Below are 57,671 nucleotides of genomic sequence, written 5' to 3'. Positions count from 1 at the left end.
GCGTTCATCACCGAACACCTTAGGCTCGATGATCAGCGCGTCTGGAATGGCTGTTTTTTGTACGTGCATAAATTATTACTCAATTTTCAATCTTTCGCGGTAGGGTGTGTTCCACGCGCCACGTGAAAATGGATGGTGCGCACGGCGCACCCTACTATTTTCCGGGTCGACACCATAATGGGTGATCCATTTTCAAAAAATCTTTTCCCGGAGCAACCCCAACAAATAAGCACCATAGCCGTTTTTCGCCAACGGTAGCGCCAGCGCCTCCAGCTGCGCCGCATTGATATAGCCCTTGCGATAGGCAATCTCTTCGGGACACGCGATCTTCAATCCTTGTCGTTTCTCCAGGGTCTGGATAAACAGCGAGGCCTCAAGCAGCGACTCATGCGTTCCGGTATCCAGCCACGCCATACCCCGCCCCATCACCTGAACATCCAGCAAGCCCATCTCAAGATAGCAGCGGTTGACATCCGTGATTTCCAACTCACCGCGCGCGGAGGGCTTAATGGTTTGTGCAATATCGACAACCTGGTTATCGTAAAAATAAAGCCCGGTCACTGCATAGCGCGACTTGGGTTCTTTTGGCTTTTCGACAATGCTCAACGCCTTGCCGTATTCATCAAACTCAACCACGCCATAACGTTCGGGATCCTGCACTGGATAGGCAAACACCGTCGCGCCTATTTCCTTGGTTGTCGCGTCGGTAAGCTGGGGTGACAAATCATGGCCATAAAAAATATTATCCCCAAGCACGAGGGCACACGCATCCCCGCCGACGAATTCCTTGCCGATGATGAACGCCTGCGCCAGACCATCGGGAGAGGGTTGAACCGCATAGGAAACATTCAACCCCCATTGACTGCCATCCCCGATTAATTGCTCGAATCTCGGCGTATCCTGTGGTGTTGAAATAATTAATATATCTCGTATCCCCGCCAGCATCAGCGTGGTGAGCGGATAATAAATCATCGGTTTGTCATAAATCGGCAAAAGCTGCTTGGAGACGGTATACGTCACCGGGTACAAGCGTGTGCCGGAGCCGCCGGCCAGAATAATGCCCTTCATTACACACCCCTATCCACGTAATTTTGTGCAAGCCAGTTTTGATAATTGCCACTCGCCACATTCTCAACCCATGGCATGTTATCGAGATACCAGCGCACGGTTTTGCGAATACCCGTTTCAAAATTCTCCTTGGGTTTCCAACCCAAATCCCGTTCTATTTTGCGGGCATCAATCGCATAACGCCGATCATGTCCAGGGCGATCCTTAACATACGTGATGAGCGAGGCATGAGGGGCGAACGATGAATCAGGGAGACATTCATCAAGGATGGCGCAAATAGTGTGAACAACATCAAGATTGGTTTTTTCATTCCATCCGCCAATATTGTATGTTTCACCCACAATCCCTTTGGCCAGCACCACCCTGATCGCCTCGCAATGATCACCGACATATAGCCAGTCACGCACATTCTGCCCATCCCCATAGATGGGTAACGAACGGCCCTTCGTCGCATTGAGAATCATCAACGCAATAAGTTTTTCCGGAAATTGATAAGGCCCATAATTATTGGAACAATTGGTTGTCAGCGTCGGCAGACCATAGGTATGGTGATACGCGCGCACCAGATGATCGGAGGCCGCCTTGGAGGCAGAGTAAGGGCTGTTCGGCGCATAGGGTGTTTCTTCTGTGAACGGCGCATCGTCGGACCCCAAAGAGCCATACACCTCATCCGTTGAAACATGCAAAAAGCGGAATGCACTTTTCTCATTATCGGCAAGAGATGACCAGTAGGCACGCACCTCTTCCAGCAAATTAAACGTCCCCACAACATTGGTGTGAACGAAATCAGCAGGACCATAAATGGAGCGATCCACATGGCTCTCCGCAGCAAAATTCACGATAGCGTGCGGTTTGTATTTTTTTAAAAGATCCCCGACCAACGCGCTATCGCCGATATCGCCATGCACAAAAATATGCCGGCCATCATTGCTGATGTTCGCCAGATTCTCCAGATTTCCGGCATATGTAAGCTTGTCGAGATTAACAACCGGCGTGCCTTCGCAAGCAATCCAGTCGAGCACGAAATTCGAACCGATAAATCCAGCACCACCTGTTACTAAAATCACCTCTTCCTCCTGTAATGCTCACCCAAGTCCCGATCTACTTGCGCCGTCTAACCCTGACGCAAAATACCGCGATCTTCCAGCATTTTTAAAACAGCCGTCGCGGAGTCCTCGATCGACCACTCCCCGGTATTCACAATCAGCTCAGGGTGGAGCGGCTCCTCATACGGTGAAGAAATGCCTGTAAAATCTGGGATTTCCCCCGCACGCGCACGGCGATACAGCCCCTTCACATCACGCTCTTCGCAACGCTCGAGACTAGACTGGCAATAAATCTCGAGAAAGTCGCCTTCCGGCATCAGATTCCGGACACGCTCGCGATCATCACGAAACGGCGAGATAAACGCCGTCAACACAATCACGCCGGCATCCACAAATAACTTCGACATTTCCCCAATGCGTCGAATATTCTCCGTCCGGTCGTGCGCGGAAAAACCAAGATCACCACACAATCCATGGCGCACATTATCGCCATCGAGCACATACGTATGGCACCCACGATTATAAGAGGCTTCTTCAACCGCATGCGCAAGTGTCGACTTTCCTGCTCCCGAAAGCCCCGTAAACCACAACAACACACCCTTGTGATTCTTCAATCGCTCGCGATCCTCGCGTGAAACTTTGCTTTCATGCCAGACCACGTTACTGCTTTTTGTTACGGAGCTGCTCACGATATACCTCACTCACTCATTGTGTGTCGCATTACTGAAGCAGTCTGCATCGTATGTCAAAGCGCGCATCAACTCCTACCATATGTATCTTCAAACCGCACGATGTCATCCTCTCCAAGATAAGAGCCTGATTGCACCTCAATCAACTCCAGTGGAATAGTGCCGGGATTTTCCAGCCGGTGGGTCACACCAATAGGAATATACGTCGACTGATTCTCCGTCAGCAGAAACACCTCATCTCCGCGCGTCACCCTCGCCGTACCCTTCACCACAATCCAGTGTTCCGCGCGATGATGGTGCATCTGCATGGAAAGCGTTCCGCCGGGACTCACAACGATACGCTTCACCTGAAACCGCTCACCATTATCAATGCTGTCATAACTTCCCCATGGCCGCGAAACTTTGCGGTGCAACAAATATTCAGAACGCTTCTTGTCTTTCAGATGTGCAACAATTTGCTTCACGTCCTGCACCTTGCTTTGATGAACCACCATCACCGCATCCGGGGTTTCAATCACAACAATATCATTAACGCCCACACAGGCCAGAAAACGGTGCTCCGCGATCAGCAGCGTGTTACGCGTCCCATGCGTATACACATCCCCTTTTATCACGTTGCCGTGCTCATCCTTATCGCTCACTTCCCACAAGGCCGCCCACGCACCAACATCGGACCATCCCGCATCCAATGGAATCACCGCAGCCTTTTCGTTGTCGGCCACTAACCCGCCAGACGTGAGCTTTTCCATCACTGCGTAATCGATGGAATCGGAAGGGCAGGATGAAAACGCCGCCTTATTCACCCGGTAAAAATCCTGATCCTGCTTGCCCTGCTGATACGCCACCTGGCAGGATTGAACAATATCAGGCCGGAAACGGAACAACTCCTGCAACCACACCGAAGCCCGCATCATGAAAATGCCGCTGTTCCACAAATATTGGCCCGACGTCCAATAATCCTCCGCGGTCACCGCATCCGGCTTTTCAACAAATGCCCCGATATAACACGCATCCGGCGCCGCAGCCAAGCCAACGGAAGAGCCTTGCTGAATATAGCCATAACCGGTCTCCGCCCGATCAGGAAGAATCCCGAACGTCACCAGACGACCCTGCCCTGCCAAAACGGCACCTTGCGCCACCGCCCTCAGGAAAGCCTCACGATTCTGGATAACGTGATCGGCAGGCATCACCAGCAACACCGGATCGCCAGCACTTTCCGCGTTAATCGCCGCCAGCGCCAAAGCCGGTGCCGTATTCCGCCCCACCGGCTCCAGAATAATCGAAGATGGTTTCGTACCGATCTGCCGCAACTGCTCGGCTACCAGAAAGCGATGCTCCTCGTTGCACACCACAATTGGCTCAAGCATCCCATCTTTTTCACCAAGAAAAGCCTGAAGCCCCTCCAGACGCTGCACCGTAGCCTGCAACATGGTTTTGTCACCCACCAGAGGCAACAACTGCTTGGGGTAATGCTCTCGCGACATGGGCCACAAACGGCTACCGGAACCACCGGAAAGAATGACGGGCTGGATATTCATTGGCACTCCAAAATTTGTTTCCAGATTCACATAAAGAGATGACACGACATTCTACAGGATTTTTTATGACATTTGATGGACTGTGGGATTGCCCAGAGGGCACAAGAGGTGCGCGGCTTGTACCGTTATTCACCGATGTGCCGCCAAATTAAATAATCCTAAAAAGGCAGTTAAACGGGGTGGGAAGTTCGGTTTTCAAGGTAATGCATTGCGTTGCTACGCAACACTTGGCGGGTCACACAAAAAGCACCCTTGCACCCTTTGTGTAAACCCACCCTATTTTAGCTGTTCAAGATCTCGATCAAGGGATGTAGCACAAGGCCCCTTTTAAATCGCGTTCTCAGGCGCGGGCCGGTGGGTAAGAATAGCCAGCACGGAGGTAAGACGGTCGCGCATTTCACGGCGGTCGATGATCATGTCTATTGCGCCATGCTCCAGCAGGAATTCGCTGCGCTGGAAGCCCTCCGGCAGCGTCTGGCGTACCGTCTGCTCGATGACTCGCGGGCCGGCGAAGCCGATCAGGGCACCGGGTTCGGCGACGTTGATGTCGCCCAGCATGGCGAAGCTCGCCGATACGCCACCCATCGTCGGATCGGTGAGCACGGAGATATATGGAATACCTTGTCTGCTCAGGCGCGCCAGGGCGGCGCTGGTTTTTGCCATTTGCATGAGAGAAAAGAGCGCCTCCTGCATGCGCGCGCCGCCGCTCGCGGAAAAACACACCAGCGGGATGTTGTGCTCCATACAGACATTCGCGGCACGCACAAATTTCTCGCCGACCACCGCGCCCATGGAACCGCCCATGAAGCCAAATTCGAACGCGCACGCCACCAGCGGCAGGCCTTTGACCTGGCCTTTTATGACGGTCAACGCATCTTTTTCACCGGTTTCTTTTTTGGCTTGCGTCAGGCGGTCACGGTACTTTCTGCTGTCGCGAAACTTGAGTTCGTCCACGGCAATGAGATCGCCGCCAATTTCCTCGCGGGACTCGAGATCAAGAAAGCTGTTGAGGCGCTTGCGCCCGCTGACGCGCATGTGGTGCGTACACTTGGGACATACCTCAAGATTACGCTCAACCTCAGCGCGGTACAACACTGCGCTACAGGCAGGACATTTGGCCCACAATCCTTCAGGAATGGATTTTTTTTGGCGCCCCTCAGTCCTGATTTTTGTAGGGATTAATTTTCCGAACCAGCTCATTTAGTCGTCGCCATCATTGAATAGTTATCATTTTGGTAAGAGGTCGCCATCCATTGCAACGCGCATTTCCTTGACGAGCGATGCCACTTCTTTTTCAATTTTTTCCGGCTGCCCGGCAAACTCTCCGACCTTTTTCACCAAAGCACTACCGACGACCACCGCATCGGCCACGGCGGCCACTTGCGCGGCGGATGCGGCGTCCTTGATGCCGAACCCGACGCCGATGGGGAGATCAGTGAGTGCGCGGATTTGTTGCAGTTTGGCTGCCACTGCCGACACATCAATACTCGCCACACCGGTCACGCCCTTGAGCGAAACATAATAGACGAATCCACTGGCCATCGCACAGATCCTGGCGATGCGTTCGGCGGAACTGGTCGGCGCAAGGAGGAAAATGCTATCCAGATGGCGGGCGCGCAGCTCCGTCACCAATACCTCCGCCTCTTCGGGTGGCAGATCAACTGTCAACACACCGTCCACGCCCACCTCATCCGCCGCACGGGCGAACTCGGCGTAGCCCATCACCTCAACCGGGTTGAGGTAACCCATGAGCACCACAGGAGTATGGTCATTACGCGTGCGGAACTCGCGCACCATGCCCAGCACATTTCGCAGGCTGACATGATGCTTCAGGGCGCGCTCGCAGGCCGCCTGGATTACTGGACCGTCCGCCATGGGGTCGGAAAACGGCACGCCCAGCTCGATGATATCCGCGCCCGCCGCCACCATTGCGTGCATCAAGGGGACAGTGACGTCCGGCTGTGGATCACCTGCGGTGACATAGGGTATAAGGGCTTTACGCTTGTCGCGGCGCAACGCGTCGAAACAGCTTTTGATGCGGCTCATACTTTGATTCCTTCGCGTGCAGCCACGGTATGGATGTCTTTGTCACCACGCCCTGACAGGTTGACGATGATGATCTTGTCCTTATCCATGGTGGGCGCCAACTTCGTCGCGTAGGCCAGGGCATGACTGGACTCCAGGGCAGGCATGATACCTTCGGTACGGGTCAACGCATGAAATGCTGCGAGCGCCTCGTCGTCGGTAATGGCGACGTAATTGGCGCGCCCACTGTCCTTGAGCCAGGCATGCTCGGGCCCGACACCGGGATAGTCAAGACCGGCGGAGATGGAGTGGGTTTCAATGATCTGGCCGTCGGCATCTTCAATGAGATAGGTGCGGTTGCCGTGCAGCACGCCGGGACGGCCCTTGCACAGGGTGGCGGCATGATGTTCCGTCTCCAATCCTTCGCCCGCCGCCTCGACGCCATACATGGCCACACCAGTATCGCTGAGGAAGGGATGAAACAGGCCGATGGCGTTGGAGCCGCCGCCGACGCATGCCACCAGCGCATCAGGCAGTCTGCCTGCCTGATCCAGAATCTGGGCACGCGCCTCACGGCCGATGATGGCCTGGAAATCGCGCACCATCATCGGGTAGGGATGCGGCCCGGCCACGGTGCCGATGATGTAGAAAGTATTGTCGATGTTGGTCACCCAGTCGCGCATCGCTTCATTGAGCGCGTCCTTGAGCGTCTTGGAACCGGATTCCACCGGCACCACTTCGGCACCGAGCAGCTTCATACGGTAGACATTGATTGCCTGGCGTTTGATGTCCTCGGAGCCCATGTACACCACGCATTCCATGCCGAAACGCGCCGCCACGGTAGCCGAGGCGACGCCATGCTGACCCGCGCCGGTCTCGGCGATCACCCGCGTCTTGCCCATATGCCGGGCCAGCAACGCCTGCCCCACGGTGTTGTTGATCTTGTGCGCGCCGGTGTGGTTGAGGTCTTCGCGCTTCAGGTAAATCTGGGCACCACCCAACTGTTTGCTCCAGCGCTCGGCATGGTAAAGCGGCGAAGGACGGCCCACGAACTGGGCAAGATCCCTGTCCAGTTCGGCCAGAAACGCCGGATCATTACGCAAATCCTCGTAGGCCTGCCGCAGCTCTTCCACTGGCCCCATCAAGGTTTCGGGGATAAAGCGCCCGCCGTAAGGGCCGAAATGGCCGTTGGCATCGGGCAGACTATTGGTATTAATTGCTTTCGCTTTAATTGACATTGGCACTGTTTACACCTCGCATGAATGCGGCAATTTTTTCCGCATCCTTGATACCTTTGGCCGATTCCACCCCACCGCTCACGTCTACCGCATAAGGCCGGACCTGAACGATAGCATCAGCCACGTTTTCCGGCGTGAGCCCGCCAGCCAGAATAATCGGTTTATCCACAGCAGGGGGCACACGCGCCCAATTAAACGTCTCCCCCGTGCCACCTGCCATGCCTGCGCGGTAGCTGTCCAGCAACAAACCGCTGGCATCCGCATAGCAGCGGGCGGTTTCCGCCACATCCACCCCCTCCCGCATGCGCACCGCCTTAATATAAGGCTTGCCGTATGCGCTGCAATCGCTCGGAGCCTCATCGCCGTGAAACTGCAACAGGTCGATACGTACATCATCTAGCACAGATCGGATCTCCTCCGGCGACGCGTCCACAAACAGCCCAACCACGGTTACAAATGGCGACAGAGTGCGGACAATCTCCCTGGCCTGCGCAAGCGTCACCGCACGCGGGCTGGGTGTGTAAAACACCAGACCGATAGCGTCTGCGCCCAGGCGGACGGCGGCTAGAGCGTCCTTGTGGCGGGTAATTCCGCAGATTTTAACACGCACACGGGCGGGATTTTGAGTAAAAAATGGCTGATTCATAAAGGCAGTTAGGTTACCAGACCATGGAAGTCTGCGAAAGTCGCGGAATATCAAACCGTTCGGGATAACCCACTTCCATCAGGTATAACCCATGAGGTGGGGCGGTGACGCCGCCCAGGGTACGGTCGCGCATTTCCAGCACCTCGTGCGCCCACACCGGCTCACGCTCGCCCGCGCCAATCGCCATCAGGACACCCGCGATGTTGCGCACCATGTGGTGCAAAAAGGCATTGGCTTCGATGTCGATGAAGATCAGCTCGCCCTGCCGCGTTACGTCGAGGCGATGCACCGTGCGCACCGGACTTTTGGCCTGACAGGCGAGAGCGCGGTAGGAGGAGAAATCGTGTTCGCCGACCAGATGCGCAGCCGCCTCGGCCATACGCTGCACATCCAGCGGTCGGTAGTCCCAAGACACCCGCCCGGAGAGAAACGTGGGGCGCACCGGGCGGGTGAGAATCACATAACGGTAACGCCGCCGCATGGCAGAGAAGCGCGCGTGAAAATCCTCCGCCACCTGCTGCGCCCAGGTGACACTGATCTGCTGGGGCAGGTTGGCATTGGCGCCGCACACCCAGGAACGCATGCTGCGTGCAGCCTCAGAGTCAAAATGCACAATCTGCCCGATGCCATGCACACCCGCATCAGTACGCCCGGCGCACGTTACGCGCACCGGGTGATTGGCAACTTTGGACAGCGCGGCCTCGACACAGCCCTGCACAGTGCGCACGCCGTCCTGGAGCTGCCAGCCCGAAAAGGCCGAGCCGTCGTATTCAATACCTAGCGCGATTCGCATACGCGGAGTTTATCGCAAGACCGTCCGATCATGCCGCCCGCCGCTTCGCCTGCCATCGTACCATGGCATTTTCCACCAGCGAATACACCGACGGCACCACGACCAGCGTCAGCAACGTGGAGCTGATCATGCCGCCGATCACCGCGACGGCGAGCGGGCCGTTGGTGTCTGAGCCGGCGCCGAGTCCCAGTGCGGCGGGCAGCAGCGCCAGGATGATGGTTGCCGAGGTCATCAGCACCGGGCGCATACGGATGGGACAAGCCTCCCGGAGTGCGGTGTCTACATCCTTGCCTTCTTCGCGCACTTGATTGGTCATATCCACCAGCAATATCGAATTCTTCGCCACAAGACCGATCAAAAGAATCAGGCCGATCATCGAGTAGATATTCAAGGTATGCCCCATCAACCATAGTGCGGCGACGCCGCCGATAATCGCCAGCGGTTGGGCCAGCATGATAGTGAGTGGCTGGATGAACGAGTTGAATTGGCTGGCGAGCACCATGTACACCAGCACCAGGGCCAGGATGAAAGCGAAGGCGGCGTAACCCATGGTCTTGCCGAACTGCTCGGCCTGCCCGGTGAATTTGATGGTGTAGCCGGCAGGCAGGATTTCCGCCGCGGCATCCTTGACCTTGTTCACGGCCTCCCCCAGGGGAATGCTGGGTGAACCGGCAAAATTCGCGGCGTACTGCATGTCATAGCGGCTGATGATCGCCGGACCCAGCGCTTGTTCGAATTTGGCAACTGTGTCCAGACGCACCATTTTTCCATCCTGGTTGCGCAGATAGATCTTGCTAAAGTCAGCGATCTGCCTGAAGCCACTTTCGACACCCTTGAGACGGATGTCGTAACGCTCGCCATCGCCGGGCACATCGTTGTAGCGGGCAACGTCCATGCCACCTGCCATCACATTCACCGCCTGCGCAACGTCCTTGGAGTTCAAGCCAAGATCAGCGGCACGGGCGCGATCCAGTTTCATCTCGATTTGCGGTAAATCAAGTTGCAAATCTACGTCCAGCCGCCCCAGTTCCCGCATGGCGGAGAGCTTGTCCTGCATGGCGGTGGTGAGCCTGCCGACCTCTTGCAGGTTGGGGCCCGTCACCACAAACTGCAAGGGTTCACCACGCATCCCGCCGATGGGCGGCACGCCTGCGGCAAAGGCGCGCACGCCGGGGATTTGCATCAATTCCTTGCGCACTGCGTCGATCACCTCGGACTGCTTGAGGGTGCGCTCCCCACGCGGTAGCATTCGCACAAAGGCGATACCCTGGTTGGCCTGCCCTGCCTGACCCAGCCCAATGGCGGTAAAGTAAGTGACGATTTCCTTGTGGCTACCCAATACCTTCTCAATTTTTTCGAGCCGGTCGTTGGTATAGTCGATGTTCGCGCCCAGCGGCGTCTTGATGAACACCATGAAGCGCCCTTCATCTTCTTCAGGCACAAATCCTTTGCCCACGTTGGCAAAAAACCAGGCGCTGGAAGCCACAATAATCAGCGTTACAAATATCACGCTCCAGCGGAATCTCAGCGCGATATCCAGTAATTGCCGGTAGATTTTGTCCAGACCCGCAAAGGCGGCTTCCAGCGTGCGGTAAACGATGCCGTGCTGTTGCGCCACCTTGAGATAGCGCGAACACAGCATCGGGGTGAGTGTCAGCGAAACAAACAGCGACACCACGACACCGATGGTCACCACCACTGCAAAAGACTCGAAAAAGCGTCCGATAATGCCGCCCATGAAGATTACCGGCGCGAAAATCGACACCAGGGTGAGCGAGGAAGCCAATACCGCGAACTGCACCTGGCGCGAGCCGTCGATGGCGGCGCCGACTGGATCGGCATTGCCCTGCTCACGGTGGCGAAAGATGTTTTCCAACACCACGATGGCGTCATCCACGACCACCCCGACCAGCAGCAGCATCGCCAGCAGCGTCATTGAGTTAAAGGTGAAGCCGGAGAAATAAATCGCCGCCACCGCGCCCATCAGTGACACAGGTATAGCAACTGTAATGATCAGCGTGGAGCGGACGCTCTTCAAAAACAGCCAGACGATGAGCGCCGCGAGCAAGGTGCCCAGCAACAGATGTTCCTTGAGCGTCTTGACCATCTCCAGAATAAAGCGGGAATCATCGGAGGAGACTGTGATAGTCATACCTGCCGGCAATTGCGGGATAATCTCTGTCTCAAGGCGTTTTTTCACCTCGTCGATAATCGCGACCGTATTGGTATTGGCGATCTTGACGATGCCCAGCCCTACCGACGGTTTGCCGTTGAAATGCGCCAGTTGCCGGTAGTCTTCCATACCGTCTTCGATCAGCGCCACATCCTGCAATCGGATCGGCGCCTTGTCGCGGTAGGCTACGATCATGCGCTGCAAATCTTTTATCGAGTGGAATTCGAGATCAAGCTTGATCAGGCTCTCGGTTGTGCTCCCCACCAGAAAACCGCCTGGAACCTGCACATGCTCATTGTTGAAAGCATCAACGATGTCTTTGGTGGTCACACCTAACGCTGCCATGCGATCCGGCTTGATATTTACGCGGATATTGCGGTCGCGCTTCCCCCCCAGGCGCACCTCGCCCACACCGTCGATGGTCTCCAGTCTTTTTTTGATGACATTGCGGGCATACTGATTGAGTTGTTGCAGGGTGCGGTCGCCTTGCAACGCCAGCCACATGACAGGCTGCGCGTTGGTTTCCACCTTGGATACGATGGGCGCCTCGACATCGGTGGGCAATTGGCGTAAAACCTGATTGACCTTGGTCTGCACCTCGTCAAAGGCGACATTGATTTCCTTTTCAAGATCGAAGGTAATAGTGACCACCGACACGCCAGGCGAAGACGCGGATTGGATGTGATCGATGCCGGGCACAGTGTTAACCTGCGACTCGATGACATTGGTAACGCTGGAGTCGATGATCTCGGGGTTGGCTCCGCGCAGCACGGTGGTCACCGTCAGCACGGGAAACTCGACATGAGGGAAGCGGTCGACACCCAACCGCTCGTAACTGATCACGCCGAGCAACACCAGCACGGCAGACAGCATGAACGCCAGCACGTGGCGCTTAATGGACAGTGCGGGCAGGCTCATTTCTTTTCGTCTTTTTTGATGTTGACCTTAGCCTTGTCGGTGAGAAACGCCGCACCATCCAGCGCCACCACGGCACCCGCCGCGAGGCCTTCAATGATTTCGGCATTGCCGTTCGAGCGGTAGCCCGTCTTCACTACCTGCTGCACGGCCTTGCCATCCTTGATCACGTATACCACCTCACCAGCGGGGCGCATTACCACGCTTTGCTCCGGCACGGTGACGGCCTGGCCATGCTCTGCCACCACCAATGCACCGTTGACACTACCGCCCGGCTTCCAGCCGCCCGGATTGGTGAGTTCAACAATCGCCTCCACGGAATGGCTCTTGGCGTCCACCGCTGGGCGGATTTCCTTGATACGGCTGTCAACGGGCTTGCCCGGTGCTGTCGCTGTGGAAAGGCGCACTACACCGCCTGGACGCAGCGACGGCGCCATGTCTTCGGGGAAGGGCAGATGCACTCGCAGAGTCTGCTGGGAGGTGATTTGGAAGAGCGGCTTGCCGATAGCCACGAAGTCCCCCACGGAAACCATGCGCTGCTCCACCTGCCCCGCCACCGGAGCAAGAATCCGCGCCTTGGCAAGATTGTTTTCGGCACCCTTCAGTTGCGCCCGCGCGCCCGCCAGTTGCTCGCGCAGCACGGCAAACTGTGCTTTGGCGTCATCCAGTTGCGTGACAGAAACGAATTTGTCCTGCACCAGCTTTTCATAACGCTGCACCAGACGCTCCTGATTGCCGAGCGATGCCTGGATGCGCTGCATGTCGGCCTGTACCGACTCGCGTGCAATGCGCCCATCCTTCGTATCCAGTTCAGCCAGCAACTGGCCCTTGCTCACCGTCTGGCCGACATCAGCACCAAGCTGCACCACGCGCCCCGCCACCTCGGCAGCCACAAGGGGCAGAGTCTCGCTCTCGATCCAGCCTATCGACTCCTGGACATGCTGCACTGTCTGGCTTTTTGCCTCGGTCACCGTGATAAGGGTTCCCATCGGCCGTTTGCCCGATTTTTCTTCTTCAGCCTTTTTTCCGCACCCGGCAACAATAACCAAACACAACCCTGCGACCAGTATGCCGCTTTTTTTCATTTTCCAATCCTTCACAAGGTTGATTATTTGAGGTTATTCCATGCTAAACACATTGTGCGCAGGGCGCGCCACGCATGAATATTGGCGCTTTGAATTAGTCCGCCCGAAAACAAAAAGGTTCTGTGCAAACCGCCCCACCTACAAGGCCGAGAGCGCCTGCAATATCTCTTCAATGTGGCCCTCGACCTTCACCTTGCGCCACTCTTGGCGCAGTATGCCGTTTTTGTCGATCAGGAAGGTACTGCGCTCCACGCCCATGGACTCTTTGCCATATATATTCTTCAACTTGATGACATCAAACAGCTTGCAGAGCACCTCATCCTTGTCGCTAAGCAGATCGAACTGAAAATTCTGTTCGGTTTTGAATTTTTCATGCGAGTCCAGGCCGTCGCGGGACACACCGAGGATTACGGTATCAAACGCGCCAAATTCATTGTAATGATCGCGGAAGTCCTGCCCCTCGCGGGTACACCCTGGAGTGTTGTCCTTGGGGTAAAAATACAGCACAACATTTTTGCCCTTTAACCCCGAAAGGCTGATGGTTTTGTCACCTGTGGCAGGCAACTCAAAATCCGGTGCGGGTTGTCCGACAGCGATATCGCTCATGATGCAATCTCCTTGGGGTTAAGTCCGCCCATCATACGTTACTTGGGGCGCATAAAAAACAGGTGCGACCAACCCACTCCAGAGCAACCACACCACATTTCCCGCAGAATTCGGAAGGTAATTCTGTGGGCTACGTTCAAAGTCCATAATTTGACGCCACGAGGATCGGGAGGAAACAGTGCTTGACGGATAAAAGCGGAGGTTGCTATAAGTAAGCGGTGGAAATTCTTGGCTGTTTTTCAAGGGAAGATTTACACCAGACATCAGAAGTGTCCGGTAATTTAATTGAATAGATTCAATTGGTTATTGTCTTTCTGCATGCTCATTTGCGTCTCCGCATTTTTAAGTAATTGATCGAGTGGCGTTTTCTCGAAAAGAGTCAGGCTCAAAATCTGTAGGATTGTGTAAAGCGAAGCCTCGGTATTGAGCCGCTTTTTCACGATGGCGACCACGACGTAAACCGCGATGGCGATCCATATTTGCGTCTTGACTGCATTCTCGGTGGTGCCATAGAACCGCTTGATTCGAAGATGCTGTTTGATCCACTTGAAGAATAGCTCGACCTGCCAGCGGCAACGATAAAGCTGAGCGATGGTCAGCGCAGGCAGGTCGAAGTTGTTGGTCAGAAAGACCAGAAACCTGTCGTGTTCGGCATCGTAGAACTTGATGCGTCGCAGGTGCTGCGGGTAATCCTTGCTGGCCTTGCGAGCAGTCAATGCAATGGTCTGGTCGCAGCGCAGTCCAGTGGACTTGTCCACGGTGCGAGAGTAGACGCGACGAAAGAGCAGATTGGATTTGCCACGGATGACAAAGAACGCCTGTGCTTGATGCAGGGTGAACCAGCGAGCGAAGTCGGTGAAGCCACGATCCATGATGTAAAAGCTGCCGGCTTCGGGTATCAGGATATCGAGCACATTGACCTCGTGCATCTTGCCATCGCTGATGTGGATGAAGGTTGGAATGTTGCCGCGCAGGTCGAGCAGCGTATGCATCTTGACGGCAGCTTTGGTGGAGCGGAAGCGTGCCCACGGAAAGACGCTCAAGCACAGGTCGATGGTCGTGGTATCGAGTGCGTAGACCGTCTGTTCCAGTTCGACCGCAAAGCTGTCGCTGGCGTAAAGCTTTCTGGCGGTCTGGATTAAGCTCATCGCGAAATCCGCGTAGATGCGACAGTCGCGTTGCTCGTTGGCATCGGCCAGCGTGCTCTTGGCGATGTTGCCTCGTATGCCCAAGTGATAGAGCTTGGCTTGGTGGGCGCGCAGACAGGTTTCGATGTCGCGCAGGCTTTCGCGGTAAGTCAGCTGCGCGAACGCCATGCAGAGAAATTGATCGAGATGCGAAAAAGTCTTGGTGGGATATTTGGAAGGGTAGCGCTGCACGCAGCGACGGAATGTGTGAAGGGGCAAATGCTCCATGAGTTGTGCGAACACCAACTGGCCTGAATACATGACGGAAACTCCTGGGGGGAAAGCCCCAGTTTCCCAAAAAATTCACGTTCAAGTCGGTGACACCCCTAAACACACACTTTCCTATTCAACATCATCATGTTATATAGCCGTCTTTGCGAAATTGCCGGACACTTCTGACCAGACATAATTATCATCACACTACTTCAGGAGAACATTTCATGAAACGTACCCTAGGATTGCTGTTCGCCGCCACTATTGCCACCGCAGCCCCCGGTTTCGCCATGGCTGGCGGGGAAAACAACATCGGTAGCTGCGGATGGGGTTCCAAGCTGTTCGAAGGAGAAAGCGGCATCTTCGCTCAGGTATTGGCCGTCACCACGAATGGCACTTCTGCCAACCAAACCTTCGGCATCACCTCGGGCACGTCCGGCTGCACCCAGGATGGCACAGTAAGCTCAACCTGGAAGACCGCCATGTTCATTGATGGCAACAAAGAAGCCCTCGCTAAGGCCATTTCCGCTGGCCAGGGTGAAACTCTTGACGCTCTCGCAGCCCTTATCGGCATCGACGAAAAGCACAAGGCTGACTTTTCTCGTGTTTCTCAGGCCAACTTTGCACGCATCTTCCCCTCCACCAATGTGAGCGCCGCCGAAATACGCGCGTCGCTGAAAGAAGTGGTTAGCGCGGATGCCGGTCTCGCCCAGTATTCCGCGAAGATCTAAAGCTTGATCTCTGCAACAACCTTGGCGCACACCCGTGCGCCAAGGTTGTTTTTTTGACCCGCACAGAAATGTTCTTCCCTGCCTCGCGGCATCCGCATCAGAATTTTCTTTAGAACTCATCGCTGTCATGCAACCATCGGCTTATGCCTTAAATGGAAAATTCAGGATCATTCTTTCAATATTCCCTGCCAATAGAGCAACATTCACCAGCCTGACCTTGTTTTTTATAACGACACTGTCTTGGTTTCCGGCCTATGCCGCTGATAATCCCTATCTTGCTGAATTGACGCACTCCGCACGCATGAAGCACCTGGCTGAGCGTGACGAGTGGCAACGTTTGCTGCATTACAAAACAGGGCTATTGCCAGGGAGCATTCGTAGCCAGGTTGACGCGCCCCCATTTTTTAATTCCCCCGTCGGAAAAACTCATCCACAGGCCGAACTTGAAACTACGTTGGCACGCTTCTTTGAGCCATTACCAACAGAGCCTGATACACAGCATGCGCAATGCGCATTTATTGCCCGCTACCAGTGGCTAAAACAGCAACTCGACTTCGACCCCATCCGACTCTCAGAGCAGCCCTGCCCACGCTATGCCCAGTGGCTGGAGGCGCTCAACCCTGCGGGCATCACGCTGATTTTCCCGACTGCGTATATGAACAGTCCAGCTTCGATGTTCGGCCACACCTTATTACGTATCGACGCGCAGGGACAAAATGACCGTACTCGCCTACTTGCTTACGCCTTGAATTTCGGTGCGATAACCGGCAACGACAATGGCATCGCATTCGCTGCCAAAGGCCTGTTTGGCGGTTATCCTGGGCTTTTTTCGGTGCTACCCTATTACCTGAAAGTCCGCGAGTACAGCGATCTCGAAAACCGCGATGTCTGGGAATATCAACTCAACCTCACCGACGAGGAAGTGCATCGGCTGTTACGGCACGCCTGGGAACTGAGAGGCATCTGGTTCGATTATTTTTTCTTTGACGAAAACTGTTCATATCACCTGCTTTCGTTGTTGGAAACGGCGCGGCCCGGCCTACATTTAACAGATACTTTCAATTGGTGGGCGATTCCTTCAGATACCGTGCGTGCCGTTGTCGCACAAAATGGCTTTGTGAAAAATGTTTACTACCGGCCTTCACGTCGTGAAATCCTTGAGAACGGTCTTATCGGCCTCGGCGAGGCAGGGCAAACAACTGTACAAGCCCTCGCCACAGGAAAGGTCACCGCCGATGACGAGCATCTAAGCGGTTTTTCTTCCGCGCAAAAAGCCGTGCTCCTGGAGCTAGGCTATGAATACGCAAATTATCGTCAAACCAAATCCGGTAACGAGGAAACACAAACCAATACAAGCCACGCCCTTTTAGCCGCTCGCAGCCAACTTGCCACGCAAACCGGCTTGGCGCCAGTACCAACACCCGCAGCACGCCCAGATCAAGGACATGCAACCGCGCGCATCTCTCTCGCTGCAGGCCGGGAAAATGGGAAAAATTTCGAGGAAATCAATGTGCGGCCCGCGTACCACGATCTTTTGGACTCTGACGAGGGTTATGTACGCGGAGCGCAAATCAACTTTTTCCAGCTTGCGGCACGCCGTTATCACGGTGATGGTGTACAGTTACAGCGTTTTATTCCAGTAGACATCGTTTCGCTCAGCCCGGTTTCGGCGCTGGGCTGGCCGCTATCGTGGAAAGTGAATTTTGGCATGGATCGCAAATGGGTAAACAACCGCGACCCATTGCTCGCCACGCTGAACGCAGGCGCGGGCCTCACCTTCAGCAAGGGACCAAGACTGCTTGCCTATGGACTCTGGGAAACAGGACTCGACTTGCACAATACTTTGGATCAGGGTTATAGCCTGGGGACCGGGATGGGACTCGGCGCACTCGTTGACATAAGCCCCCGCTGGAAACTCCAGGCGAGCGGGCGGGTGTTGCGCTACGGGCTGGGCGAACGCCATACCCGGCAGGAATGGGCGTTAGAGCAGCGCTACTCCTTGAACGCCGCGCATGACTTGCGTTTACGCTGGGCTACAATTGAAGACTTCGATCATCGCTACCATCACTTGATGTTGAGCTGGCAATGGTTTCTCTGAAAACATGGCGGGCGCTATTTTTTCTTCTGCTCCCCTCCCTTGCCGGCTGCACGGGATTGTTCTTTCATCCCATGCAGCAACATGTGCGCACGCCAGACCAGATTGGCCTCAACTACCGTGATGTATCTTTCACGTCGCACGACAATATGCCCCTGCACGGCTGGTGGCTACCCGCGCAAGGCACTGCACGCGGCACAGTCGTCTTTTTTCATGGCAATGCCGAGAACATCAGCACGCATATCGGCGCCGTACACTGGTTGCCCAAAGAGGGTTTTAACGTCTTTCTTCCCGATTACAGGGGCTATGGAGCATCGCGGGGAACACCGGAAATCAAGGGGCTGCACGCGGACGCGGAGAGCGCCCTCGACGCCGTGGCGGAAATGCCCGAGGCTCGTGACACCCCGCTTATCGTATTAGGCCAAAGCCTGGGGGGCGCCGTAGCCACCTACACTGTGGCACACAGCCGCCACCGTTCACGCATCAAGGCATTGATCGTCGAAAGCGCCTTTTCCAGTTACCGCGACATCACCCGCGAAAAACTGGCAGGTTTCTGGATGACATGGCCCTTGCAATACCCGTTGTCATGGACAATAAACGACGATTACAGCCCAGTGAATACAGTGGCGCGCGTCACGCCGATACCGATACTGCTCGTCTATGGTGACCGGGATCGTATCGTACCGCTTTCGCACGGTCAACGGCTCTACAACGTGGCAGCCGACCCTAAAACCCTCTGGGTCGTTCCGGGAAGCGGCCATATCGAGGCTTTCAAAGGCAAAGAATATCGCCGGGCACTTATTGACTATCTCGACTCATTGCTATCAGGCAAACGCTAAACCAGCCGCTTTGCCTATCGCATCAATCTTCACCTGAAAACAATCTCCTGATCCACAAATAATTTGTGTTCACGGATCGCCGGTAACAGCACATTGTCGGCAAGCGGGCACCCTGTCATCCCAGGGTCGATCTGCTCTTCTTTATCCCCCATTTCCGGGGAGTGGCCACGTCCTTCGAGCAGATGACGGAGCATATCGTGGTATCCCGGCGGCCAGGCTTGCATCTCGGGAAAGCGCTGCCGCAAAGCCTTCAAAATGGCCATTCCGGAATAATCCAGATCTCCCCAGAAATAGGTCGGCCATGGATAAGCATTGCTCGATAACCACCATTGCTCCCAGCTTTCCCTCCAGCGCCCATACCCCTCACCCTGGTAATGCAGGCTAACCCCTGCCTGATCACGGATGCGCTGTGCGCTGCCGCGAAATCCGGAGCAATAGACCAGTGCCATGTTGGCCGCAGCGGCGGGCGCGCCTTCGACGGCGCTGGTGTAGCTGTCCTGATTTTCTATAAAAAGAACGCCGGTAACGGTTTTTGGCAAATAGACATTCACCAGTATCTTTCTAGGCTTGATGGCCAGATGGCGATAGAGGGCGGTGAGCAGGTCTTCACGATTATCCAGGATCTTGGAATGCCCCCAGAAAGAAAGCGCGCTGATCTGGCGCAGATTGAGTTCGTTGCGGCCAATGTCGGCAATGGCTATGAACGCCTTGACGATGTCCTCGGGCGACTTCCCGGGAATGACGATGGGGCGGGCTTTGAGGCGGGTGCTGTCTCCCGGAAAATGGTGTTGCGCGCGTTCAACGGCCTCCTGCCATTGGCGGAGCAGCGGCGTTTCCCTGGGCCGCGCCAGCCAGTTACGCAGTGTGTCTTCCATCGTAGGATTCAGCACTAGGCGGGCACGGGCATATTCAGGTTCGTAGGGGCCGCGTTTGCGGTCAAGCTTGATGGTAAGTACGTGAAAGTCTTGCTCAAGCGCGCGCAACAATCCCCACGTGCGGTCGGCATCCTGGCCGAACTGAAACAAGCGGGGAAAACAGGGTTGGTTTAGTGTTACCGCCGGTGGATGCTGCCACTCTTCGGCGGGTTTGCGGTCCAGTTTGTCAAGAAAGGCGTGAAGCAGCTCGAGGATTTCCCTTTCGTCTTCCAACCAGCGCGGCGCGTCCATGAATCCACCTTGCATGGCGCACCCCAGCAAAGGGCTAGCCTACCTTCTCCAAACGGTAGCCATGCTGATAAACGGGGGACAGGCGCCAGCCGTTTTCCGGGACGAGACCAAGCTTGCTGCGTACCCGGCTGACATGGGTTTCGAGTGTGCGGGTATTGACGTGGGTGTTGTAGTCCCAGATGCTATCGAGCAGGTTGACGCGCGAGAGCGTGGTGTTCACGTTGCGGAAGAAGAGCAGCGTCAGGTCGAATTCCTTGGGGGAAAGGTCGACGCGCGCTCCGTCCTTGGTTATTGTGCGGTCCGAGGCGCAGATAACGAAGGGGCCGACGGTGATTTCGTTCTTTTTGGGTGAACCACTTTCGCGGCCGCGCCGCGTCAGTGCGTCAATGCGGGCGAGGAATTCGAACTGGCGCAGCGGTTTGATCATGTAGTCATCCGCGCCCATCTTGAGCGCCGCAACCGTGTCTTCCTCGCGGCGCTGGCTGGTGACCATCATGATGGGCATGGTCCAGCGTTGGGTATTGCGCACCCAGTCCACAATCTCCATGCCACTCAAGTCAGGCAACACCCAGTCCAGGATCAGCAGATCGAAATGCCTGCCCTGTTCGGACGCCATGAAATCGTGGGCGTTGGCGAAGTGCTGGCACTCGTGGCCGGAGTAGTTGAGCAGCAGCCTGGTGAATTCTGCCTGATCGAAGTCGTCTTCTACTAATCCTATATTCATGGTGTGCTTCCTGTTGGACCGTGAGGGTCCCTGTTTGCGTGGCGATAGTAACACAGGTTGTCGGCCACCCAAACTCCTTGGACAAGAGGCACCTCAAGACAGTTTGCAATAGATTCAAGAGCTTATATAAAACGGCGGCCCGGCGCAATCAGTGTTACGGCCGCCCAGCAAATGTGCCTGATCGACAAGGTGAGCATCCCGCCAGGCACCGCAATGAACACGCAGGACGGGATAACGATAGGCGCCAGCTTTAGCTACACCAATGCCAGCCCTGCCTTATCCTCCACGCTGACGTTAACCGACACGACGCAAGTAGGCAGCGTGGGGCTGGCGCTCATCAAGAGCATCGACAAGCTCACTGTCAAGCTTGGCGAAGCTATCACCTACACAATTACTTACCAGAATAATGGCAGCACCCCTGTCAGCGCTATTGTCCTCCGTGATGCCACACCGGCGTACACCACATTTCTGTCGGCAAACTGCGGCGCACCGCTACCGGCGGGCATCACCGCCTGCAACGTAACCACTCAACCGGCGGCCGGAGCAAAGGGAGCTATCGAATGGACGTTGACGGGAAACCTGTCACCGGCGGCGCCAGGCCAGGCCAGGCCAGGTGAACTTTAGCGTGCAAGTTGAGAATTGAGACCACGTTGTTCGGAAATAACGTCAGGCATGGCGCAATCCGTGACGGACGCTTTCGCCGATCATCTGATCATCTTCAACCAGCAGTATGCGCATATGCCAAATCTGCTATTTTCGCAAATCAAACATATCGGAAACCGTGCGATGCCCCAGCCACTGATGGACCATTCCAACGCCCGCATGACTGATCAGGTAGATCCACATGAACGTTGCAAAAAAGCTGTGCGTTTCCTTGATGAAATCCACGGCGGGCGGCATCGCGCCGTTTTCCGCCATACCGAAGTAGACGGTGACGCCGGTTATCGCCATGATGCTCGTCACCAGCAGGCCGAGGCCATGAGTTGCACCGGCAATGGCACTGATCTGATGCGTGTCATCCAAGCGGCGCCGCACCCACTGCTGTTTGATTTCATCTGTCACGGCATCGCGGCGTTGCCGCGAAAACCATGGGAACAAATGCTCCATCCCGAGACGGATATGGCCGGACAATAGAAAAAGCCAGTGCAACAGCAACACGCCGAACACAAATAACCCAATCACTTCGTGAGATTCAAAAGCAGTAGCTTCCAGGCCGCCGAAAGGCCGGCCCGGCCTTGGTGTTTCCATAACCAAACTAAGCAATAGCTGCAAGGTGACGCCCAGCGCAATACCGGCATGAAGCCAGCGTGTCAATTTGTTGTATTTCATGGCTCGAATCTCGTCTGACGATGACTTGGAAGGACGCGCGCCAACAGACGCGCTCATTGTTGCCGTATTGGTCAGAACATGTTTGCTTGAAGTATGCATGATCGCCACTTGTCTCAAAAACCGGCAAGACCCCATGCCTTGCTATGGGGTGCATATTACGCGGCCACACTTAAAACAAGGTTAACGCCGATCAGCAACCATACCCTCTCGACCCAAAAAATCTGCCGCGCAGACACATCACCCAATGCCATTGAATGTGACAGGCGACTAACGGGGCCTTAATCTTAAATTAATATTGATCGCCTATCATACTGTGCCAGCGTTTAATTGCATAAGCTAATGCCGTATCAAAGTTAAAAATAAATTGTGTGATATAGAATGTAATATCACCAGCTAATGCAATTAAACACTAGGTTCTGTTGACGTTTCATCTCAGCCACAAAAGTACCGCCGCAAAAGATAGCATTCCCATGTAATTAACAGCTTTTTTCTCATATCGAGTAGCAATCCGGCGATAATGCTTGAGCTTGCCAAACATGCATTCGACGGCATGTCGCTCCTTATAAAGCCAATAATCACAGTCAATTTTCTCTTTTCGGTTCGACTTCGGCGGAATCACAACCTCTATCCCACGCGCCTTTAACCACGCGCGCAGCTCGTTTGTGTCGTAGCCTTTATCCGCCAGAAGTGCTGATGTTTGGATGCCTTCCAGCAGCGGTATTGCGACCGTGCACTCCGCCGTTTGGCCACCCGTCAGAATGAATTCAATCGGCATGCCAAGTGCATCACAGGCCGCATGAATCTTACAGCTAAACCCACCTTTGGAGCGCCCCAGCGCTTCTTTTTCAGCCGAACTGCCCGCCGCGCCTGCGGCACAGGCGTGCGCTCTTGTCACCGTTCCATCAATAGAAACATCTTGTAAATCAGCATCTTCAGAAAAATAAGTGAGCAATCTATCCCATGCGCCATTCGCACACCAACGTGAGTATCGCTTGAAGACACTATTCCATTTGCCATGCTCTGGCGGCAGCGTCCGCCACTGCGCGCCGGTGCGCAGTATCCACAATGATGCGCCCATAAATCGCCTGCATTTATCGGGCGATCCGAGATGCACGCCCGTCAATTTAGTTAAGTGTGACAATATACGCACCCACTCACTATCGCTTATTTTGGTTCTGTCCATGCCAACCTAAAACGGCGGATTCTACCAAAACCGCGAAACGTCAACAGAACCTAGCAGCACCCGTCAGCGATGGCTGCTGCGGCATGGAAGAAAACTCAACAAAAGGAAAAGATATGTTTCGTCACGCCAAGTGGTACATCTTTGGCCTTATATTTGCCGGTGGCATTGTTATCGGTGCGCTTGCCATTCCTTCCGCAGTTGAATATACCAGCAAAACCGAATTCTGCATCTCCTGCCACGAGATGAAAACAACGGTTTATGAAGAATACAAGAAGACCATTCACTACAATAACCCAGATGGTGTCCGTGCCGACTGCTCTGACTGCCACATTCCCAGGAGCTGGGGACCCACGCTGATTCGCAAAATCATGGCCGCAAAGGATGTTTATCATCATCTCGCCGGAACCATAGATACACCAGAGAAATTTGAAGCCAGGCGGCCGGAGATGGCCCAGCGCGTATGGGATAGTATGAAAGCGAATAACTCACAAGAATGCCGCAACTGCCACCAGTTTGGCGCCATGGAACTCAAAAACCAACGCCTTAGGGCACAGAAACAGCACCAGAATGCAATGAAGGATGGCTCAACCTGCATCGATTGCCACAAAGGCATCGCACACAAACCAATTCATGAGCAAACAAAAAAGAACGAAGGCGCAGAAGACACCTTTTCTATATCCCCGTAAATCATCATGCAATTTATCAGCGTAACCAGGAGGCTTCCATGAATAAAAACCCGCCATCAAGGACTTTGCTCTCGTTATTTGTTGCTTCGGCTTTTTGCATGATTGGCACGCACGCAAGCGCAGCCCCGACAGTGAATTGGGATGCTGTCAAGGGGCAGGATATTGTATTATTCTATCCCGGCCAGGCATCATGGGAATGGCTGCTGACAGATCATAGCGCATCAAAAAGCGTAAAAAATGGCACAAAATGCCTCGAATGCCATGACGGTGAAGAAAAGGATATGGGCACCGTCCTCGTCTCGGGGAAAAAACTCGAACCCACCCCTATCAGTGGCAAATCGGGCTTTTTGAAGGCGAATGCCAAGTTCGCCCGCGATAACGAACGTCTTTACGTACGTGTAGAGTGGACCGACCCCAATTTCCATGCGCCCAAGAAGATGGATCCCGATAACGCTGTAAAACTCGCTGTCATGTTCGCGAGCGGCAAGGTCGTCAAGGAAGCTGCCATTGCCGGTTGCTGGGCAGGTTGTCATGATGATGCCACCGACATGGCGAGCGCCACAACCGGAAAAGAAAGAACCCTCTATCTACCCGCTTCGCGCAACAAACTAAAACGCCAAGGCGGGGGGGATGACTTCAAGTCTCCAGCCGAACTGGAGACGCTTCTGAAAAGCGGCGTCTTTATGGAGTATTGGCAGGCCAAACTGAACAAAGGACAGCCCGCGAAGGCTGGCAGTGGATACATTCTCGAAAAGCGTCACAAACCCGAAAAGAGCATCGATGCCACCTCGGCATTCAAGGACGGCAAGTGGACGGTGGTGATGAGCCGCCCGCTCAAATCTTCCGGTGATGGACAGGAAGATTTTGCGCCAGGTTCTACCTATATGGTGGGATTCGCGATTCACGATGACTATACCGAGGGACGCTTCCACTATCTGTCTTTCGGAAGAAATTTAGCTATTGATAGCGGCAATGCGGATTTTATAGCAGTTAAACAATAATAAAGGGACCTCCGGTTTGCTCAGAGATTCCCGCCGTTCAGGGATGAATGGACACGTTTTAAAACTTACATTTTGAAACGTGCAGCGAGGCTGCTTTCTGCTTTGCGAGCTGAAAAATTCCAGGGATGGACTTTTTCAGGGTTTACCAAATTGGATCAACAACAATGTAAAGGGAGATATCTATGATAGTACAGATCAAAAACACCTGGGCGGGAATCGCATTACTATTTTCCTTAGTGCTTGGCGGCATGTTGAGTATGGTGAGCACAACCGCGCAAGCCACACCGGCCTTTGCCCGCTCCACGGGGGCCGCTTGTAATAAATGTCACAGCGTTTCCTTCCCGCGCCTCAACGAGAAAGGCGAACGCTTTATGAGAAACGGTTTCCAGATGCCGGGCAGCTCTGAAGAACAGGCTGTCACTGGTATTGAAGGCGAAGACAAATCAAAAGATGGAGAAGAAAAAAAGAAGGTAGCAGACGACCTCTTTTTAGGACGGATTTCGGAAATTTTCTCCGTCACTGGCAATCTCTCTCTCCTAGAAAAGACAGGTGATTCCAACAAAAAAACTATCGGCCAGCCCACCAAACTCACCCTGCTTGCAACCGGAACCATCGCCAAGGATGTTCCAATCTGGGCGGAACTGGAACACTCCCCCGACGGCGTTGTTGAGATGGACCGCTACTTCATCGGCAAGACAAACTTTAATGACACAACTCTGCTAAATGCTCGCGTTGGCTCACTGGATCCGACTACATGGACATCTTTCTATGGCAATGGTGCGGGCATTGATTCCCTGGTCCCAAAGATTGCATCCTACAGCAACGATGGCAAAGACCGTGGTTTCACGCCAGTGGGTAGCGGCTATGATCCAAGATCGGCGATTGAATATTATGGGTACAACGACCAATTCATCTGGGCCGCAGCCTTAGCCAATCCCAAGACGGATCCCGACAACAAAAATAAACTCGATTACTGGCTGATGGGGCGTTGGGATATTCTGAAGAAGAACTCGGTCTCCCTGCTCTATTACGATGACAGAAATACAAATGTGAAAATGTATACTGTGGCCGGCAATTGGCGCTTTGATCCCGTGGATGTACGTGCGCAATACTCCAGGGACAACTCCGGCAATGATGCGCACGGCAATGTCACCGGCTTTGCGTTACAGGGAGACTATAAAATTCAGCGTGGCTGGATGGCAATGGCGCGTTTTGATCGCACCGACAATGGTTATTCGAGCAGTGCAATCGAATCACAGATGACCGGCGGCCTGGTGTACGCCCCCTACCAAAACATCAAGCTCACTGCTGCCTATGTCAAAGAGCTGCAGAAAGCCGGTGTCGAGGGCGCCGCCCCCGTGAGTTCCAAGAAAATGGATTACGCCAGTGTGCGGCTGTTCTTTGCCTTCTAAAAGTCTTTAACCTGATATGCCGTCGAAGAAATTCTTCGGCGGCATATCAGCATTTTACCCCCTAGAAATTCATCCCGCCTTCACATCCGGCATCCCCAACCCATATTGCTGGATCTTGTGGATTTCATCACGGATGCGGCCCGCCTCTTCGAACTCCAGGTCACGGGCGTGCTTGTACATTTGCTGTTCCAGCTTCTTGATTTTTTGCATCAGCTTCTCAGGCGAGAGCGCGGCATACGTCGCGATTTCATCGGCTATCTGAGCATATTGCTTGGGTGAGCCGGGGCTACCAGGATAAGCGCCTTCCATAATGTCGGAAATAGTTTTTTCCACGCCGCGCGGTGTGATGCCATGCGCCTCGTTGTGGGCGATCTGTTTGTTGCGGCGACGTTCGGTCTCGCCGATGGCGCGTTCCATGGAGCCAGTGATCCGGTCCGCATAGAGAATCGCCCTGCCATGCAAGTTACGCGCGGCACGGCCGATGGTCTGGATGAGGGAACGCTCGGAGCGTAAAAAGCCCTCTTTGTCCGCATCAAGAATGGCCACCAGCGACACCTCTGGAATATCCAAACCCTCGCGCAGCAGGTTGATGCCCACCAGCACGTCGAACTTGCCCAGCCGCAGGTCGCGAATGATCTCGACGCGCTCCACCGTGTCGATATCTGAATGCAAATAGCGCACTTTAACGCCGTGATCGGTGAGATAGTCGGTGAGATCCTCGGACATGCGCTTGGTAAGTGTGGTCACTAGAACGCGCTCGCTAATCGCGGCGCGCTTGTTGATCTCAGACAGCAGGTCATCCACCTGCGTGCCCACCGGACGCACCTCGATTTCCGGGTCGATCAAACCGGTCGGACGCACCACCTGCTCGACTATCGCCCCGGAGTGTTCCAGCTCATAAGCGCTCGGCGTGGCGGAGACATAAATAGTCTGCGGCGCGATGCGCTCGAATTCCTCGAAGCGCAACGGACGATTATCCAGCGCCGACGGCATGCGAAAACCGTAATTCACCAGGTTTTCCTTGCGCGAGCGGTCGCCTTTGTACATGGCGCCCAGTTGCGGCAGGGTGACATGGCTTTCGTCGATCACCAGCAGCGCACCACTTGGCAGGTAATCAAACAGTGTCGGCGGCGGCTCGCCTGCCGGGCGACCCGACAGATAGCGCGAGTAGTTTTCGATGCCGGAACAATAGCCCAGCTCCATGATCATCTCGATATCAAAGCGCGTGCGCTGCTCAAGACGCTGTGCCTCGACCAGTTTGTTCTGGGCATACAGGTAGTCCAGCCTCTCGCGCAGCTCGTCCTTGATTCTCTCTATGGCGTCGAGCAAGGTCTGGCGCGGCGTTACATAGTGGCTCTTGGGGAAGATGGTCACGCGCGGCACGCGGCGCAGGATCTCACCGGTAAGCGGATCAAACCAGGCCAGGGACTCGACCTCATCATCGAACAGCTCAATGCGCAATGCCTCACGGTCGGACTCCGCCGGAAAGATGTCGATCACCTCGCCACGCACGCGGTAAGTGGCTCGGTGCAGCTCGATGTCGTTGCGCGTGTATTGCAGATCGGCGAGGCGGCGCAGCAGGTCGCGCTGATTGATCGTTTCACCGCGCACCACGTGCAGCACCATGCTCAGATAGGCCTGCGGATCACCCAGGCCGTAAATGGCGGACACCGTGGCGACAATGATGCAATCCCTGCGCTGCAGCAGCGCCTTGGTGGCAGACAGACGCATCTGCTCGATATGCTCGTTGATCGAGGAGTCTTTCTCTATATAGGTATCTGAGGCAGGGACATAGGCCTCGGGCTGGTAGTAATCGTAATAGGAAACGAAATACTCCACGGCGTTCCCCGGGAAGAAATCGCGCATCTCACCATAAAGCTGGGCCGCCAAGGTCTTGTTGGGGGCCAGAATCAAGGTGGGCCGCTGCACGGCCTGGATGACATTGGCGATGGTAAAGGTCTTGCCTGAGCCGGTCACGCCGAGTAGCGTCTGCTTCACCAGGCCAGCCTCCAGCCCCTCAACAAGCGCGTTGATCGCCGCAGGCTGGTCGCCCGCCGGCGTCATGGGCACATCAATATGAAAAGTTTTGCTCATGGGGATTTTGGTAATGCCGCTATTCAAGTATTATTAAGGGTTGAGATTCAGACTATTCAGGAACACTGGCTTGAACATTCAACTTTCCAATCGCGTCCAACGCATTAAACCCTCACCCACACTCGCCGTCACGGCACGCGCCGCGCAGCTCAAGGCTGCGGGACGCGACATCATTGGCCTGGGTGCGGGCGAACCGGATTTCGACACACCGGAGCACATCAAACAGGCCGCCATCCAGGCCATCCATAATGGCTTCACCAAATATACCGCCGTGGACGGCATCCCCGGCCTGAAGAAAGCCATTATAGCCAAGTTTGCACGCGACAACGGCCTTAACTATATGCCGAATCAGATCCTGGTGTCGTGCGGCGGTAAGCAGAGCTTCTATAATCTGGCGCAGGCGCTACTCAATCCTGGCGACGAGGTAATCATCCCCGCCCCCTATTGGGTGTCTTATCCCGATATGGTGCTGCTCGCCGATGGCCAGCCTGTCATCGTGTATGCGGGCATCGAGCAAGGCTTCAAGATCACTCCCGAACAACTGCGGGCAGCAATCACACCCAAAACCCGCCTGTTTGTCATCAATAGCCCCTCCAACCCCACCGGCGTTGCCTACACCCGCGCCGAACTGGAGGCTTTGGGCGCAGTGCTGCGCGATTATCCGCAGGTATTGATCGCCAATGACGACATGTATGAGCACATCCTGTGGAGCGAAGAGCCCTTCTGCAACATCCTTAACGCCTGCCCCGATCTTTATGAACGCACTATCATGCTGAACGGCGTATCCAAGGCCTATTCCATGACCGGCTGGCGCATCGGCTATGCCGCAGGCCCGACGCCGCTCATAGAAGCCATGACCAACATCCAGTCACAAAGCACCTCTAACCCCGCCTCCATCTCCCAGGTGGCCGCGCAAGCCGCCCTGGAGGGTGACCAGTCGTGTATCCAGACCATGCTTGTAGCCTTCAAGGAACGCCATGACTTCGTGGTTGCGGAGCTGAATACGATTAATGGGGTCAAATGCCTACCCTCGCAAGGGGCGTTTTACGCCTTCCCCTGCATGCAAGGTGTGATCGACTCTCTGGATGGGGTCACCACCGACGTGGAGCTGGCGGAGTATCTGCTCAATGAAACCGGCGTAGCCCTGGTGCCGGGATCGGCATTCGGCGCACCGGGCTACATGCGCCTGTCATTCGCCACCCATATGGACAATCTGCGGGAAGCGTTGCGGAGGATAAAGGGCTTCGTCAACACCTGAACGACCACCGGCTAAAGCCGGTGGTCTCTGGCGCCGGGGGCAGCGGACTGAAAGTCCGCGCCCGGCTTCAAAAGCATCTCTCGAAAACCTTGGGACAAACCCAAAGTGTTACAAAAGCACTTGAGCTATAGACAATAAGTCTTAAAGAAATTGGCTCCCCGGGACGGACTCGAACCGCCGACCCAGTGATTAACAGTCACTTGCTCTACCGACTGAGCTACCGGGGAAGATTTGCAACTAGAGGTTGCGTATAGTACTTATACCGCCTCTGCCGGTCAATAGAAACGCGGCATAAAATCAGGCCATTGCCGTAATTTACGCCTCTTGCTTGATAACCGGGAAAGTGTAAAATCAAAAAAATTAAAAAATACAACAAGTAAGACGTAAGCAAAAGGAGCACGGGGTAACACATGACGGATAAAAATATTGATGAGATCCAGCCCGGCGCCATACTTGCCGCAAGCGTAAGCTCCACAAGCGGCAGCTTGTTGCTGGAGGCCGGAGCCCAACTTTCGCGCAAACACCTGCTCATGCTCAAGGCGCACGGGATCGAGCAGGTTCGAATCCTGGATACGCCGGGGCAAACCAGCGAAAATTCACCCTCGCTCGCAGAGTCCCTTGACCAGCAACCCCACATGCTGGAATTATTCCGGCATAACAATGTCAATCACCCGTTCATCAAAACCCTTATCCGACTGTGCGAGCTGCGCGTAGGACACGCAGGCGCGGGGGCCTGCCGGCATGACAGTTAGCCCACACGAGATCGTTGCAGGCACACTCCGCCTGGTGTCACTGCCAGAGGTATTCCTGCGCGTTAATGAGATGATCGACAACCCGCACTATTCGGCTGCTGACATCGGGCGGGTAATCAGCCAGGATGCGGGATTAACGGCACGCTTGCTGAAAATAGTTAACAGTTCTTTTTATGGTTTCCCAGGCAAGATTGATACGGTGTCCCGGGCCATTACCATCGTTGGCATGCATGAATTGCGCGATTTGATTCTAGCGACATCGGTCGTCAAATTGTTTTCAGGTTTGCCGAATGATATCGTCACCATGGACAGTTTCTGGCGCCACAGCATTGGCTGCGCCCTAGTGGCGCGCGGACTGGCGGCGCGGCGTGGTGAATCCCATGCGGAAAGATTTTTCGTGGAAGGACTGCTGCATGATGTGGGCAGCTTGCTGATCTACCGCAAAATCCCTGAACTGGCGCGTGAGGCGCTGTTGCGGGCATCGCATGGCAGCGAGACGCTCTGCCAGGCGGAGCGAGCGGTGATGGGGTTTGACCATGCCACTGTGGGAGGAGAACTGCTGCGCGCATGGAAGTTGCCCGCGCATCTGGAAGAGGCGGTAGCCTTCCATCACACACCTTTGCTGGCACCACAATTCCCGCTGGACGCGGCGATAACCCATCTTGCCAACATTATTGCGAGTGCTGTGCAATTCGGCAGCAGCGGCAACCGTCATGTGGCGCCTTTTGAATCCGTGGCGTGGGATCTCGTCGGCCTTTCGGAGGATGTGGTCGAACCGGTGGTTATCGAGGCGGAGACGCGATTCAGTGAGGCGCTGCGCCTGGTCTATCCGGATGCGGCGTAGGAGGTCAGAATGATGACGGCCGCGTTCAATCCGGTACTCGCGCTGCTGTTGCGCTGGGCGATCATCACCCTTGCCTTATGGGTGGCAAGTTACCTGTTTTCAGGCATTTCCTTCGCGAGCGCTGGCGCGCTCTGGGTGTCCGCCCTGCTGCTTGGCTTCGCCAATGCCATTATCCGCCCCGTGCTGGTCATCCTGACCTTGCCATTATCGGTGCTCACCCTGGGGTTTTTCCTGCTGATCATCAATACGTCGATGTTGTTGCTGGTGGCATGGCTGGTGCCAGGCTTTACTATCGATGGGTTTTGGACCGGTTTTTTTGTTGCGTTGTTTATTTCCATTTTCGGCTTTTTTAGCAACCTGCTCATCGGCAAATAGCAGACCGTCAGTGTTTCAGAGAAACCCTCGCCCAGAAATGCAATAACAGTGCAGCAAGTGCCGCGAACAGGCCTGCGGCGGTGAATGCCACGCCTGCGCCCCAGAAATGCCAGATCCCGCCAAACAGCAGGCCTGCGGGAATAGCGGCCAAACCCAATGCCATGTTGTACCAGCCAAAGGCCGTGCCGCGTTCGTCGGCCCCCGCAAAGGCGCCAATCAACGCGCGCTCTCCTCCCTCGCTCAGACCTGCCAGAAAACCATAGGTAATCGCCGCCGCCCACAAGGTGGTAGTTTGCGACACCGCGCCTAACAACAAGAAGCCGACAGAGTAGGCCACCCAACCTATCAGCACCAGCCTTTCCAGCCCCAGGGCATCAGCCAATTTGCCGCCCCGCCACGAGGATACCGACTTGGCGCCATTCAGCGCAGCCCACAGCAGTAGCAACTCAACCACTCCCATGCCCAACTCATTGCCGCGCAACACGATGAATGTCTCGGAAGCACGGGCGAACGTAAAAATCACCAACACCATCAGATAACGCCGCATCGGCGCCGAAAGCAGCCGCCAGCTCAAAGGCGGGAGAGGCTCTCGTTGCGGAGGATCGATCTCCTTGGTCTTCTCTTTAATGCCAAAGGCAATCAGCAAGACCCCGGCAAACCCTGGAATGGCTGACCAGAGTATGACTTGGGACAATGACAGGGATGACAACGTCAGTACAGCGGCAGCGAGCAGGCTGCCACCCATACCTCCGGCATTGTCCAGCGCACGCTGAAAACCGTAGGCATAGCCCCTGATTTCCGGCGCCGCTGCATCCGACACAAGGGCGTCGCGGGGAGCCGTGCGAATGCCCTTCCCCACCCTGTCAATACTGCGCAGACCCGCCATCATCCACCAACTTCCAATCAGACCCAGCGCTGGCCGGGCGATGTTGGAAATCAGGTAGCCATAAAATGTCAGCCACTTGCGCCTTCCGCCCAGCACATCAGAGAATCTGCCCGACCAGAGCTTGAGAAGACTCGACACCGCATCGGCCATCCCTTCGATCAACCCCAGCGCAACAGGTCCCGCGCCGAGCACGGTTGCAAGCAGGATGGGAATCAGTGGTGTCACCATTTCCGAGGCCAGGTCATTAAAAAAACTGACCAGCCCGAGAATGACAACAGTGCGAGGAAGGGGCTTTTTCATGGTAGCAATAATCTCACCAATCAACACTTGCGCAAGGTAATGACTTAATGTAGCGTCATGAGGCTCATAACAAAACAAAAAACTCATGGATCGCTTCGACCGCATCTACGCCCTGCACAAAGAACTGCGTAACGCACGTTATCCTGTGCCGGGGCAGATTTTTCAACAGCGCCTCGAATGCTCCCGCGCCACGTTAAATCGCATCATCGAAGACATGCGAAATTTCATCGGCGCACCCATCGTCTATGATCGCAAAGCCAACGGCTATCATTACACACAAAGCGGCGAACATCCCTACGAACTCCCTGGCCTCTGGTTCAACGCCTCCGAACTTTATGCCCTGCTCGCCGTGCAGCAATTACTGAATCAAACCCAGCCCGGCTTATTGGAAACGCATCTTTCCCCATTACGCAAACGCATCGAAACCATCCTCGAAACCGAACACCTCGGCAGCGGCGAACTCCCCAGCCGCGTACGCATTCTATACAGCACCGCACGGCGCATCACAGGCGAATCTTTCCAAACTGTCGCCGGCGCCCTAATGCAACGCAAACGCCTGCATCTCTGTTACCTCGGGCGCGAAAAAAACCAACTCACCGAACGCGAAATCTCACCGCAACGGCTCGTCCACTACCGCGACAACTGGTACGTAGACGGCTGGTGCCACCAACGGCAAGCCCTGCGCAGCTTCTCCATCGACCGCATTCAAAACGCCCGCACACTAAACAACCCCGCTGAAGACATCAACGACACCCAACTCGACCTTCACTTCACCAGCGCTTATGGCATCTTCGCAGGCCAAGCCACCCACACCGCCATACTCCGTTTCACCCCCGAGCGCGCCCGCTGGGTAGCCGACGAGCAATGGCACCCCGCCCAGCAAGGGAGCTGGTTGAAAGACGGCAGCTATGAATTGCGCATACCCTACGGTGATTCTCGTGAATTGATCATGGATATCCTGAAATACGGGCCAGACGTGGAAGTGGTGGGGCCGGAGGGGTTACGGAAGGAGGTTGTTGAGCGGTTATGGGAGGCATTGAAGGGATATGGCCGCGACGTATAAATATTTTTCACGGGCCATTCAGAGGCTCAGCTTTTGAGCCTGTGCCTATGGTAAAAAGAACAACAAGACAAAGCTACAGCCTTAATTTGAGTGAGTTATGAAAAACCCCGGAAACCCATTTTTGGCTCATGTTCGGCCGGGTACGTCTGGCGAATGAATTGAGCACCCCATCTATGCTATCAACCAATGGACAATAGCGACGCGATGACCTACATTGCACATCAACGAAAGTCAGATGGAAAAGAGCAAAGTTTAGAGGCTCATCTACTTGAGGTTTCGATAATTGCAAAGTCACTGGCAGCCAAGATTGGCTTGCAGAATCAAGGCGAGCTGATTGGTCTGCTCCATGACTTGGGCAAGTACAGCGATGAGTTTCAGATTTATCTGAAATCGGCCGTGGGTTTGATCGACCAAGACGAAGATGATTATGTTGATGCGAAGAGCAAGAAAGGAAAGGTAGACCATTCCACAGCTGGTGCGCAGCTAATTTGGCAAGAATTTTCTAAGCACGGCGAGCTTGGAAAAGTCGTTGGTCAGATACTCGCCTTGTGCATCGCATCCCACCATTCAGGCTTGATTGATTGCCTGTCTTCGGACACTAAAAGCTTAGGGGCAGATAACTTCACCAGGAGAATTAGAAAATCAGATGATCGCACCCATCTTCGGGAAGCTATGGACAAAATGGACGATACAGTTAAGGCTCGCTTTCATGAATTAGTGAACAGTCCAGAAGAGATTATTAACGGCATCAAAGAATCCATTGGAAAAATTGTACGTGGAGAAAGCCGTGGCGATGAACGAATTATCCGATTCAAGGTTGGGCTGCTTGTTCGATATATGTTCAGTTGCCTGATTGATGCCGACCGTATCAACAGTGCTGACTTTGAAAAACCACACGCCGCAAAGGCTAGGAGACATGGACAATATGGCAATTGGACGCATTTGATAAATCGGCTTGATATGCGTCTATCAAGTTTTGTTGCCAAACATCCCATCGACGAACTGCGTCTCAGCATCTCTCAACATTGCCGGGACAAAGCAGAGAAGGGCAAAGGTATCTACACCTTGACGGTTCCAACGGGAGGCGGCAAGACTCTCGCCAGCCTGCGCTTTGCTCTGCATCACGCTAAAAAACACAAAATGGATAGGGTGATTTATGCCATTCCTTTTACCTCTATTATCGACCAGAATGCCGACGTGGTTCTGAAAATTCTTGAACCGGATGGAGTGAAAACCGGCAGCGTTGTGCTTGAGCATCATTCCAACCTTATGCCGGAAGAGGAAAATTGGATAACCAAGATATTGGTCGAAAATTGGGATGCACCAGTCATTTACACCACCAACGTACAGATGCTAGAAACGCTGTTCGGTGCGGGTACACGCGGAGCACGGCGGTTGCATCAATTAGCCAATGCCGTATTGGTATTTGATGAAATCCAGACACTACCCGTCAATTGCATTCACCTCTTCTGCAACGCTATCAATTATCTCGTTGAACATTGCGGCACGACAGTCGTGTTATGCACAGCCACACAACCACTCATGGATATGGTCGAGCAATCCAAAGGTGCGCTACGCATTCCACCGAGCAATGAAATCATGCCTGATGTGGGTGAGCTTTTCAGAAAGCTCAAACGGGTCGAAGTTCTCAATCGGAGAAAACCCGGAGGTTGGTCAGATAAGGAAGTTGCAACTCTTGCAATGGAAGAAGCCAGAAAAGCTAATAGCTGCCTAGTGATCGTCAACACCAAGAAATCGGCTCAAGCGATATTTCAGTTGTGCCGCGATGAGAAGACAGCCATGCCGATATATCACTTGAGTACGAGCATGTGTCCAGTTCACCGACGTGCAATTCTGGCGGAAATTCGGCAACGCCTTAAAGCCCAGGAGGCAATACTATGCGTCAGCACCCAATTGATTGAAGCGGGCGTGGATGTGGATTTTGGTGCGGTTATCCGCTCAGTTGCAGGACTGGACTCCATTGCGCAGGCAGCGGGTAGATGCAACCGGAATGGACTGCGTGATATTGGGCATGTCCATGTCGTCAACCTCAGCGAAGAGCGAGTGGATATGCTCGTGGACATCGCTTGTGGGCAGCGTGTTACAGAGCGGCTTCTCGACGAATTTGAAAAAGATCCCGCCCAATTTGACAACGACTTGCTTAGTCCGTCTGCTATAGCTTGCTACTTCAACTACTATTTTGCGGAGCGACGCGGCGAAATGGATTACCCGGTAAGCAGTAAAGTATTGGGACATGACGACACGTTGTTAAATCTGCTTGCTGGCAATGCCAATGCAGCAGAGGAATTTCACCGTTGTCATGGCACGCCTTTCAATCTGTATCTTCGTCAGTCATTCATGGCTGCTGCCAAGGCGTTCAACTCGATTGATGCGCCGACTCGGGGTGTTATCGTTCCCTACGGAAGTGCGGGAAAAAAATTGATTGGTGAGCTTTGCGGGGCATTCGAGGTTGAAAAGCAATTTAAACTCTTGCGCCGGGCGCAGCAATATACCGTCAACGTATTTCCTCACCAGTTGGAAAAGCTACAAAAGGAGAATGCCTTGCATGAAATACAAACGGGGGTGGATATTCTTTATCTATCAGATGCCCGCTACTACAACGAAGATTTTGGGCTGAGTTTAGAGCCCAAAGGAATAATGGAGGCTCTTTGTGTCTGTTCCAGCTAGAAGCAGCATTGAATTCAAGGTGTGGGGGCGATTTGCCCTGTTCACCGACCCGTTGACAAAAATCGGCGGCGAGAAGTGTTCATACCATATCCCGACTTACGAGGCTCTCAAGGGCGTTGCCAAGTCGATCTACTGGAAGCCCACCATTGTTTGGGTGATTGACGAAGTTCGGGTGATGAAGCGCATTCGCACTCAGACCAAAGGCACCAAGCCACGGGAGTATTGCGGTGGCAACACCTTGGCGATCTACACTTTTCTGTCGGATGTTGAATATCAGGTGAAAGCGCATTTTGAATGGAATATGCACCGGCCTGAACTAGTGGAAGACCGCAACGAATCCAAGCATCACATCGTCGCCAAGCGAATGCTGGAACGTGGCGGTCGCCAAGACATTTTTCTTGGCACCCGTGATTGCCAAGGCTATGTCGAAGCTTGCAAGTTTGGTTCTGGGGAAGGGGCTTACGATCATGATGGTGAACTTGCTTACGGACTCATGTTTCACGGGTTTGATTATCCCGATGAAACTGGTGACAACAATCTCCATACTCGCTTTTGGCAACCCACGATGGTGAATGGGGTGATTCGATTTACTCGCCCCGAGGACTGCAAACTTCGTAAGTTCGTCAGGGAAATGACCATGAAGAAATTTGAGCGTGGGCAGAATCTTCTTGATGTAGAAAATGAGGAGCCTTTGTCGTTAGAGGAGTTGACATGAGCTGGATTCAGAAACTCTATGAGACTTATGAGCAGTGTGCTGGTCAAGCTGACTTGTCGAATACCGGGACTTCGCTGGAACCAATATGCCATACCTCCCAACAAGCGCACATCGAGGTGAGTATTGACGGAAAAGGTGGTTTCTTACGTGCCAATGTAATTCCAAAAGGGCAAGGCGTGACGCTTGTGCCATGCACAGAAGCATCTGTTGGTCGGGCTGGAAGCAAGCCCATCAATCACCCACTATGCGACAAGCTGCAATACCTCGCGGGTGACTTTCTCAAATTTGGCGGTGTGGTAACATCAGGGTTTGCAGGCGAGCCAACAGAACCTCATAAGATTTACCTATCTCTTTTGTCCGACTGGGCGAATTCATCTTTCACGCATCCTAAAATAATCGCGATTCAAACTTATGTGCAGAACGGGAATTTAGTTGGCGATCTTGTGCGAGAAAAAATCTTGCCCATCAATGAGGATGGACAGTTGCTGGCGGAGTGGATAGGCGACAAAAAAGAAGCGCCCGCGATTTTCGGCATCATGCCTAACGGCAATTCCCCCGATGGTGCAGTCATTCGTTGGCGAGTGGAAATCCCTGGTGAACCTTTGCCGGAAACTTGGAAAGATCAGGGTTTGATGGATGCTTGGATTGGCTTCTACAGCAGCCAAAAAGATAGCAAAGGGCTTTGTTTGGTCACAGGTGATATTCTGAATTTGGCAGAGCAACATCCCGCCAAACTCAGACATGGCGCGGATAAAGCAAAATTCATTTCATCCAATGACACCAGCGGCTTTACGTTTCGCGGGAGATTTATTGATGCTGACCAAGCATGTGGGGTGGGCTTCGAGGTCACACAAAAAGCACATAACGCTTTGCGTTGGCTGATTGCGCGACAGGCATATCGAAATGGCGATCAAGCTATTGTTGCGTGGGCTGTGTCCGGCAAAAGGATACCCGCCCCGACGGACAATTCTTTTGAGCTATTTGGTGTTGCAACAGATGAGTCAGAAACCGAACAAGTGCCTGAGCATGTGCCTCAAGGTGATGCAGGGCAAGCCTTTGGTAAGCGACTTGCAAAGCTCCTTGCCGGGTATCGGGCAGAACTCGGCTCCACCAATGAGATTGTGGTGATGGGCCTGGATTCGGCCACCCCCGGTCGCATGGCGATGACCTACTATCGGGAACCTGGTTGCGCTGAATTTCTTGAGAGAATTGAAGCATGGCATAAAGATCATGCCTGGTATCAAAACTATGGCCAGGACTTCGGCAAGGAAGTGAAGTTCATCGGTGCACCCGCGCCTAAGGATATTGCAGAAGCTGCCTTCGGTCGCAGATTGAACGAGAAGCTACGCAATGCAACAGTGGAGCGTTTACTGCCCTGTATTATTGATGGGCAATTAGTTCCTCGTGATTTGGTTGAATCAGTAACCCGAAGGGCTTGCAACAGATTAGGGATGGAAAGAAAAAAGCGCAACGGCAAGATGTATGAGGATGAGTGGGAAAAAGTGTTGGGCATTGCCTGTGCTTTATCTAGGGGTTATCACAAAAAAAGGGGTTACCAAATGGCATTAGAACTGAATCGAACCACACGCGATTATTTGTATGGCCGACTTTTAGCGATTGCGGAAAACATCGAGAAATTTGCGCTGGATATGACAAAAGAGTCACGCGATACATCGGCTGCAAAACTCATGCAACGTTTCGCCGACCACCCGAACCCGACATGGCGAAATATTGAGCTTTCATTGGCGCCTTACAAGTCGCGCCTCCGTTCAAGAGCGCCGGGATTTTTATATACAAGGGAAAGGCAGCTTGATGAAGTCATTTGTTTGTTTCAGGGCGACGACTTCATTGATGAAAGAAAGCTATCCGGGGAGTTTTTACTGGGCTACCACTGCCAGCGACAAAAACTCCGAGAAAAACCTGAAACGGAACAAGACGAGAATACTGAAGCCACCTCTACCGAAACCATTTAAGGAAAACATCATGAGCACATTACAAAACAAAATCGACTTTGCCGTTGTCCTTCGCGTCACGCACGCCAACCCCAACGGCGATCCGCTTAACGGCAATCGCCCACGCGCGGACTATGACGGGCATGGTGAAATTACTGACGTTTGCATTAAACGTAAGCTCAGAGATCGACTGCTGGAGAGCGGTCAAAGTATTTTTGTACAGTCTGATGATCGAAAAAAAGACGATTTCAAGAGCCTCAAAGCAAGAGCAGATGCAGCGCTTGGCAAAAAACTTGGCTCAAGCGAAACAGCGAAGCTGGCTTGCGAACAATGGTTTGACGTTCGTGCATTTGGTCAACTTTTTGCGTTCAAAGCTGACAAGAAGGGCAAAAAAGAAGCGGACAGCGAAGGAGATAGCGGCGTGTCCATTGGCATTCGTGGCCCCGTCACTGTTCAGTCTGCATTCAGCGTAGAGCCAGTCGATGTCAGCAGCACACAGATCACCAAAAGTGTTAGCGGCGAGGGAGACGGCAGCAAGCGCGGCTCCGACACAATGGGCATGAAACACCGCGTGGATAAGGGAGTTTACGTTTTCTTCGGTAGTATGAATCCACAGTTGGCCGAACGAACAGGGTTCAGCGACGCCGACGCTGGAGCGATCAAGCAGTTGCTTCCGAAGATATTCGAAAACGATGAGTCATCCGCCAGACCGGCAGGAAGTATGGAAGTGCTAAAAGTGCTCTGGTGGCAGCATAACAGTAAATCAGGGCAGTATTCCTCCGCCAAGGTTCACCGTACGCTAACAGTGCAGCCTGATGGTAATATCAAGCTTGATCCGCTCAATGGATTGACCCCAGAAATCCTTGATGGATTTTAACGAAGGAATATTGTGCTGGCGGGTGGTAAAAATATGGAAATCGGCGCGCAGTCCACCCCTCACACCAAGATGACCACGCGCAGGCTTTATGTGTTCAAGTATGCTTCTAAACTCGGCCATGCGCTGGCACATAAGGGAATAACGCTCGAACGCAAAATAGGCTAAAGTGTAGATATAAACGAGGAGTGAATAGTGATGAACGAAATCCTGTTTTTAGTTGAGAACGCCCCAGAGGGGGGGTATACCGCGCGTGCTTTAGGCGAATCCATCTTTACAGAAGCCGATGATATCGAAACCCTTCACGCGCGCGTGCGGGATGCTGTGCGTTGTCATTTCGAAGAAGGAAAAGAGCCGCGCATGATCCGCCTCCACTTTACACGAGAAGAGGTTATCGCCGTATGAGATTGCCGCGCGGCCTCACGAGTGCGGAACTGATCATGAAAATGGAGAAACTCGGTTACAGAGTGTCGCGCCAGAGCGGTAGTCATGTCCGCCTCACATGCGATTCTCCGGTGCAGCACCACGTAACAATACCTAACCATGTTCCTTTGCGCATCGGCACCTTATCGGCGATTCTTGCCGATGTGGCTGCACACCATCATGTGTCGCGCGAGGAACTGTTGCAACGGTTATTTGGATGATTGGCATGGACGGCCAGGGAATTGAACCCATTATGCTCTCGGCCCTCCAGCACTATAGCTATTGTCCGCGTCAGTATGCGCTGATTCACATAGAGCAGGCATTCGCTGAAAATGTGCATACCATGCGCGGTAATGCCGTACATGAACGGGTGGATGATCCTGGGTTTTCGGAAAACGGTGGTGCGCGTACTGAACGCGCCCTGCCGCTTTATTGTGATCGCCTGGGCTTGGTCGGCAAAGCCGATATTGTGGAGTTTTTACCCGATGGCACGCCTTATCCCGTGGAGTATAAACACGGGCCAAAGCGGCAGAAACATCATGACGATCTGCAACTTGCTGCCCAAGCACTCTGCCTGGAGGAGATGACCGGCAAAGCGATTCATCGTGGCGCGATTTATCATCACAGCTCACGCCGCCGCCGTGAAGTTGAAATCACCGATACCCTGCGTTATCAAGTTGAGGAAACCGTAGCGGCTATTCGTACCTTATTCGCATCCGGCAAACTCCCCCCGCCCGTTAATGATGCCCGCTGCAAGGAGTGCTCGCTGAAAGAAACTTGCCAACCAGAAGCTGTGGCCGCCACCAGTAAAATACATGACCTGAGAAGTGGGCTGTTTGAGCCTGATGAAGTGTGACACATGACATTACCGAACTCTCAATAGGAGCTCTATGCAACAAATCCTCAATACACGCTATGTCATTCGGTGGATAATCCACCGAAAGGTGTACGATTGCACAAAAGGCACGAATAATAAGGAGGAACGACATGACCAAAATCCATTCCAGTAACGAAGAAACTCTGCTACGGCAAATGGTGGAAACCATCGTCCGCGAGGTTGCCCCGGAAGCCATCATCCTCTTCGGCTCGCGCGCGCGGGGCGATGCAAGGCCTGACTCCGACGTTGACTTGCTCGTGGTGGAAAAAGAACCGTTTTCGCCCCAGCGCAGCCGTCGCAAGGAAGCGGCACGCTTGTACATGGCGTTAAGGGGGCTGGCGATTTCCAAGGATATTCTCCTGTACAGCCGGGATGAATTCGACCACTGGAAAAATTCCTTGAACCATGTCGTTGGAAGGGCTCATCGTGAAGGGAGGGTGCTTCATGGCCGACCTTGAACATGCCCGCTCCATGTTGCGCATGGCGCATAAGGACTTCAACGCACTCGTCGGAATGCGGGAAAATCCGTTATTTGCCGATGAAATTTTTGGCTTTCACGTCCAGCAAGCAGTGGAAAAGGCGCTGAAGGCATGGCTCTGTACTCGAGACGCCATCTATCCAATGACGCACGATCTGACACGACTGTTTACCCTATTGGAGAACCAGGGGGCGGAGGTTGAAAAATTTTGGCCACTGGTTCAGTACACCATGTTCGCGGTTCAGGCGCGCTATGAAGAAGGTGTCACCGAGCTGGATGAGCCTATTAACCGCGCCGAGGAGGTCGAGAACGTGCGTGTATTGCTGGCCCATGTCGAACAGATGATCGCCGTATAGGGAAAGACCCGTGGTTGACGTTGAACCCATTCCCATATCTGCGCTTAACCAACACACCTCCTGTCCGCGCCGTTGTGGGCTAATTTATCTGAAAGGAGATTTTACCGTTGCGGCCATACGTACCTTGATTCAAATCCTGAAAACTTCCGCCACCAGGAAAATACATAACCTGAGAAGTGGGCTGTTTGAGCCTGATGAAGTGTGACACATGACATTGCCAAACTCTCAATAGGAGCTCTATGCAACAAATCCTCAATACGCTTTACGTTATGACACCAAACGCCTACCTGCATCTGGAGAACGATACCATTCGTATCGACGTGGAGCGCGAAAAGAAAATGCAGGCGCCGTTGCATCATATCGGAGCGGTGGTGTGCTTTGGTGACGTCATGTTGTCTCCCGCGATCATGCACCGCTGTGCGGATGAGGGTATCAGTATTGTCTTACTGGATCGCAACGGGCGCTTTAAGGCGCGACTGGAAGGGGCCGTGAGCGGGAATATCCTGCTGCGTCAGGCCCAGCATCGCGCCTCCGAAAACTCAGGGTTTGCTGTTGATGTGTCGCGCGCCGTGATTGCCGGAAAAATAAAAAATGCCCGGCAGGTGCTAATGCGGGGCGCGCGCGAAGCGGGTAACGTTGCAGACCAGCAGCAATTGAGCCGTGCTGCTGATTCTCTTGCAGGGTCCTTACGAAACCTTGCCATCTCGGGTGATTTGGACGTGGTGCGCGGCATCGAGGGCGATTCAGCGAAGGTGTATTTTTCTTCCCTGCATTGCCTCCTGCGCACGGATGCGCGGGAAGCTTTTACCATGAATGGCCGCTCACGTCGGCCACCCCGGGATCGGTTTAATGCGTTGCTGTCGTTTCTTTACTCAATGACAATGAACGATTGCCGTTCAGCCCTGGAGTCTGTCGGCCTTGATCCTCAGCTGGGGTTTCTGCATGCCGTAAGGCCGGGCAGGGCGGCGCTAGCCCTCGACTTGATGGAAGAGTTTCGTGCCATTTTGGCGGATCGCCTTGCACTTACGCTCATCAATCGCGCCCAAATCAGCGCCAAAGATTTTCTGGAGCGAGAAGGAGGCGCGGTTTATCTCGGTGATGACGCTCGAAAAACCGTTGTTATAGCCTATCAAGAACGTAAACAAGAACAAATTGCTCACCCCCTCCTGGAAACAAAAGTTCCTATCGGCCTGTTGCCCCAACTCCAGGCGCGGTTCATGGCAAGAACTATCCGTGGTGAGATGGAAGGCTATGTACCTTTTCTGACGAGGTAAATCATGCTAATTATCGTCACCTATGACGTATCCACCGAAACCGCTGCGGGCAGGAAGAGATTACGGCGGGTAGCCAAAGTGTGCGAAAGTACCGGTCAGCGCGTGCAGAAATCGGTGTTTGAGTGCCGCGTAAATCTTATGCAATACGAGGATCTTGTGCGCAGGCTTTTGGCTGAGATTGATGAAAAGGAAGACAATCTGCGACTGTATCGGTTAACTGAGCCGACTGAGTTACACGTAAAAGAGTATGGAAATTTCCAGGCCATCGATTTTGAAGCACCGCTGATTATCTGAAATGCGCGAACCTATAGTGATGCTCAAATCCCGGGGATGTTCGCGCTCAATCTAACACTATGTGAAATATGATGAAATTGCTCCGGCACTTGAACCACTCTCCATCAGCAACGCTGAAATATCATAGGTTCGCGCTTTCTGAGCGATTTTTTTCGGTGTATCATCATCTTGCAGTTGTACTACAGCACCCGGCCTTCGCGCCGGGTGAGGATTGAAACCCTACGCGGCTTGATCGTCATTGATGCGGAAAATACAGCACCCGGCCTTCGCGCCGGGTGAGGATTGAAACACCTTTAACTGGTCAATCATGTAGTGTTGAGATGCACAGCACCCGGCCTTCGCGCCGGGTGAGGATTGAAACAGTCGTTTCAAGCACAATCCATTTATTACCTATTACAGCACCCGGCCTTCGCGCCGGGTGAGGATTGAAACATATGTTGAATGTTCTTTGAGCTGGCAATCATTTACAGCACCCGGCCTTCGCGCCGGGTGAGGATTGAAACATTTTGTTGACTAAAATAAACAGGAACAATCATGAAACAGCACCCGGCCTTCGCGCCGGGTGAGGATTGAAACCGAACCCGTTGATAAAGCAATCCGTGATTATGCCTACAGCACCCGGCCTTCGCGCCGGGTGAGGATTGAAACAGCCGCATGAAAATGTGTTCCGGCGGTCAGTGATACAGCACCCGGCCTTCGCGCCGGGTGAGGATTGAAACAAATCATGGATTACTCGCCAATATAACAAGCACGACAGCACCCGGCCTTCGCGCCGGGTGAGGATTGAAACGCATCGGCCGTTAAATTAAAGGTGTTGAAAAATGACAGCACCCGGCCTTCGCGCCGGGTGAGGATTGAAACACGCATTAGAATCTGTCAAAAGTCTATTGACACAACAGCACCCGGCCTTCGCGCCGGGTGAGGATTGAAACTTTTCAAAGAAAATCCGATTGCGCTTTCATACGCACAGCACCCGGCCTTCGCGCCGGGTGAGGATTGAAACTTGTGCAACATAACTGCCTACCATCAATAATCCCTACAGCACCCGGCCTTCGCGCCGGGTGAGGATTGAAACAACCCTTGTGAGGCGCTCGGTAATCTTGACGTAAACAGCACCCGGCCTTCGCGCCGGGTGAGGATTGAAACGATAATCAGCGGGAGCAAAATTCGGATCGGAATCACAGCACCCGGCCTTCGCGCCGGGTGAGGATTGAAACCGCACGATAATGGAGATACCCCGGCGGACATTTATACAGCACCCGGCCTTCGCGCCGGGTGAGGATTGAAACATTAGCAAAACAATGACAAGCGCACCGGCGCCAATCACAGCACCCGGCCTTCGCGCCGGGTGAGGATTGAAACTCTTATTGCTTTGCGTTTTAAAGTCATTTTATAAGACAGCACCCGGCCTTCGCGCCGGGTGAGGATTGAAACAACCGGGTAGCCTTTAACCAGTAGGGGTTGACTTACAGCACCCGGCCTTCGCGCCGGGTGAGGATTGAAACCAGTCCACCGCCCAGCCCACTCAAGCCCGATAGATACAGCACCCGGCCTTCGCGCCGGGTGAGGATTGAAACTTTAACCACGTATCGGCTATTTGATAGTGCGTGCACAGCACCCGGCCTTCGCGCCGGGTGAGGATTGAAACAAAGTACCATGCAAAGACTTGCCGCCCTTTAGCGAACAGCACCCGGCCTTCGCGCCGGGTGAGGATTGAAACGGTAATCGTGATTTATATGTTTGGATACTGACAAACAGCACCCGGCCTTCGCGCCGGGTGAGGATTGAAACGGCGGTATCGAACTGCTGTAGTTGGCGCAGGGGTACAGCACCCGGCCTTCGCGCCGGGTGAGGATTGAAACTGGTGGCCGGACTGAGCACGTATAAGGGGTGGGGTACAGCACCCGGCCTTCGCGCCGGGTGAGGATTGAAACCCGATAGGTGGCGTCCAGTGGGGCGCGTGCCTCCTACAGCACCCGGCCTTCGCGCCGGGTGAGGATTGAAACACTAGCATCACATTAACCAAAGGAGATACGAAAATACAGCACCCGGCCTTCGCGCCGGGTGAGGATTGAAACCGCGCCGCAGCACGTGTGATGCGCCGCTTGCATCCCGACAGCACCCGGCCTTCGCGCCGGGTGAGGATTGAAACACATTGAGGATCGTTAATCATGACTACCCCAGTTAACAGCACCCGGCCTTCGCGCCGGGTGAGGATTGAAACAAGGACCATGTGACCAACGCCCGCCTACAGTTCGAGACAGCACCCGGCCTTCGCGCCGGGTGAGGATTGAAACCGTCAGCGCTTTGGTGACTCCGTAGTTGTGACGGACAGCACCCGGCCTTCGCGCCGGGTGAGGATTGAAACCGTTCACCGGAGGTGGATATAAGTTAATCATCGAGACAGCACCCGGCCTTCGCGCCGGGTGAGGATTGAAACAGTTGCCCAGGCTGATAATACCGTAATAGCATCCACAGCACCCGGCCTTCGCGCCGGGTGAGGATTGAAACACCGAAAAACGGAGCATAACCCACTACAACAAAGCACAGCACCCGGCCTTCGCGCCGGGTGAGGATTGAAACTGATAGGCGGTCCACAGTGGATCACGCGCTGCCTCACAGCACCCGGCCTTCGCGCCGGGTGAGGATTGAAACTGATTCGGCCATCATCTCCGCCTATTGTGTGGCAAACAGCACCCGGCCTTCGCGCCGGGTGAGGATTGAAACAGTTATTCGGGCCGTCGTCCCAGCAAGCCCTAGCATACAGCACCCGGCCTTCGCGCCGGGTGAGGATTGAAACGCTTTAAATTTGATCCCACGCTTGGGCGTTTCGGACAGCACCCGGCCTTCGCGCCGGGTGAGGATTGAAACTTGCGCCCACATAGGTGGAGCATAATCCGCTCATACAGCACCCGGCCTTCGCGCCGGGTGAGGATTGAAACCAGATCCCCGCCGCAGTGTTTGCAGAGCCCGTGTGACAGCACCCGGCCTTCGCGCCGGGTGAGGATTGAAACATATGAGCGCATCATCCCTCCCCTCGCAGACTCCGCACAGCACCCGGCCTTCGCGCCGGGTGAGGATTGAAACATTTTTTCAATCCTGGCAATCCAAAAATCTGACTACAGCACCCGGCCTTCGCGCCGGGTGAGGATTGAAACATTTCGTCTGTCAAGAGTGCCCGCGAAAATTTATACAGCACCCGGCCTTCGCGCCGGGTGAGGATTGAAACAGTAAATCGAAGCTGGTTCAAGACCTGTTGGAACACAGCACCCGGCCTTCGCGCCGGGTGAGGATTGAAACTAGTGACTGGTTGTAGTTAGTGACTGGATATGGTACAGCACCCGGCCTTCGCGCCGGGTGAGGATTGAAACATCTATGCGGGCGTCGCGCTATTTTTTGTCTCGCACAGCACCCGGCCTTCGCGCCGGGTGAGGATTGAAACGCGCTGCTGTTGGGCAAGTTGGCTTTTGTGGGTGGCACAGCACCCGGCCTTCGCGCCGGGTGAGGATTGAAACGATATTTGCACCCAAGAGCGTCCTCATTTCCCCATACAGCACCCGGCCTTCGCGCCGGGTGAGGATTGAAACAGGATTGAGCGGCCTGCTGCTTGAGCCTGCTCTTACAGCACCCGGCCTTCGCGCCGGGTGAGGATTGAAACTTCGAACCTGTTGACAACCACGCGACACTCTGGCACAGCACCCGGCCTTCGCGCCGGGTGAGGATTGAAACACTTTATAAACAGCTATCTTGACGGAAATGTGCGACAGCACCCGGCCTTCGCGCCGGGTGAGGATTGAAACCAGAATCTGACTCCTGTTGCAAACGAAAACTGGCACAGCACCCGGCCTTCGCGCCGGGTGAGGATTGAAACCAGTCCCACGCGAGCCGCATTAGCGGCAACATCAAACAGCACCCGGCCTTCGCGCCGGGTGAGGATTGAAACATACCTCGTCTGCGCTGGCGTCGGCCCCCAAATCACAGCACCCGGCCTTCGCGCCGGGTGAGGATTGAAACCATAATCGCTCCCTCGTCCCACTAAGCGTGACTGCACAGCACCCGGCCTTCGCGCCGGGTGAGGATTGAAACATTTTACTTCTCCTTTGTTGCCGGTTGTGCTTTGACAGCACCCGGCCTTCGCGCCGGGTGAGGATTGAAACCGACAAAAATATGGCGAACTCGATATCGTTGAAAACAGCACCCGGCCTTCGCGCCGGGTGAGGATTGAAACGAGCTGATCGGCGGGACGCCTACGATCAAGGGCTGACAGCACCCGGCCTTCGCGCCGGGTGAGGATTGAAACGCGTTCTGCCCGGCTGTGCTTGCGGACAAACGCAACAGCACCCGGCCTTCGCGCCGGGTGAGGATTGAAACCCTATTACATTTGCGGTGGCCGGACAGGTGGAAAACAGCACCCGGCCTTCGCGCCGGGTGAGGATTGAAACACACGGACACCGGCGAGTATTGGTTTACTCCATACACAGCACCCGGCCTTCGCGCCGGGTGAGGATTGAAACTGTTGCAGGGTAGACCTCTCCATCCTCAATGAGAACAGCACCCGGCCTTCGCGCCGGGTGAGGATTGAAACAAGGGCAAAATCAACGTGGGTGAACGATGCAGACTACAGCACCCGGCCTTCGCGCCGGGTGAGGATTGAAACTTTTCCGTGGCTTTCATTTTACTCTCCAATCCCTACAGCACCCGGCCTTCGCGCCGGGTGAGGATTGAAACTGTTTTTTCGATAGCTGGCGATGTTAGAGGTCATAACAGCACCCGGCCTTCGCGCCGGGTGAGGATTGAAACAGCAGTGATGACTCCGATAACAGCAGCACCACGAACAGCACCCGGCCTTCGCGCCGGGTGAGGATTGAAACGCTCCCGGTATCATACGCCGTGCCAGTGCGCGCCGGACAGCACCCGGCCTTCGCGCCGGGTGAGGATTGAAACGGGCCAATGCGAAAGACGTAGACGAGGCAAACGCAGACAGCACCCGGCCTTCGCGCCGGGTGAGTTGTGTATTGACTGTATTGGTAGCGACGGAACAAGGACGTCAGATAAGCCGAACGACTTACGGGCCGAAGGTCTGCAAACGCAGGCGCAACAGACATTCAACAAGCAAACCTGACTGGTCGCTCAGGGTCGTGAATGGACTGTCGGAGCGTTTTAACACTGGCGCAGGGCGTCTCGCGCCGCTATTATGAACTGATGAGTCCCACAACTTCACCGCAGGGTTGGCCGGGCGCCACCAGCCGCTGGCTGCACACGGGGGCGCTGCTGCTGGCCCTCGTGCTATCGCCGTCGAGCTATCGGCGCGAGTACCGGGCGGGCTTGGCGCGCCATGTTTATCTTGGTACGGCGCCGCTGCTTCCTTGCTTCACGGTGCTGCTCGCGGTGGTCAGTCTCGTGATGATCCGAATTGTGGTGGTCACGGCCACGAGTTACGGCCTGTCGCAGTACGCGCTGGAGATGGTGGTACGCGTGCTGGTGTTGGAGCTCATTCCGCTGACGGCCGCCCTGTTCGTCGCGGTACGCTGCACCGTGCCGGGCGGGGTCGAGTTGAGCGTGCTGCAGAGGCGGGGCGAATTCGATGCCCAGCGCCAGCGTGGCATCGACCCGCTCGTGACTGAAGTGGTGCCGCGGATTTTGGCAGGCATGTTTGCGGTGGTGACGTTGGCCACCGTAAGCTGCGTGATTTCGCTGGTATTGGCGTATCTGGTTGTGCATGGATTAACGCTCTCAGCGTTTGCCACATACACGCGCAAGGTCGGTCACGTGTTTACCCCTGCCGTGTCGCTCATCTTTGTCCTGAAAACGGCAGCCTTCAGTCTGGCTGTGTCGCTCATCCCGGCGGTTTCAAGCCTATTTGACCCGCCGCCGCACAAGGCGCAGTCTCTGCCCGAGATGCAGAGTCTGATACGTATGTTTCTACTGATCCTGCTGATCGAGGTTGTCTCGCTCGTGGGTAACTACTACTGACCATCATGACCATGGAAAACGCACACGAGGCTCTCTCAAAAACCCCACGGCTTGAGTTCAAGGCGACGCTGCTGATGCTGCTGGTGGGTTTGTTGATTAGCGCGTCGGTAGCGTACTTGCTCTACGCGCGCGGCGTGTTCGAGCGCACGCAGCAAGTGGTGTTGCTCGCCGATGATTCAGAAGGCGTGGCGGTCGGCATGGATATGACGTTTTCCGGCTTCCCGCTCGGCCGAGTGAGCCGCATCGAGCTTTCGCCCGAGGGCAGCGCCCGCATCGTGATAGATGTGCCGAAAAAGGACGCGCACTGGCTACGCCAGTCGAGCATCTTCATCATGGAACGCGGCCTGTTGGGCGGCACGCGGATCCGGGCCTACAGCGGCGTGTTGACGGACCCCCCACTGCCCGAGGGGGCTGAGCGCAAAGTACTCGTCGGCGACCCCACGGCCGATATTCAGCGTCTGCTGAACGAGGCGCGCAACCTGCTGGCCAACCTGCAAGCAATGACGGCGGGCAATTCGCCGCTCAACCTCAGCCTGGCCAATGCGAAGATCATGACCGACAAGCTCAAGGGTCCGCAGGGGGCACTCGGTGCGCTCATGGGGAACGAGGCCGACGCCCGCAAGGTGGTCACCCTGCTGGACCGCACCAACGCGCTACTGGCGCGGGTGGATGCGCTGGCGGCAAAGGCCGATTCGCAGGTGTTTGGCGACCAAGGCGTGATGCCTGAGACCCGTGCCACTGTGGCGCAGCTCAACGCCTTGCTAACCGACGCCCGCGCCAACCTGAAGAAGGTAGATGCAGTGCTGATGGATGCCCAGGCGATCGCGACCAACATCCGCGAGAACACGACCGATCTGGGGGCGCTGCGCGCTGAGGTGGAGAGCAGCCTGCGCAAGGTGGAGCACTTGGTCAACGAGATCAACCGCAAGTGGCCTTTTGCGCGGGATACGGAGATCAAGCTGCCATGACGATCGCAACGTGTTATCTCAAGGTGCTTGCCGCGGCCGGGCTTGCCGCGCTGGTGGGCGCTTGCGCCAGCCACCCCCCGCCGCCGGATTGGCAGATGAACGCCAAAGGTGCCTCGGAAAGCGCCATAACAGCCTACCTTACAGGCGACACCCACGTGGAGGTTCTGGAGTTCGATCGCATGCGCCGGGCAATCGCGCGCACCGGTGATATCAACCTGATGGCGCGTGCCGAGTTGCTGCGCTGCGCCACGCGCGTCGCCAGTCTGGTGTTGGAAGACTGCGCCGCGTTCGAAGCACTACGCTCTGACGCCGCCACGCCCGAGCGTGCGTATGCCGACTACCTCGCGGGTCGGCTGCGGCCGCAGGACGTGGTTCTGCTGCCACCGCAGCACCGGGCTGCTGCCGCGCACCTGTTGGAGGGCGGGACGATGACTAGCGGCGATACGGCCACGCTTTCGGCGATCGCCGACCCGCTGGCGCGCCTGGTGGCGGCCAGCGTGTGGTTTCGGGCTGGGCAGGCGCATCCGGCTGTGATGGCGCTGGCCGTGGAGACGGCATCGAGCCAGGGCTGGAACCGGCCGCTGCTGGCCTGGCTGCAGGTGCAGGCGCGTCACGCCGAGCTCGGCGGCGACGCTGCCGAGGCGCAACGCCTGCGCCGGCGGGTCGAGCTGGTGCTGAGGGCTGGCGGCGCCCCGGATGGCATCAAGCCCTTGAGGTGAAAGGGCTCCGACCCTCATGGCGTTCGGTTAAGCAATCGCTGAGCATAAATGAGGTCACGCGCGACTTGACGTGTCACGGTTAACAGCGGAAGGTTCTTGGGTCGTCGCTTCTTTGCGCGAGGCTCGATTCGGTCAGGCCGGTATAGCTATCGCAGCGTGTCAATCACCATCCAAAATCAAACATATACTGGAAAAGCACGACATCCCTTACAATCTCATCCATATCGACCAGCCTGAGGTAATGATTTTTGTTGGGTCCGGAGCTTGCGCTCCTTGACTCGACCTTGTAAGCGCGCGGATTTGGGCTAATGGACAATCTGGGGTAAAAGCCTATCAGCCCATCACTCCATATCCAACACCGGACTGGACGCTTTTTTCGGGACGGGCAAAGTGATGAAGCCATGCTCATTTTTACCGTGGCATGCCATGCACTCGGTGCGCAGATCTTCAAACGCTGCGGCGAATTTTTCCCAGTTGCGGGTTTTTATAGCATTTGGCATTCGCGGATACATGCTGCCAAGAAATTCATTCGCCGTCTTGCCCAACTCCGGGCGCACGATTTTCAGTTTATCGAGCAACTCCTCCATCTCCTCCGCCTGGTATGCGGCGAATTCCCATTGTCCTTGCTTGGCCGCCCAATAGAGATTCTTGTAGCGCTCACCCATCTCGATCATGACATTGCCTGTGGCAGGCATGACCTCCACGAGGTTTGCGATTTTTTTGTCAGCCGATCCCGTCTTGCGCCAATCCTGGGAGGCACCAGCAGGCGCCATGCCCGCGAACAGACTGACTATAAGGGTTGCGCAGATGCATCTGACCTTCATAACTCCTCCTGTGCATATCACAATAAACAAAAAAAGGGGCGCCGGGAGAGGGAGGCGCCCCTTGTCAGTCACTGCCTTCCGTGGCAGTACAGCTCCATCTGCGCAAAACTAAAAAGTGTATTTAAACCCTGCCTGTACCAACTGGGGGCTACCGGGCAGAATACCGCGCGTGCGGTCGACGATGTAGGTCTTGTCGGTGAGATTCTTAACTGTCAGAAACACCGTGGTGTTGATCGGCTTGACCAGATAATTCACCGCCGCGTTCCAGATGGTGTACCCGGAGATCTGTCCACGCTGTCCGTTGGCGATGGGCGCGACAGTATTCAAATCATCGCTGAACTGCTCGCCAACATGCACCGCCTCGACACGCGCATCGAATCCCGACGCATGGGCATAGCCGAGCGTCGTGGTCAGCAGGTTTTCCGGCGCGTAGGGCAGACGGTTGCCGCTGACATTTACACCTGACGTGATGTTGCTGGTGCGCGTGCCAGTGAACTTGGCGGTGGGCAAATAAGTATAGGCCGCTTGCAGATAGACGTTGTGCGGCGAATCCATCACCTCGCCGCTGCTCAGACGCAGCCCCAACTCTGCACCCTGGTGCAGGGTCTCACCGGCGTTGGTGAGAGCGGCCCCGGCGCCACCGGCCACACTGGCAGGAATGATCTGATTCTGGAAGTCCATGCGGAAAAGTGTCGCTTCTGCGCTCACGCCGGGACGCGGCTGGCTACGCACACCCAACTCATAGTTCCAGCTCTTTTCAGCACCCAGATCGACCGTACCACCGGTATTGCTGACGACATCTTCAGTACGAGGCGGTGCAAAGCCGCGATGCGCGCCGGCGAACAGCGTGGTGTTTTTGACCGGGTTGTAGGTGGCGCCAATACCTGGGATCACCTGGGTGAGGTCGGTCTTGCCGCTCGCCCCCGCACCGCCGTTGGCGAGGCGGTTGGTGCGCTCGTAGTTGATCGACTCCACGCGCACACCGGGGGTCACCGTCCAGGCGTCGATCAGGAAGCGGTTCTGCACGAAAGCGGAATAGGCCTGGTTCTTGCGCTCGTTGTCCTCAACGATGTTGCCGGTACGCGAGTTGGGCGTATTGCCGTTTTCCTGGCGGCGATCCTGGGTTTCGTAGTGCGCACGCACGCCCATATCTGCCTCGCTTCTCACGCCAAACAGGCCGTGATTAACGCGCAGCCTGGGCTCGACGCCCCAGGTATAGTAGTTGCGCAAACGGCCTTCGTTGCCGCAGGTGGTGTTGAGATTCGTCATGCCGCCGCAGGCCGCATCCGCGCTGTCATTGGGCCGCTGGCCGGAGTTGCTCGATTGCCGCCACCAGTCGCGCTGAAAAATCGAGCCATAGAGATTGGTAGTCAGGATGACATTGTCGTTGAAAACAAATTCATGGGTCGCCGAGGCGCCGTAGCGCTTGGCATTCATGAAATCGTTCTTGAACGGGTTTTGGCGCGGATTGGCTGCGTATTCCGCCTCGGTCAGCCCGGAATAGGTGACGTTGGAATCTTCGCTGTAGTAGTTGCCGCGCAGCGTCAGCGCCTGATTGGCGCCCAGACCCAGCACCGCCTTGACGTTGGCGTCGTTTAACTCGGAATGGGTGTTATCGCGCGCCCCGTCGCCCTGCTTGCGCGTGTAGTCAAACAACAGGCCGTTGCCGCCCCAGGTGCCGCCATAATTGAAACGGCCATTGAAATAGTCGCGGTTGCCGCCGGTGAGGGCAACGGAACCACCTGGCTTGGCGGGTGGCAAGGGGGTGATATAGTTGATCACGCCACCGATGGTCTGAGGCCCGTAAAGAATCTGCCCCGAACCCTTGAGCACCTCGATGCGCTCGAAACGATCAATGGGCGGATGATAATAGGTCGCGTTGTCACCGTAGGGTGAGTGGGCCAGTGGAATGCCATCCTCCAGCAGCAGCACCTTGCTGGAACGGGTCGGATTCAAACCGCGAATACCGATATTGGGACGCAGGCCCAAGCCTTCCTCGTCGCGCACGTTGACGCCCGGCACTTTGCGCAGCGCCTCGCTAGCGGTGAAGACGCGGCTGTTTTCCAGCGTCTTCTTGTCGACCACCTCGGCGGAACCCGGAATGCTCGCCAGCGCTTCGCGCGTGCCGATCACCTCCACCGTAGGAGCTTTGATAGGCTTTTCATCCTGCGCCAGCGCCACACCCGCCGGACACGCCAGCGCCATTAATACCGCAATATTTATTTTTTTCCGCAAAAACACGTCACCCATCCTCTCGTTGCTTATGTCAGACCACGGCTGTCGAATCCAGCCACTCACAAGTATCTGATGAGGATGCTAACGCAAATGAGAATGATTTGCAATAGCGTTTATTAAGCAATCACGGAGCGCAAAGAACCACGGAAATTCACTGCGCGAAGCGGTATACAACCGGAAGAAGAAGGGCGACTTGTGACCAGGACTGGTTTTCCAGCTTGAGCGGCATGGCGGCACGCAAGGTCTCCAGCGCACTTTGATCCAGCGCCTCGTGCCCGGAACTCTCCTGCACTTCCGCCCGGATCAGGCGGCCATCCCCACCCAGGATGACCTTGAGCAACACCTGCCCTTCCCAGCCATTGCGCTTGGCGAGAACAGGATATTTTTTCAGCGTATCCATGCGACGCCACAACAAATCCTTCAGCAAGCCGGTATCAGGGCTGCTATTGACCGCAGGCGACGGGACTGCCAGCGCAGCGGGCGCAGGCTCGGCACGCGCCGGAACGGGATCGGCAGTGACAACTGGCGCGGGCGCGGTCTGGGCTACGGCCTGAGCCGGGACAGGTGTGGGCGCTTGCACGGGAACGGGTACATCGGCCCGGCTTGCCGCCGGCGGCGCCGAGGACACGACCGGCACCGTCTGCCGGGGCAAAGCCTTTTGCGTAACCTCCGGCGGCGGAGCGCTGCGGGGGACGGGCGGCTGGGCGGGAACGGGGGAGGCAGAGGTGATCTGCTCGGCTGCGGCGAGGGATACGTCCCACTCAAACGGCGGCGGCTCGATGGGTTTGGCAAGGACGAACACAGCGGCTATCACCAGACCACCCACCACACCATGGAAGCCCAGCGACACCCCCCAGCCGTTGATATGGCCGCGGCGGGGAATGATCCCATCTTCAGGGTATACCGCGCTCACGAACGCTCCACCTGCAAACTGACCTTGGTATAACCGAGTCCCTTCACCGTATCCACCAGTGTAACGAACCGCTCCAGCGGCGTGGTGCGGTCGGCGCGCACCACCACGGCGGTCTCCTTGGCATAGGCGCCAAGTGCGGCGCCCAGGCCGTCCACGCTGATGGCCTGCTGATTCAAAAACAGCGCCCCGTCGTTTTTGAGGGTAAGCACCACAGGTTGCTCGATTGCGGCCGTAGCGTGCTTGGCCTTGGCCAGGTCAATGGGAATCTGGCCGGTGGAGATGAAAGTGGCGGTGGTGAGCACAATCACCAGCAGCACCAGCATCACATCTACCAGGGGAATGACGTTGATCTGGTCCAGATCACGATCCACGGCGCGCGTCCTCGTAGCGGCTGAGCAGTTCCTTCACCCGCCGCCGCAACACGTTATTCATCGCTACGCACGGGATGGCGACCACCAACCCCATCGCCGTGGCCTTGAGCGCCATGCTCAGGCCGACCATGATGGAACGCACGTCCATGGTGCCCTGCGTGCCCATGGTGTGAAACGTGACCATGATGCCGAACACTGTACCCAGCAGCCCGATGTAGGGCGCATTCGCCGCAATGGTGCCGATCACCGTGAGGCGGCGCGTCAACTCGGTCTCCAGCGACTGGGCACTGGCAAACGCCAGCACATCCACGCGGCGGTACAACGACCACCGCTCCACCGCCACCGCCACCGCCCAGACACTGAGCAGCAGCAACAGGCCAATTACACCATAATCGACAACATTAGACAGAAGAGACATGGAATGTTTGCCATACACCACAAAGATAACGAATGAGAATCATAATCATTATTTATTCTGGGGTCAAATGACAATTATCGAGCAGCCTGTCGAAGGACCGTTCGTGGTTCGACAGGCTCACCACGAACGGCGTCACGCGCTCTATTTCGCCGTGGGACAATCTGGGCTGAATCCAGCGCGATGCGATTTCCCTTACTATCCAGTCTCCGGCACTATTGGCCTTCGATCAACTCCGCACTTCCCCAGCCGACGCCCACTGCGTAGCGATTGGCATCAATCAGCGTGCGCACGCCGTTACTTTGGCTCCATACCGCCAAGGCGTTGCCGGTCGCATCCAAAGCAATGTGAGGATTGGAAGCATCGGGGTATCTGGGGCCTGTTTTGAATTTGCACACTGAACCCACTTCTTCGATGACGATATCATTCTCTGTTCCCACACGCTGAACGCTGACCTGCTGAGCACCGACCCACTGCTGCCTAATTGCATCGTAGTGATTCACGCGGATACTCCCGATCGTGACCCGAGGGTCGCAAGCGAAAGGGGTGTTGGGGTCATCCTCCACCTTTGCGACAACGGTTTCAGCGTAACGCCAAATGGCAATCGCATTGCCATTTGCATCGATGACGGCCTGGGGTGTTAGTGCATGGCCCTTATCATCATTTTCAATGAGCTGAGCCGCTTGCCAGCCGACGCCTGCGATATAGCGATTAGCCCTGATGTTTTTCCACGCAGGGATATGATCATGGGGATCATTGTCAAAATACTGCTCCCACACTACCAGCGCATCGCCGCCGCCCGTCATGGCAATCCGTGGAGCAGCAGCTGCCCAGCCGGGGTTATTTTCGACCGACTGCGGAAACTGCGGCGCTACACCCCACAGCTGGGTAGCTGCATCATAACGGTTGGCAAAGATATGATTTGATTGCGCCCATACCGCCAAGGCATTGCCGTTGGCATCCATGGCAACATGAGGGGTATCGGCATTTCCGTTAACATTCGGATTGCTGGGGTCGCCCGCCACCAGTAGCGTATTATCACTGACCAGGGTTGCCCCGCCCCACCGCTGGCTTGCCACATCATAACGATTACCCCAAAGGTTATAGCGTTTATTCTGTACACTATCGTACTGATTGGGTATCACGCTACTCGCCGCAATTTGCCGCCATACCGCCACGAAATTGCCTTTGCCATCTGCGGCTATCTGAGGGGAATTGGCGTCAGCCGTATTGGCCTCGATCGTATCAGGGGTCGCCCCCCATTTCCCCGCAACGGCATCATAACGATTGGCTCTGATATTTTTGCGCACCCCATCGGACTGTTCCCATACCGCCACGAAATTGCCTTTGCCATCTGCGGCA

General features: G+C 55.1%; 52 protein-coding genes, 1 tRNA gene and 1 CRISPR repeat array (2 of these 54 cut by a window edge). Of the genes, 26 read left to right on the top strand and 27 right to left on the bottom strand.

The window, feature by feature from the left end:
- The 14 genes from rfbC to M3A44_06440 all read right to left on the bottom strand — a co-directional run.
- Positions 1-69 carry the start of a dTDP-4-dehydrorhamnose 3,5-epimerase gene (gene rfbC, locus M3A44_06505; GenBank protein MEQ6341303.1) on the bottom strand. Its footprint begins 477 nt before the window's first position, so the window shows 69 of its 546 coding nt (coding positions 1-69); the start codon lies at positions 67-69; its stop codon lies off the left edge, out of view.
- Positions 70-192: 123 nt separating this feature from the next.
- Positions 193-1,068, bottom strand: a complete 876-nt coding sequence (gene rfbA / locus M3A44_06500) for a glucose-1-phosphate thymidylyltransferase RfbA (GenBank protein ID MEQ6341302.1) — start codon at positions 1,066-1,068, stop codon at positions 193-195.
- Positions 1,068-2,135, bottom strand: a complete 1,068-nt coding sequence (gene rfbB, locus M3A44_06495) for a dTDP-glucose 4,6-dehydratase (protein ID MEQ6341301.1) — start codon at positions 2,133-2,135, stop codon at positions 1,068-1,070. The genes rfbA and rfbB overlap by 1 nt, the downstream gene beginning before the upstream one ends.
- A 47-nt stretch (positions 2,136-2,182) precedes the next feature.
- Positions 2,183-2,803 carry an adenylyl-sulfate kinase gene (gene cysC / locus M3A44_06490; GenBank protein MEQ6341300.1) on the bottom strand — a complete coding sequence of 207 codons (621 nt, stop codon included), beginning with the start codon at positions 2,801-2,803 and terminating at the stop codon, positions 2,183-2,185.
- Positions 2,804-2,871: 68 nt separating this feature from the next.
- Positions 2,872-4,341, bottom strand: a complete 1,470-nt coding sequence (locus tag M3A44_06485; GenBank protein MEQ6341299.1) for a mannose-1-phosphate guanylyltransferase/mannose-6-phosphate isomerase — start codon at positions 4,339-4,341, stop codon at positions 2,872-2,874.
- Between the two features lie 327 nt (positions 4,342-4,668).
- Positions 4,669-5,541 carry an acetyl-CoA carboxylase, carboxyltransferase subunit beta gene (gene accD / locus M3A44_06480; GenBank protein MEQ6341298.1) on the bottom strand — a complete coding sequence of 291 codons (873 nt, stop codon included), beginning with the start codon at positions 5,539-5,541 and terminating at the stop codon, positions 4,669-4,671.
- 27 nt (positions 5,542-5,568) lie between these two features.
- Positions 5,569-6,387, bottom strand: a complete 819-nt coding sequence (trpA, locus tag M3A44_06475; protein MEQ6341297.1) for a tryptophan synthase subunit alpha — start codon at positions 6,385-6,387, stop codon at positions 5,569-5,571.
- Complete coding sequence (gene trpB / locus M3A44_06470; GenBank protein MEQ6341296.1) at positions 6,384-7,604, bottom strand: tryptophan synthase subunit beta; 1,221 nt, start codon at positions 7,602-7,604, stop codon at positions 6,384-6,386. The genes trpA and trpB overlap by 4 nt, the downstream gene beginning before the upstream one ends.
- Positions 7,594-8,250: a phosphoribosylanthranilate isomerase gene (locus M3A44_06465; protein ID MEQ6341295.1), complete on the bottom strand. Its 657-nt coding sequence runs from the start codon at positions 8,248-8,250 to the stop codon at positions 7,594-7,596. Before M3A44_06465 ends, trpB begins: the two co-directional genes overlap by 11 nt.
- A gap of 13 nt (positions 8,251-8,263) precedes the next feature.
- Complete coding sequence (gene truA, locus M3A44_06460) at positions 8,264-9,043, bottom strand: tRNA pseudouridine(38-40) synthase TruA (protein MEQ6341294.1); 780 nt, start codon at positions 9,041-9,043, stop codon at positions 8,264-8,266.
- A gap of 28 nt (positions 9,044-9,071) precedes the next feature.
- Positions 9,072-12,134 (bottom strand): efflux RND transporter permease subunit, encoded by a 3,063-nt coding sequence (locus M3A44_06455; GenBank protein ID MEQ6341293.1) that lies wholly within the window; start codon positions 12,132-12,134, stop codon positions 9,072-9,074.
- The gene (locus tag M3A44_06450; protein MEQ6341292.1) at positions 12,131-13,216 is read right to left on the bottom strand and encodes an efflux RND transporter periplasmic adaptor subunit; all 1,086 of its coding nucleotides are present in this window, start codon (positions 13,214-13,216) and stop codon (positions 12,131-12,133) included. Before M3A44_06450 ends, M3A44_06455 begins: the two co-directional genes overlap by 4 nt.
- Before the next feature lie 138 nt (positions 13,217-13,354).
- Positions 13,355-13,822 (bottom strand): peroxiredoxin, encoded by a 468-nt coding sequence (locus M3A44_06445; protein MEQ6341291.1) that lies wholly within the window; start codon positions 13,820-13,822, stop codon positions 13,355-13,357.
- 281 nt (positions 13,823-14,103) lie between these two features.
- Positions 14,104-15,270, bottom strand: coding sequence for an IS4 family transposase (locus tag M3A44_06440; protein ID MEQ6341290.1), 1,167 nt, complete (start codon positions 15,268-15,270; stop codon positions 14,104-14,106).
- A gap of 179 nt (positions 15,271-15,449) precedes the next feature.
- Between M3A44_06440 and M3A44_06435 the strand changes: the two genes are divergently transcribed.
- The 3 genes from M3A44_06435 (at position 15,450) to M3A44_06425 (ending at position 18,887) form a co-directional block, all read left to right on the top strand.
- Positions 15,450-15,953: a DUF3015 domain-containing protein gene (locus M3A44_06435; protein MEQ6341289.1), complete on the top strand. Its 504-nt coding sequence runs from the start codon at positions 15,450-15,452 to the stop codon at positions 15,951-15,953.
- A gap of 127 nt (positions 15,954-16,080) precedes the next feature.
- Positions 16,081-18,051, top strand: a complete 1,971-nt coding sequence (locus M3A44_06430) for a DUF4105 domain-containing protein (GenBank protein ID MEQ6341288.1) — start codon at positions 16,081-16,083, stop codon at positions 18,049-18,051.
- Positions 18,039-18,887 (top strand): alpha/beta hydrolase, encoded by an 849-nt coding sequence (locus tag M3A44_06425; protein MEQ6341287.1) that lies wholly within the window; start codon positions 18,039-18,041, stop codon positions 18,885-18,887. Before M3A44_06430 ends, M3A44_06425 begins: the two co-directional genes overlap by 13 nt.
- Before the next feature lie 29 nt (positions 18,888-18,916).
- Here the strand turns inward: M3A44_06425 and M3A44_06420 are convergent, their stop codons facing one another.
- On the bottom strand, positions 18,917-20,068 hold the full coding sequence (locus tag M3A44_06420) for a DUF2220 family protein (GenBank protein MEQ6341286.1): 1,152 nt from the start codon (positions 20,066-20,068) through the stop codon (positions 18,917-18,919).
- Positions 20,069-20,087: 19 nt separating this feature from the next.
- A complete protein-coding gene (locus M3A44_06415) occupies positions 20,088-20,777 on the bottom strand; it encodes a response regulator transcription factor (GenBank protein ID MEQ6341285.1) in 690 nt (229 codons plus the stop codon).
- A 213-nt stretch (positions 20,778-20,990) separates the two neighbouring features.
- Between M3A44_06415 and M3A44_06410 the strand changes: the two genes are divergently transcribed.
- Positions 20,991-21,401, top strand: a complete 411-nt coding sequence (locus M3A44_06410) for a DUF11 domain-containing protein (GenBank protein ID MEQ6341284.1) — start codon at positions 20,991-20,993, stop codon at positions 21,399-21,401.
- A gap of 126 nt (positions 21,402-21,527) precedes the next feature.
- Here M3A44_06410 and M3A44_06405 read toward each other — a convergent pair whose 3' ends face one another.
- Positions 21,528-22,106: a cytochrome b/b6 domain-containing protein gene (locus M3A44_06405; GenBank protein ID MEQ6341283.1), complete on the bottom strand. Its 579-nt coding sequence runs from the start codon at positions 22,104-22,106 to the stop codon at positions 21,528-21,530.
- Positions 22,107-22,533: 427 nt separating this feature from the next.
- On the bottom strand, positions 22,534-23,289 hold the full coding sequence (locus M3A44_06400; GenBank protein ID MEQ6341282.1) for an IS5 family transposase: 756 nt from the start codon (positions 23,287-23,289) through the stop codon (positions 22,534-22,536).
- An 83-nt stretch (positions 23,290-23,372) separates the two neighbouring features.
- On the opposite strand from M3A44_06400, the gene M3A44_06395 reads away from it, so the two are divergent.
- From M3A44_06395 to M3A44_06385, 3 genes are all read left to right on the top strand, one after another.
- Positions 23,373-23,975 (top strand): NapC/NirT family cytochrome c, encoded by a 603-nt coding sequence (locus tag M3A44_06395; GenBank protein ID MEQ6341281.1) that lies wholly within the window; start codon positions 23,373-23,375, stop codon positions 23,973-23,975.
- Positions 23,976-24,013: 38 nt separating this feature from the next.
- Positions 24,014-24,976 carry an ethylbenzene dehydrogenase-related protein gene (locus M3A44_06390; GenBank protein MEQ6341280.1) on the top strand — a complete coding sequence of 321 codons (963 nt, stop codon included), beginning with the start codon at positions 24,014-24,016 and terminating at the stop codon, positions 24,974-24,976.
- Positions 24,977-25,158: 182 nt separating this feature from the next.
- Entirely contained in the window at positions 25,159-26,388 is a 1,230-nt protein-coding gene (locus tag M3A44_06385) for a hypothetical protein (GenBank protein MEQ6341279.1), read from the top strand.
- 69 nt (positions 26,389-26,457) lie between these two features.
- Here M3A44_06385 and uvrB read toward each other — a convergent pair whose 3' ends face one another.
- Complete coding sequence (gene uvrB, locus M3A44_06380; GenBank protein MEQ6341278.1) at positions 26,458-28,482, bottom strand: excinuclease ABC subunit UvrB; 2,025 nt, start codon at positions 28,480-28,482, stop codon at positions 26,458-26,460.
- Between the two features lie 76 nt (positions 28,483-28,558).
- Between uvrB and M3A44_06375 the strand changes: the two genes are divergently transcribed.
- On the top strand, positions 28,559-29,740 hold the full coding sequence (locus M3A44_06375; GenBank protein ID MEQ6341277.1) for a pyridoxal phosphate-dependent aminotransferase: 1,182 nt from the start codon (positions 28,559-28,561) through the stop codon (positions 29,738-29,740).
- Between the two features lie 151 nt (positions 29,741-29,891).
- Here M3A44_06375 and M3A44_06370 read toward each other — a convergent pair.
- A tRNA-Asn gene (locus M3A44_06370) sits at positions 29,892-29,967 on the bottom strand.
- Between the two features lie 183 nt (positions 29,968-30,150).
- Between M3A44_06370 and M3A44_06365 the strand changes: the two genes are divergently transcribed.
- Genes M3A44_06365 through M3A44_06355 form a run of 3 tightly spaced genes read left to right on the top strand, consistent with a single transcriptional unit; the run spans position 30,151 to position 31,711 of the window.
- Positions 30,151-30,492 carry a hypothetical protein gene (locus M3A44_06365; protein MEQ6341276.1) on the top strand — a complete coding sequence of 114 codons (342 nt, stop codon included), beginning with the start codon at positions 30,151-30,153 and terminating at the stop codon, positions 30,490-30,492.
- Entirely contained in the window at positions 30,482-31,336 is an 855-nt protein-coding gene (locus M3A44_06360; GenBank protein ID MEQ6341275.1) for an HDOD domain-containing protein, read from the top strand. The genes M3A44_06365 and M3A44_06360 overlap by 11 nt, the downstream gene beginning before the upstream one ends.
- A gap of 9 nt (positions 31,337-31,345) precedes the next feature.
- Positions 31,346-31,711 carry a phage holin family protein gene (locus M3A44_06355; GenBank protein ID MEQ6341274.1) on the top strand — a complete coding sequence of 122 codons (366 nt, stop codon included), beginning with the start codon at positions 31,346-31,348 and terminating at the stop codon, positions 31,709-31,711.
- A gap of 7 nt (positions 31,712-31,718) precedes the next feature.
- Here the strand turns inward: M3A44_06355 and M3A44_06350 are convergent, their stop codons facing one another.
- Complete coding sequence (locus tag M3A44_06350) at positions 31,719-32,897, bottom strand: MFS transporter (GenBank protein ID MEQ6341273.1); 1,179 nt, start codon at positions 32,895-32,897, stop codon at positions 31,719-31,721.
- Positions 32,898-32,982: 85 nt separating this feature from the next.
- Between M3A44_06350 and M3A44_06345 the strand changes: the two genes are divergently transcribed.
- The 15 genes from M3A44_06345 to M3A44_06275 all read left to right on the top strand — a co-directional run bounded on the left by M3A44_06345 (position 32,983) and on the right by M3A44_06275 (position 51,551).
- Complete coding sequence (locus M3A44_06345) at positions 32,983-33,960, top strand: YafY family transcriptional regulator (protein MEQ6341272.1); 978 nt, start codon at positions 32,983-32,985, stop codon at positions 33,958-33,960.
- A 186-nt stretch (positions 33,961-34,146) separates the two neighbouring features.
- Positions 34,147-36,648: a CRISPR-associated helicase Cas3' gene (cas3, locus tag M3A44_06340; GenBank protein ID MEQ6341271.1), complete on the top strand. Its 2,502-nt coding sequence runs from the start codon at positions 34,147-34,149 to the stop codon at positions 36,646-36,648.
- Complete coding sequence (gene cas5c / locus M3A44_06335; protein MEQ6341270.1) at positions 36,632-37,363, top strand: type I-C CRISPR-associated protein Cas5c; 732 nt, start codon at positions 36,632-36,634, stop codon at positions 37,361-37,363. Before cas3 ends, cas5c begins: the two co-directional genes overlap by 17 nt.
- Positions 37,360-39,336 (top strand): type I-C CRISPR-associated protein Cas8c/Csd1, encoded by a 1,977-nt coding sequence (gene cas8c / locus M3A44_06330; protein MEQ6341269.1) that lies wholly within the window; start codon positions 37,360-37,362, stop codon positions 39,334-39,336. The genes cas5c and cas8c overlap by 4 nt, the downstream gene beginning before the upstream one ends.
- Before the next feature lie 10 nt (positions 39,337-39,346).
- Positions 39,347-40,192 carry a type I-C CRISPR-associated protein Cas7/Csd2 gene (gene cas7c, locus M3A44_06325; GenBank protein MEQ6341268.1) on the top strand — a complete coding sequence of 282 codons (846 nt, stop codon included), beginning with the start codon at positions 39,347-39,349 and terminating at the stop codon, positions 40,190-40,192.
- Positions 40,193-40,387: 195 nt separating this feature from the next.
- Positions 40,388-40,594, top strand: coding sequence for a 2-oxoisovalerate dehydrogenase (locus M3A44_06320; protein MEQ6341267.1), 207 nt, complete (start codon positions 40,388-40,390; stop codon positions 40,592-40,594).
- Complete coding sequence (locus M3A44_06315; protein ID MEQ6341266.1) at positions 40,591-40,833, top strand: type II toxin-antitoxin system HicA family toxin; 243 nt, start codon at positions 40,591-40,593, stop codon at positions 40,831-40,833. The genes M3A44_06320 and M3A44_06315 overlap by 4 nt, the downstream gene beginning before the upstream one ends.
- Positions 40,834-40,838: 5 nt before the next feature.
- Positions 40,839-41,468, top strand: coding sequence for a CRISPR-associated protein Cas4 (cas4, locus tag M3A44_06310; protein MEQ6341265.1), 630 nt, complete (start codon positions 40,839-40,841; stop codon positions 41,466-41,468).
- Between the two features lie 131 nt (positions 41,469-41,599).
- Complete coding sequence (locus tag M3A44_06305) at positions 41,600-41,947, top strand: nucleotidyltransferase domain-containing protein (protein ID MEQ6341264.1); 348 nt, start codon at positions 41,600-41,602, stop codon at positions 41,945-41,947.
- Complete coding sequence (locus tag M3A44_06300) at positions 41,934-42,323, top strand: HEPN domain-containing protein (protein ID MEQ6341263.1); 390 nt, start codon at positions 41,934-41,936, stop codon at positions 42,321-42,323. Before M3A44_06305 ends, M3A44_06300 begins: the two co-directional genes overlap by 14 nt.
- A 239-nt stretch (positions 42,324-42,562) precedes the next feature.
- The gene (gene cas1c, locus M3A44_06295) at positions 42,563-43,597 is read left to right on the top strand and encodes a type I-C CRISPR-associated endonuclease Cas1c (protein MEQ6341262.1); all 1,035 of its coding nucleotides are present in this window, start codon (positions 42,563-42,565) and stop codon (positions 43,595-43,597) included.
- A gap of 3 nt (positions 43,598-43,600) precedes the next feature.
- Positions 43,601-43,891 (top strand): CRISPR-associated endonuclease Cas2, encoded by a 291-nt coding sequence (gene cas2 / locus M3A44_06290; protein ID MEQ6341261.1) that lies wholly within the window; start codon positions 43,601-43,603, stop codon positions 43,889-43,891.
- 181 nt (positions 43,892-44,072) lie between these two features.
- Positions 44,073-48,908: a CRISPR direct-repeat array (repeat unit 37 nt; unit sequence ACAGCACCCGGCCTTCGCGCCGGGTGAGGATTGAAAC).
- Positions 48,909-49,093: 185 nt separating this feature from the next.
- Positions 49,094-49,864 carry an ABC transporter permease gene (locus M3A44_06285; GenBank protein ID MEQ6341260.1) on the top strand — a complete coding sequence of 257 codons (771 nt, stop codon included), beginning with the start codon at positions 49,094-49,096 and terminating at the stop codon, positions 49,862-49,864.
- A gap of 74 nt (positions 49,865-49,938) precedes the next feature.
- Entirely contained in the window at positions 49,939-50,832 is an 894-nt protein-coding gene (locus M3A44_06280; protein ID MEQ6341259.1) for an MlaD family protein, read from the top strand.
- Positions 50,829-51,551 (top strand): hypothetical protein, encoded by a 723-nt coding sequence (locus M3A44_06275; GenBank protein MEQ6341258.1) that lies wholly within the window; start codon positions 50,829-50,831, stop codon positions 51,549-51,551. The genes M3A44_06280 and M3A44_06275 overlap by 4 nt, the downstream gene beginning before the upstream one ends.
- 341 nt (positions 51,552-51,892) lie before the next feature.
- Here the strand turns inward: M3A44_06275 and M3A44_06270 are convergent, their stop codons facing one another.
- The 6 genes from M3A44_06270 to M3A44_06245 form a co-directional block, all read right to left on the bottom strand.
- Positions 51,893-52,375, bottom strand: a complete 483-nt coding sequence (locus M3A44_06270) for a hypothetical protein (GenBank protein ID MEQ6341257.1) — start codon at positions 52,373-52,375, stop codon at positions 51,893-51,895.
- A 108-nt stretch (positions 52,376-52,483) separates the two neighbouring features.
- Positions 52,484-54,610: a TonB-dependent siderophore receptor gene (locus M3A44_06265; GenBank protein ID MEQ6341256.1), complete on the bottom strand. Its 2,127-nt coding sequence runs from the start codon at positions 54,608-54,610 to the stop codon at positions 52,484-52,486.
- A gap of 151 nt (positions 54,611-54,761) precedes the next feature.
- Positions 54,762-55,010, bottom strand: a complete 249-nt coding sequence (locus M3A44_06260) for an energy transducer TonB (GenBank protein MEQ6341255.1) — start codon at positions 55,008-55,010, stop codon at positions 54,762-54,764.
- 509 nt (positions 55,011-55,519) lie between these two features.
- The gene (locus tag M3A44_06255; protein MEQ6341254.1) at positions 55,520-55,894 is read right to left on the bottom strand and encodes a biopolymer transporter ExbD; all 375 of its coding nucleotides are present in this window, start codon (positions 55,892-55,894) and stop codon (positions 55,520-55,522) included.
- Positions 55,884-56,312, bottom strand: coding sequence for a TonB-system energizer ExbB (exbB, locus tag M3A44_06250; protein MEQ6341253.1), 429 nt, complete (start codon positions 56,310-56,312; stop codon positions 55,884-55,886). Before exbB ends, M3A44_06255 begins: the two co-directional genes overlap by 11 nt.
- Positions 56,313-56,524: 212 nt before the next feature.
- Positions 56,525-57,671: the 3' portion of a hypothetical protein gene (locus M3A44_06245; GenBank protein ID MEQ6341252.1), read on the bottom strand. Its footprint extends 575 nt past the window's final position; the window shows 1,147 of its 1,722 coding nt (coding positions 576-1,722); its start codon lies beyond the right edge, outside the window; the stop codon is at positions 56,525-56,527.

The sequence above is a fragment of the Gammaproteobacteria bacterium genome (assembly GCA_040183005.1).
Taxonomy (GTDB): Bacteria; Pseudomonadota; Gammaproteobacteria.
The sequence above is the reverse complement of the archived record's forward strand: the minus strand, read 5'-3'. Positions and strand labels throughout refer to the sequence as shown.

Coding starts and splice junctions, on each gene's coding strand:
- cas8c (MEQ6341269.1), top strand. CDS start 37,360: ATGAGCTGGATTCAGAAACTCTATGAGACTTATGAGCAGTGTGCTGGT.
- M3A44_06410 (MEQ6341284.1), top strand. CDS start 20,991: ATGAACACGCAGGACGGGATAACGATAGGCGCCAGCTTTAGCTACACC.
- trpA (MEQ6341297.1), bottom strand. CDS start 6,387: ATGAGCCGCATCAAAAGCTGTTTCGACGCGTTGCGCCGCGACAAGCGT.
- M3A44_06465 (MEQ6341295.1), bottom strand. CDS start 8,250: ATGAATCAGCCATTTTTTACTCAAAATCCCGCCCGTGTGCGTGTTAAA.
- M3A44_06395 (MEQ6341281.1), top strand. CDS start 23,373: ATGGAAGAAAACTCAACAAAAGGAAAAGATATGTTTCGTCACGCCAAG.
- M3A44_06430 (MEQ6341288.1), top strand. CDS start 16,081: ATGCAACCATCGGCTTATGCCTTAAATGGAAAATTCAGGATCATTCTT.
- M3A44_06280 (MEQ6341259.1), top strand. CDS start 49,939: ATGCTGCTGGTGGGTTTGTTGATTAGCGCGTCGGTAGCGTACTTGCTC.
- cas1c (MEQ6341262.1), top strand. CDS start 42,563: ATGCAACAAATCCTCAATACGCTTTACGTTATGACACCAAACGCCTAC.
- uvrB (MEQ6341278.1), bottom strand. CDS start 28,482: ATGAGCAAAACTTTTCATATTGATGTGCCCATGACGCCGGCGGGCGAC.
- M3A44_06260 (MEQ6341255.1), bottom strand. CDS start 55,010: ATGGATACGCTGAAAAAATATCCTGTTCTCGCCAAGCGCAATGGCTGG.
- accD (MEQ6341298.1), bottom strand. CDS start 5,541: ATGAGCTGGTTCGGAAAATTAATCCCTACAAAAATCAGGACTGAGGGG.
- M3A44_06445 (MEQ6341291.1), bottom strand. CDS start 13,822: ATGAGCGATATCGCTGTCGGACAACCCGCACCGGATTTTGAGTTGCCT.
- M3A44_06450 (MEQ6341292.1), bottom strand. CDS start 13,216: ATGAAAAAAAGCGGCATACTGGTCGCAGGGTTGTGTTTGGTTATTGTT.
- M3A44_06390 (MEQ6341280.1), top strand. CDS start 24,014: ATGAATAAAAACCCGCCATCAAGGACTTTGCTCTCGTTATTTGTTGCT.
- exbB (MEQ6341253.1), bottom strand. CDS start 56,312: ATGTCTCTTCTGTCTAATGTTGTCGATTATGGTGTAATTGGCCTGTTG.
- M3A44_06305 (MEQ6341264.1), top strand. CDS start 41,600: ATGACCAAAATCCATTCCAGTAACGAAGAAACTCTGCTACGGCAAATG.
- cas4 (MEQ6341265.1), top strand. CDS start 40,839: ATGGACGGCCAGGGAATTGAACCCATTATGCTCTCGGCCCTCCAGCAC.
- cas2 (MEQ6341261.1), top strand. CDS start 43,601: ATGCTAATTATCGTCACCTATGACGTATCCACCGAAACCGCTGCGGGC.
- M3A44_06350 (MEQ6341273.1), bottom strand. CDS start 32,897: ATGAAAAAGCCCCTTCCTCGCACTGTTGTCATTCTCGGGCTGGTCAGT.
- M3A44_06485 (MEQ6341299.1), bottom strand. CDS start 4,341: ATGAATATCCAGCCCGTCATTCTTTCCGGTGGTTCCGGTAGCCGTTTG.
- M3A44_06345 (MEQ6341272.1), top strand. CDS start 32,983: ATGGATCGCTTCGACCGCATCTACGCCCTGCACAAAGAACTGCGTAAC.
- M3A44_06405 (MEQ6341283.1), bottom strand. CDS start 22,106: ATGAAATACAACAAATTGACACGCTGGCTTCATGCCGGTATTGCGCTG.
- M3A44_06285 (MEQ6341260.1), top strand. CDS start 49,094: ATGAGTCCCACAACTTCACCGCAGGGTTGGCCGGGCGCCACCAGCCGC.
- M3A44_06320 (MEQ6341267.1), top strand. CDS start 40,388: ATGAACGAAATCCTGTTTTTAGTTGAGAACGCCCCAGAGGGGGGGTAT.
- M3A44_06365 (MEQ6341276.1), top strand. CDS start 30,151: ATGACGGATAAAAATATTGATGAGATCCAGCCCGGCGCCATACTTGCC.
- cas3 (MEQ6341271.1), top strand. CDS start 34,147: ATGGACAATAGCGACGCGATGACCTACATTGCACATCAACGAAAGTCA.
- M3A44_06270 (MEQ6341257.1), bottom strand. CDS start 52,375: ATGAAGGTCAGATGCATCTGCGCAACCCTTATAGTCAGTCTGTTCGCG.
- M3A44_06425 (MEQ6341287.1), top strand. CDS start 18,039: ATGGTTTCTCTGAAAACATGGCGGGCGCTATTTTTTCTTCTGCTCCCC.
- M3A44_06435 (MEQ6341289.1), top strand. CDS start 15,450: ATGAAACGTACCCTAGGATTGCTGTTCGCCGCCACTATTGCCACCGCA.
- M3A44_06415 (MEQ6341285.1), bottom strand. CDS start 20,777: ATGAATATAGGATTAGTAGAAGACGACTTCGATCAGGCAGAATTCACC.
- M3A44_06360 (MEQ6341275.1), top strand. CDS start 30,482: ATGACAGTTAGCCCACACGAGATCGTTGCAGGCACACTCCGCCTGGTG.
- trpB (MEQ6341296.1), bottom strand. CDS start 7,604: ATGTCAATTAAAGCGAAAGCAATTAATACCAATAGTCTGCCCGATGCC.
- M3A44_06355 (MEQ6341274.1), top strand. CDS start 31,346: ATGATGACGGCCGCGTTCAATCCGGTACTCGCGCTGCTGTTGCGCTGG.
- M3A44_06420 (MEQ6341286.1), bottom strand. CDS start 20,068: ATGCAAGGTGGATTCATGGACGCGCCGCGCTGGTTGGAAGACGAAAGG.
- M3A44_06385 (MEQ6341279.1), top strand. CDS start 25,159: ATGATAGTACAGATCAAAAACACCTGGGCGGGAATCGCATTACTATTT.
- rfbA (MEQ6341302.1), bottom strand. CDS start 1,068: ATGAAGGGCATTATTCTGGCCGGCGGCTCCGGCACACGCTTGTACCCG.
- M3A44_06300 (MEQ6341263.1), top strand. CDS start 41,934: ATGGCCGACCTTGAACATGCCCGCTCCATGTTGCGCATGGCGCATAAG.
- M3A44_06315 (MEQ6341266.1), top strand. CDS start 40,591: ATGAGATTGCCGCGCGGCCTCACGAGTGCGGAACTGATCATGAAAATG.
- M3A44_06455 (MEQ6341293.1), bottom strand. CDS start 12,134: ATGAGCCTGCCCGCACTGTCCATTAAGCGCCACGTGCTGGCGTTCATG.
- M3A44_06400 (MEQ6341282.1), bottom strand. CDS start 23,289: ATGGACAGAACCAAAATAAGCGATAGTGAGTGGGTGCGTATATTGTCA.
- M3A44_06275 (MEQ6341258.1), top strand. CDS start 50,829: ATGACGATCGCAACGTGTTATCTCAAGGTGCTTGCCGCGGCCGGGCTT.
- truA (MEQ6341294.1), bottom strand. CDS start 9,043: ATGCGAATCGCGCTAGGTATTGAATACGACGGCTCGGCCTTTTCGGGC.
- cas7c (MEQ6341268.1), top strand. CDS start 39,347: ATGAGCACATTACAAAACAAAATCGACTTTGCCGTTGTCCTTCGCGTC.
- M3A44_06440 (MEQ6341290.1), bottom strand. CDS start 15,270: ATGTATTCAGGCCAGTTGGTGTTCGCACAACTCATGGAGCATTTGCCC.